The sequence below is a fragment of the Burkholderia savannae genome (genome assembly GCF_001524445.2).
Lineage (GTDB): Bacteria > Pseudomonadota > Gammaproteobacteria > Burkholderiales > Burkholderiaceae > Burkholderia > Burkholderia savannae.
This window is the reverse complement of record NZ_CP013417.1, coordinates 1549777-1603933: the sequence shown is the minus strand read 5'-3', so window position 1 is coordinate 1603933 and position 54157 is coordinate 1549777. Positions and strand designations below refer to the sequence as shown.

The following is a 54157-nucleotide window of genomic DNA, read 5'->3' as shown; positions in this document are numbered from 1 at the left end:
AACTACTCGATCGCGCTTTTCGACGGCACGCCCGACGCGTCGCTCGCCGATCACGGCCCTTGGCTGATCGATTACGCGCTCGCGCCGGGGCCGATCCGGCGCGTGCTCGCCGAGCTGGCGGCCGGGCCGGTCGGCATGTCGTGGCTCGTCAGCGCGTATCCGTTCCAGCGGCTGGCCGCCGAATTGCGCGAGCGCCTCGACGTGCGGCTCCCGGACGGCCGCACGGCGCTGTTCCGCTTCTATGACGCGCGCATCCTGCCCGACATCGCGCGCGTGATGAGCAACGCGCAGCGCACGCATTTCTTCGTCGCGACGTACGACTGGCTCGTCGAGATTGACGGGCAGCTGACCGGAGTGCATCCGCATGCTTGAACTGACCACGGAACAGGTCGCTGGACTGGCGGAGATCGACGAGCGCGGCTTCGTCGAACGCGTTCGGCAGGATCTCGTGAAGGAGAATCCTGCGTTTGCCGATGACGGCGGCTTGTCGTCCCGGTTATGGGCCGCATATCGCGCCGCGCGCGCATTCGGCATCGAGCAGGACGAGAACATCGTCGCGTTCTTGAGGCTCGAGGCGTACGCGCCGAGCTTCTACGAGAAGCCCGCGACGAAGGCTTGGCTCACGCGCCCCGGCCGCTCGGCCGACGCGCGTTTTCATGATTATCTACGCGTCATCAAATGGCGCATCGAACATCCGGACGGAGGGCTGGAACATGGCGGGATTGGTGTTTCCGGTGATAGAAGCGGCGGCGGTGGAGCTTGGACCGATCTTGGCGCGCGCTGGCGTCGCCTTGTTGGGCGGGGCGACGGTGGCGGGAACGGCGAGCCTGTCGGGTGACACGCCGAAGGAAGACAGCAAGGCGACGCCGGATGTACGCGCACTGCCGCGCACCGGCGAGAAGTGCAAGCAATGTCCGCCAGAGCAGACCGGCATCCCCGTGCGGAGGCATTACCGCATGAACCGCGAGCCTCGAGAATATCAGGGGCGAGTTACCGGCCGCCCGTATAGCGTCGAAGAAGGATGGAGCGAAGAATGGAGTTGGCTCGGCTTGGACTATGATGGGTTCCAAGCGAGTGAATGTCTGCTCCAAGAGGCGAAGGGCAACTTCGATCAGTTCTTCAGCCGCAAAACACGGCGGCCGATGAAGTGGTTTTCGGGTTTCCGCAAAATCGATCTACAGATCGAGGCTCGCGCCAATGTCGTACGAGCCAACCCTCCAACGAAGCTCAGGTATTACTTTCAAACACCACTGACGGCATCGTATTTCCGCGAGCGTCTCACCCGCAACGGCATTGCCTACGTCGTGACAGGTTAAACATGAAATTCTTCTCACGCTTCATCGACAGGTCGCGCGATGCGTCCAACCTCGCTGAGTACTTTGACGATCTAGGGAAGCTCGCCGAGGTGATCCACGAACACGCTCCAAAGCTCGATCACTGGTATCTGACCGGCGAGACGAAAGAGGATGCATTGCTTTACAGCGCATTCGAACACTGGAGGCCGACGACGGCGGCACTCGCAGTGGTGCGCACCGAGCGCGGCAGTAACGACTACGCATCCATCTCGCTGTGGGATGGCGGTGACGAGGAAGAGGAATCCGCATCCCTGAGCTGCGTGATTACGCCGAAGGACAATGCGAAAGAGATCGAGGCCGACTTCGTCAACGATCAGTTGTTCGCGATGGATCCGGCGCTCGCGATCGCCTCGACTCTGATTCAACTCACGTCGCCGTCATATCTGACCGTTCAGCCGTATGGCTACTTCGAGAAACAGGTGTTCGACGACAAGCCCGGCGTCGGCTGGATGCTCTACTTGCCGAAGGTCATTACGCAACAGCAGGTTCCGGAGGCTCGAGCGCTGATTCCCGTACCCGCCAAAGGCAAACAGACCGGCACGATCATCGTCAGCGTCACGGACGCCCCGTTCTCGATCGACAATCCCGAGCACGTCGCGATCGCGAACCGCATCGAGATCCGGCTCGTCGATCAAGACCTGCTCCCCGCCTACGTCGATATCTGAGCCAGCCGGCGCGATTGCCGCGCCGGCTGCACGCGTCAAAACAACCCGGCCGGCTCGGTTGAATCGTCCCAACTGAAAATGATCAGCTCGCGCCGCTCGACGCCCTTCCCGCCGCCTATCGTGTACTGAATCGGCACGCTCTCGATGTGGAAGCCGGCGAACACGCGCCGGATCTCCGGATGGTCGTTGAGGCTGACGATCGCGCGCCCCTTGATCGATCGCAGCCGCTCGGCCATCTTCTCGTATTCCACGAACGGAAACGCAACGCCGTACCCTTCCGTCTCGAAGTACGGCGGATCGAGATAGAACAGCGTGTGCGGCCGGTCGTAACGATCGATGCAGGTCGCCCAATCGAGCCGCTCGATGTATGCATTCGCAAGGCGAATGTGCGCCGCCGATAGCTCCTCCTCGATGCGCAGCAGATTCAACCCAGGCGGATGCTCCGTTCGTGTCCCGAACGTCTGCCCTTCGAGCTTCCCGCCAAAGCAACTTTTCTGAAGGTAGTAGAACCGTGCCGCACGCTGGATATCGGTGAGCGTTTCCGGGACCGTGTGCTTGAGCCATTCGAACACCTGCCGGCTCGTCAGCGCCCATTTGAACTGACGCACGAACTCTTCGAGGTGGTGCTGAACGACGCGATACAGGTTCACCAGCTCGCCGTTGATGTCGTTGATCACCTCGACCTTGGCCGGCGGTCGCATGAAGTAAAGCGCAGCCCCGCCCGCAAACACTTCGACGTAGCAATCGTGCTTCGGAAAACGCGGAATGATGTGATCTGCAAGGCGGCGCTTGCCGCCGATCCACGGAATAATCGGATTTGCCATTGTGAAAGCCGTTTTTAAACTTGATGTAGAATCCGGCCCGCCTACCGGTAGGTAGCAGGGCCTTGGCCGATTCACTGGCTCAGACAGTGGAAAGGCGACCGGCACGCGTGTTACAGCACGCAGGCCGGTCGCCCTGTTTCTCGTTACTTCCGCTCGCAGCTCGGCGTTTCGGGCCGAACCGCACACACATAGCCCTGTAGAGCCGTCAGTTTGTCGATCTCGAGCTGATCGTCTCCGGCGACGCCGAAAACGCGTTCCGCAACCGCTGCGTCGACGTCTGCGAAGGCGGCGGCACCATCGCCCATGCCGGCGGCGCTGGAAGCGCCGGACATGCCGTCGCGATCGGCTGCCGTGCAGTTTCGGACGGCGACGCGCAGCCGCTCAGTGCCAGCGGCAAGAGCAGCCCGCAGGCTGCGATTCTCGGCTTCATGCTCGTTCCTCTCCTTCGTGGTTCGTTGGTCGACGGCGGCCACCGCCGACGCCGCCGCATCGTGCGCGGCGATCGCACGCTGTTCGGCGTCGAGCGCCGCGTGCGAGATCGCGTCCAACGCCTCGGCGTGCCGTTGCGCATCGAGCGCTCGCGCGACCTGCTCGTCGGCAAGCCGGCGTGCGCCGATCAGGTGTTCAATCCCAGCGCCAGCCGCCATGCCAAGCAGCGCGGCCAACAGATACGGGGTTGCTTTCGGCATCACAGCCCCCGCTCACAGATCGCGCGCTCTTCCGCGCGCCGCTTCACCAAGCCGGGCAACTCCCGGCCCCGCGCCGTCACCCATTGCGGGCGACCGTCGTCGGACTCGTTGATCGCGCGGCATGCGCCGCGCAGGTCGCCCACGTTGAAGCGCTTCGCCGTCGTGCTGGCGCAGTAGGCGTTCGCGCCGACGTTGTATGCAAAGCTCACGGCCGCCGCGAGCTGATACGGACGATCCTTCAGCCCCGGCGTGCAACGCAGCACGGGTTCGGCGTGCGCAATCAGTTGCGTTTCGAGTGACGCGCGGCACTCGGCCTCGCTGTACACCCTGCCGACGACGACGTCGCGCGTGTCGCCCATGCACTTCGTCGGAATAGCGACCGGGTCGAGATAGCCCACCAGCTTGACGCCCTCGAACTTCGGCACGACCACCGTCAGCACACCCGCCGAGATCGCGCCGACGACGCCGGCAAGCGTCTTCTTCGGCACCTTAACCATGCTTGCCACCTCGACGCCCCTTGTTCTTGATCATGTAGTAGCACTGAAGGCAGATGTAGCCGCCCGTCAGAATCGACACGAGCAGCGACGCCCACCAGTTCGCGTCGTGCCCCGATGCCCACAGCCACAGCGACGACGCAACCGGCGGGGCGCTCTTCGCAGCGCTCGCCGCAATTTCGCTTTTCACAGTGATTGACTCCACAAATAGAAAGAGCCGCTCCGGTTGCCCGTGAGCGGCTCTGCTGTATGCCCTGCGTCCGCGTTACGGCTGCGGCGCGGGGATGACGAGATTGATCTTCTTCGCCTGCTTCTTGCCGTGTCCGGCCTTCGCCTTACCCTTGTTGCCGGCGTTCAGCACGACTTCCGTCTCCCAACTACGCCCGGCGTACTCGTGCGTCACCGACTCGACGAGGAAATCGCCGTCCGCATCGCGCTTGAAACCCTTCAGCGTCACGGTTTTCTCTGCTGACACATCGGCGCGGCCGAGCATCCGCAAGCGGCTCGTGGCCGTGTGCCGGTTCAGCTTCGCCAGTCGCGCGGACGCCGCGGCCTTCGCCGCCTGCGGACTGGCAAATGCGTGCCGCTCGGTATGGATCGCTGCAGCGCCCGGCGGTGCATCCGGATTCGGGATCACGAGATCGATCTTCTTGCCCGACTTCGCGTCATGCACCTTCGTGCGCACGGCTGCGAAGCTCGCGCGATCCGGAAACGCAATCTCGTAGTCGATCAGTTGCTCCGGCGCGAGCACGAGCGCCGGCAGCACCTTGCCGCTCGTGCTCTTGCCGCCGCCGATCGGTGTGACGATCAGCTTGCCGGCCTTCACGGTCGCCGTCGCCCCGTACTGCCGCGCGATCCGCGTGACGAAGTGCAGGTCGCTTTCGCCGAACTGATCCGCACGCGGCACGACCACGTCGATCGAGCATGCAGCCGCCCACTTGTTGCGCCGGGCGATGTCGCCGACGACGTCGGCGAGCTTCGCGTTCGACCAACTGCCGTAGCGGTGCGTCTTCGACGTCGCCCGCAGATTCGCCGGCCGCCCCCGGATCGCCACCGTCGCAGGCGGCCCGCGCAACACGATCTCGTCGATCGCGTACTCGCCGAGCAACGACAGCCCTTGCCCTTCCCAACCGAGCGAGATCTTCAGCGTCGCGCCCTTCGGCGGGAAGCGGATCACGCCGTCGCGGTCGTCGAGCTCGATCTCGCACTCGTCCGCCTCGAGGCCGGGCTTGTCCGTCGTCCGGATCCGCAGCACGCGGTCCTGAATCGTGCGCGTGATGTCCGCGCCGTTCGCGATGATCTGGAATATCGCCTGCATCGCCCGCCCTCACGACCAAAGCTGAATCGGTTCATCGCGCGGCGCGTCGAGATCCGGCAGCGTGATCAGCACGCCCGAGCGGAACGGCTGCGGTTCGCGCGCGAGGCCCGGATTCGCCTCGTAGACGGCTTCGACGGTCCCGCTCAGCGTGCCGTAGGCGGCATAGCAGAGCGTGTCGAGCACGTCGCCGTCAGATGTTCTTAAAGTCCTCGCCATAGCGGCCAAACTCCAGACTGAAGGTTTGCTTGCGTGGCGCTCCGTCCGACATGAGCGCCTCCTGTTCTTCCTCGATCGATTGCAGATACCACCGCCCGAACACGTCGCCCGTGCCGCCCGTCAGTTGCACCGGCTTCATCTGCCCGCCGATCGCGCGCAATGCCTCCAACTGGCGCGCGCCCGCCCCGAGCGCCGGGAACACGACGCCGGACAGCACGATCGTTTCGCCGCCCTGACTCACCGCCTGCAACGCTTCCGGCCGGTTCAGGCGCTCTTGCGAGGCGACCTTGTAGCGGGTCGTGCGCCGCAGCTTGTCGAACGCGGCCGTCGACAGCCCGAAGTTAAAGCGCCGCCCCTCGTCGGTCGTCAGCGTCAGCAGATGAGGGGTCGCCGACGAAGCGTCGCCGCCCAACGCATCGAACGCCGCGCCGAGTCCGGTCGCCTGCAACACGGATTTCACGGCCTTCGCGTTATCGGAGCCGACGACGGCGGCAAACTGCGTTTCAGCGCCCTTCAGCGCCGTCGTCACGGTTTGCGCCGCCGCGTGAATCTGCGGATGGTTCGAGGCGTTCGCGATCCGCAGCACGCTGCCGACCGCGCCGGCCGTCGCGCGAAACCCGCGCGTCACCTCGCCCACCTTCGGGCTCAGATCGGTTGCGACCGATAGCGCGCTGCTCGCACCGTTCAGCAGCTCGGCGGCCGACGTCAGGTTGCCGGTCGCGAGCTTCGTCAACGTGTCGACCGTGTTCCGGCTCGCCGCGCGATTGCGCTCGTAGACGCGGTTCACGTGCTGCGCGCGCTCGGCCGCAATGCTGGCCTGCGTCGCCGCCTGCGTGATGCTCTTCACGAAATCCATCGCCTCTCCTACAGGTGCGGCGCGTCGAACAGCGCCGACCGGTTGTTGTTGTTCATTGATTGGGTCATCGCCCGCTGGATCTGCGGATTGATCCGCGCGAGCAGCCGGTCGGCCATCGCCTGATCGCTACCGCCCTCCAGCTTGATGTTGAAGACCGGCGCAAAGCTGTTTTGCTGCTCGACCTTGAACGCGCGCCGCTCGGCGACGCCGGGCTCGACAAGCGCTTTCGCGTTCGCGACCGCGCGCGCGGCTTCGGGCGTGTCGCCGCGATGCTGGAACGCCCATCGCGTGAGCGCCCCGAGCAGCTTCTGACCGGCGAAGGTGCCGATCGCCCCGCCCGCGACGCCGCCGATCGCAGCGCCAATCGGCCCGCCGAACGCGCCGATCGCCGCGCCGAGCTTCGCACCGACCACACCGCCCGCGAGACTGCCGCCGATACCCGCGAAGTTCTCGGCCTTCCGCGCGCGTGGATCGTCGCCGGCCGCGACCGCGTAAGCGTCCTTTGCAGCGAGCCCGACCTTCAGCACCGTGCCCGCGAGCGCGATCTTGCCCGCGTACGGCAACACGCGGCCCGCCATACCGCCCAGCGCCCGGCCGAGCCGCCCGAAGCGTCCGGCCCGGCCCGCCTTGCCGCTCGCCACGCCCTCGATCAGATCGCCGACGGAGCCGCCGCCGATGCCGCCGCCCGGCAGGTTGACGACGAAGACACGCTGCACGCCGCTGGCCGCCGCGCCGAGCGCATCGAGCGCCGGCCCACCGCGCCCCGGCTTCGCTCCCTTGCCGCCCTTCCCGCCGCCGCCCCGCGCCATCCGCGCGCCACGCGCGACGTCGAGCACGCCGCGACCGATCGACCACGCCGCACGCGCACCGCGATGCGCGATCGCCGCCCCCGCGACGCCGATGACGGCCGCCGCCGCGCGCGGCGACGCATCGACGATGTCGCGCACCTTCGCGCCGGCTTTCTTCGCCTGCTCGCCCGCCAGATCCGTCACCGGCCGCAACGCGTCGCCGATGCTGCGCATCGCCTCGTCCCACTGCTCGACGACCTCTTTCCAGATCTGCTTGGACGCAGCGCGGCGGTCGTTGAGATCCTTCTCAATCTCGCCGCTCGCCGATGCGGCGTTGCGTTTCAGATTCGTGTAGAGGTCGGCGTTCTGCAAGTACGCGGTAAGCGCCGCCTTGACCTGCATGTCGGTAAACAGGTCGCCCGTCTTCATCGTCTCTTCGAACGCGCGAATCTGCTTCTGACGCTTCGCCGGATCCAGCTCGGCGTTGATCGACTTCGCCGCCTCGGCCAACTGCTTCGCCTTCGCCGGATCGACCCGCTCGATGTACGCGCGCGCGAGCACGAACGACGCTTCGAGCGTCGACCAGCCCTTGCCGATCGCCTCCTTCATCTTCGCTTCGTAGTCGACGCCGGCTTTCTCGTAGTTGCGCTTCGTCTCGCCCGAGCCGATTTTCGAGAACCAGTTCTTCAGGTTGTTCGCGGCTTCGTCGGGGTTGCCCGCCGTCTTCATCTGCACCTGAAGCATCGCGCCCAGCTGCGTCACCGAGTCCTGCCCCGTGATGCCGATCTTCTTCATTTCCGCGAGCAGCACCGGGAACCAGCGAGCCATGTCGACCGACTCGAACGAGCCTTCCTTGCCGAGATACGCGATCGCCTCCAGCGCCTTAAGCATCGCGGCCGGGTCCTTGATGTCCGCGTTCTGCTCCAGCGCCTGGATCATCTTCGCCGTCTCGACGCTCGTCGCGCCTTGGCCGATCGAGAACTTCGCCACCGCCGGCGCGAAGCCGAGCGCCCGGTCGAGATCCATCCCGCCCGCCACCATCTGATTGACCGCCTCGGCCAGCTCGTTGCGGTTCATCCCGTTGGCCAACGCATCGCGCCGAATCCGTTCGGACATCGCGCGCTCTTCTCCCGTGCGCGCGATGCCCGCCTTGATCGCGATGTCGCGGATGATCGCCTGATACTGTGCCGACACCATCGTCGGCACCGCGATCGCGGCGGTCAGCTTCATCGAATCGCCGACCGCGCCGCGCATCGCCTCCCGGCCGCCGCTCAGGCGCTCGTGCCCCATTGCGCGCAGTTCGAGCCCGCGCGCGGTGCGGCCGAGCCGCGCATACGCGCGATCGAGCCGGTCGACCTCGATGCCGGCGTCGCGCAGCGTCCGCAGATTCGAATCCAGCTTGCGCCGGATCGTCTCGGCCGCGCTGTCGCCCGCGCGATGCAGGCGGCGAAACTCGTCCTGTAACTTGATCGTCTCGCCGATCTGGCGCTGCCACATGCCTTTTTCAGCGGCCGTCTTGCGCAGCCCGACGATCTTCGATTGCGTGTCGGAGATCGCCTTGCCGAACGTCGCGGATACCGCCCCGCCGATCACGATCCCCAACGCGATTTCGCGTGCCATCTCCGCTCCCTGTCACGTCAATCCGTCAACCACCACACCAGCTCCTCAAGCGTCAAGTCATCGATCGCTTGCGGACTGATCGAACACTCACGCAGCAGGCGCTTCGCCATCGCCTTGACGGTCTTTTCGTGCAATCGGGCGAGGGGTTCGAAAGGAGTCGTACGCGCGTTGCATCGCGACGTAATCGGCCATGTCCATCTGTTCCAGCTCGTCGGGCGCGACGTCGGCGAGCATCGCGAACAGCGTGATCTCGCGCAGCTCGTCGTCGTCCTGCGCACGCTTGGTCGCGCCGCGCACGTCGCGCACCTTCGGGCGGCGCATCGTCAGCGTGTCGCGCAGCACGCCGTCGAGCGTGATCGGGTAGTCGAGCTTGATCGTGATCGTGTCCATCGTGTTTCCTCAAAGTAAAAAGGGGCGCTGAGCGCCCCTTGGGTTCAAAGTTGCTTTGCCGCGCGTTACATGCCGAGATCGCGGCGCACCTGTGCGAGCTGGTCGACACCGTCGATCACGCGCACGAAGCCGAACACGTCGATCTCATGCATGACCGAGCCGGCGATCTCCAGCTTGTAGTAGTTCAGCGACACGGCATATTTGATCTCCGCCTTCTCGCCCGGCTTCCACGAGCCGGAATCGACCTCGGTCAGCATGCCGCGCATGTGAACCGCGATGGCCTTGCTGCCGCCCTTGATGTCGCGAAACGACCCGCGAAACGCGGCGTTGAACGCGGTGCCGTCCGCGATGCCGAAGAACTTCAGCACGTCGCGCTCCAGCGTCGACATCGCGAACGACGCTTCGAGCGCCTCCATGCCTTGATCCGTCTTGACGGCGGCGTCCATGCCGCCCGCACGAAAGTCGTCCGTCTTGATCTTCAGCTTCGGCGGCGTCACCTCGGTCGTGCGGCCGACGAAGCCGCGCCCGTCGACGTACATCGCGAGATTGAATAGGGTTTCCGGAATCACGCGTCACCTCTTACTGTTGGGTATCGAGCACTTCCGTGAGCCACTGATTCGTGATCTCGAAACGGAAGATCGGGTTTTCGGCGGGCGGGACGTCGGTGAACCGGATGTTCCAGTACACCTTGCCCTGCTCGAGCTGGCTCGCGCTGTTCAGGCGCGCATCCGCGTAGACTTCGAAGTTGATGACCGCGCCCTGTGTGCGCAGATCGCGCATGAACGCTCGCAGCCCTTCCGTGACGTCCTTCACGTACGTCGCCGTGATGCCGCGGTCGACCGCCCACTTGTGGCCCGCCTGCACCGCGTCCATCACGATGTCGAGCGTGCGCACGCGCGTGACGAACGTCCATTTCGGATCGGCCGACAGCGTGCGGTTGCCCCACAGCCTAAAACCGCCGTCGCGGATGATCGTCGTGACGAACGCGTTGTTCAGCAGGTTCGCGCGGCACGTCTCGTCGCCGTCGAGAAACTCGATCGGCCGGCTCGTGCCCGTGATGCCGACGATTTCCTTGTTCGACGGCGACGCCCAGAAGCCGATCGCCGCATCCGTCTGGCAGAACATGCCGGCCGCATACGCGGACGCCGGCGCGTCGGTGTCGACGTTCGCGCCCGTGTCCCAGTAACGCACGCCCGGATCGACCAGATACAGCCGCTTGCTGCCGAAGTTTTTTGCGTACGCGATCGCCGCCTCGTCGTCCGTGTTCGGGCCGTCGAGAATCGCGATCGCGCGCAGCTTGTTCGCGAGCGCGTCAGCGGCCGTCGCGACGGCCTGCTTCGACGTGTGGCCCGGCGCGATCAGCAGGCGCGGTTGCAGGTTGAACAGCGATTTGCCGTCGAGCAGCGCTTGCAGGCCGGTTCGCTTGCCGGCCGCCGAGACGCCGCCAATCACGTCCGACGCGAGCTGCGCGGCGTCGCCCTGCTTCTCGACGCCGACCGCGACGATCGCCGCCTTGCTCTGCGCGAAGATCGCGCGTGCGGCTCGCGCGACGGCGCTGTGCTCGCCGAACGCCTGCGCCGCGTCGTGCTCGTTCGTGAGCCGCACCGGCACGCTCGGTTGCACGAGATCCGCGCCCGGCGCGTACGTGTCGACGAGGCCGACCACCGACGACGACGGCACCGCGATCGTGCGCGGGCCGACGTCGACGACGGTCGTCGTCACACCGTGATAAAACGAGGTAGCACCCATTCAGGTCTCCAGAAATAAAAAAAGCCGCTCGGGTGAGCGGCTTCGATGACGAGCGAGTGGCGGTTACTGCGACGTGTCGGACGACGCGGATTCCTCAGCGGCCTGACTGGCCGCCGCCTGTTCTTCCGCCCGCAGCTTCTCCTCTTCGACCCGCTGTTTCTCCTCGACGGCGATCCGGATCGCCGCCTCGTCCGGCTCGTCCGGCCACACGTGCGACGCCGGGAACTCGGCCGACTCGACAATGCGCACGAGCGCCATCTGATACGCGGCCCACGCCTCGAAGAGCGCGCGCTCGAACGGATCGAGCTGCCCCGCCGCGAGCGCGTCAGCCTTGCCGCGATTCTTCGTGCGCGCCTTCTCCATGCGCGACGTGAAGTCGTTCATCGCCGCCTCGCGCTGCTTGCGCGCGACGATCTGCTCGTCGACGCGCCACGCGCCATCGCGCCAGACGTGCTCGTCGGACGGGCGCGGTGTCTCGGTCAGGCCGACGTCTTCCGGCTTCACGCCTGAGCGCGTGATCTCGGCCGGCGACCCACTGTCGGTGCGGTACAGACGCACGCCGCGATAGTCGGGCAGCAGCACCCATGTGCCGTCTTTCCAGAACGGCCACGTGAGCGGCGGGCGCTCGGGCAGCGGCTCGGCCGTGCAGAACGCCGGCACGAGCCAGCGCTTCGAATTGAGCGGATCGATGTCCGCCAGAAAGCTGACGACGTATTGGCCCGTCGCGTTGTCGTATTGATTGCAGAGCATGTTTTCTCCCTTGTCAGTAGGCGCGAAGCATCGCCATCACGGCGACGTTGCGCGGTCTGGATTCGTTACCGCCGTCAGCCGTGACGCTGACCGTGTGTCGATGACGGCCGCCGCCGCCGATGCCGACGTTATGGCCGTGACCGCCGTCCGTCGCGATCGCGTGGCTGTGCCCGCCGGCAACGCTCGTGCGGGACTCGCCCGCACTCTGCTGAACGGAATTCAGGCCCGGATAGCCCTGCCCGCTACCGGGCGCGCCCGGCGCAGTGTGGACGTGATCCCCGCTCCACTGCGTCGCCCCGCCGTGACTGTGGTTACCCTGCGCGTCGGTCCACGCCGTGTGAACGTGATCCGGTGCCTCATCCGTCGAGGCTGCGTGCGCGTGCGAGCGATTCTGGCTGTCCTGTGACGTCCCGATTCTGCGATCGACATCGAATCCGCGTCCGTCGTCCCAACAGCGCATGAACTCGCCGCGCAGTTCGGGAATCCGGAACGTCGCCGCGCCGTCACCGTCCGAATAGCAGCCCCAATTGCCGGTCGACCAGTCCTTCTCCGCGACGAGTGCGCCGCTTGCCTGCGCGTACGCCCACAGCGCCGGATAATCCGCGCGCTTGAGCACCGCGCCGTTGCACTTCAGATAGCCGGCCCGCGCGCTCGTGCGCATCTCGAAGACGATCTGTCCGACGGACGCCGTTGAAATCGCATCGGCAACCCATTGCGTCGTCGCGAGACGCGTCGAACGATCCCCCGACGGCGGCGTCGGCCCCGTCACGGGTTGATCGAACACAGCAAGCGTCGGCGTGAAGCGCAACACCGAATTCGTATTGCAAGTGACGCCGAATACGCCGTCCGCGAGGTGATAGAGACCAGTATCTGGCGCTCCGTCGTTGCCGAATGCGAGCGATGGTGCGGTGACGCTGCCCTCGGCCAATACGATGCGCGTGCCCGGCTCGCACGTCAGGTCGCCCTTGAGCGTGCCGCCCGTGTTCAAGTCGAGCGGCGTGAGGTTGCCTTCGTGCCACGCGATCCGGCCATCGATGCGGAACGTGTGGTCAGCAAACATGTATTGATACGACGATCCCGTCGACGACCACCAGCCGGTGCTGAGCTGGTTCGCGTAGAGGTACCCGTCGGCCGGACCGAGCTTGATATGCCCTTCGTTTGCGTTCCGTCCCACTTCGAGATCGTGGGCGATGTTCACGGTGCCACCGAAGACCGTGCCCGATCCGTTTCCGTCGATGATGACCTGCCCCGTCGACAGTGACCACGAGAACGGCCGATAGTCGTTGAACCCGCCGTCCGGGACGCCCTTCGGCGTCGACAGGAGATACACGCTCCATCCGTCGTTGCGGATGAACGCGCCGTAGCCGTCGCAGACTGCACGGAACTGCCCGCCGTCGCCGTGATCGAGCCCGGCACGCACGCCGTTGTCGAACGACGCCGCGACCGACGTGCGCATCTTCCGCTGACCGGTCGCGTCGAGCGACCATTCGGCAGCCGGCACCCCCTTCAAAGTCACTTGGAGCACGCCCGCCTTCGGCGAGAAGAGCCCCGTGTCGGGGTCGCCGTCAAAGCCGAATCCGGCATTGCTGCCGGCACCCGATCCGACCTTGCCGAGCAACGCGCCGGTCATCGCGTCGCCAGCCTTCGATACCTTGTCGCTGTCCTGCTGCTCGATCGCCCCCTTCAGATAGAGCGTTCGATTGGCAAGTTGTTTCGCTTGCACGTTGTCGATCCCGTCCGGACCGCCCATCACCGGGTCCGATGTCTCCAGCTGATAGACGCCCTCTTCCCATTGAGCACGTTCCTTCAGGTTTGCCATGCTGCCACCACTCCCGTGAATATTGGCCGTTGCGGACGGCCGTACCGTTGTGGCGGATCGCGACCGCCGAGTAATCCAACTTGACCAGTTGACTGCGCGCGGGCGCGTAGCGCTCGATCGCGCGCACCAGCGCCTGCCCTTGATCGCGCGTGATCGACCGCTTCAGCTTCACGATGTACTCGGCCCACGCGCTCGCGCGCCCGTGAACGTAGTTGCCGTCCCGCAGCGCCGAGCCGTCGCGACGCTTCGCGACCCGCCCTTCCTGTATCTCGATGTCGCCGAAGCCGAGCCGTCGAACGATTTCGCGGACGGCCCACGGCGTGCCCTTCTTTCGGTGCAGCGCCAACGATCCCTTGATCAGCGCACGCCGCGCATCGTCCGACTCGGCCAGCTCCCACCCGTCGACGGCGACGGACCACGCGAGCCACGGCAGGAACGCGGCCGGGCATCGATCGACGTCCATCAGCGTGCGAAGGATCTCCGGATCGACGCTCGGCCGCAGCACGCGCGCGAGCGCGGCTTCGAGCGGCGTCTGATTCAACGGCAATAGACGCTCACTCATCGAGCACCTTCAGATTCAGGACGACGGACGTGCAATCGGCGAACTCTTGCCCGTTACACGTGACGTCGCCCAACGGGGCTTTCAGGTCGACGCGCGCGACGCTGCTGCCGCGCGGATGAAGCGCGCCCGCGATCGCCGAGCGCGCCATCCCGAGCTTGAGCCGGCGTGCCGCGTCGATCGCGGCGTCGAGATCGCGCCGACGCTCGGCCAGCACGACGGCTGGGTCCGGGCCGCGCCCCACGTAGACGTCCGCCTCGATCACGAATGCAACCGGCCGGGCCGGCACGACGAGCACCGTGTCGGTCAACGGCCGCACGTCTTCGGCGGACAATGCGGCGCGCACCTTCCCGAGCAACGCCTCGTCCGCGACACCCCCGTTCGACTGCGACATGATCGTCACGCGAACCGTGCCCGGCTCCGGACGATCGACTTGCACGTCGAGCACCTCCGGCGACACGTCGAGCGCGTGCTTACGATAGGCGTCGATCGGCCCCGCGTCGGTCGACGTCTCGATCGCCAGTTGCGTGCGCAGTCGGAACCGCTCGTCGCGTTCGTAGACCGGCGCGCGCGGCGGCGTCGCATCCGGATCGCCTGGATCGACGAGCGCTTTCTCGACGCCCATCAGAACCGCGACGTGTTCGAGATCCGCGCCGGTCGCGTACGCGAGCATGGTCGCCCGCGCAGCATCGTTGAATCGTGCGCGCGATCGGATCTCGTCGTATGCCGCCAGCTCGATCAGCTTGACGACCGGATCGGATTCGAGCGCCGCGCTCCAGTCCGGATAGATGCGCTTGAAGTACGCGAGCTTCATCTGATACGCCGTTTCGAAATCGAGCGTCTCGACCAGATCGGGCGGATGGAGCAGCGACAGATCGATCATCGTCATGCCGTCACCTCGAAGATTTCCGCCTTGCCGTCAACCTCGCCGCGAATCTCGAACGTCACGCGCCCATCGACGACCGCAAGCGCGGCGACACGTTCAAGCTTGATTCGCGGCTCCCATCGCCCGATCGCGCGCGCTGCTTCGGCCTGCGCCGACGAGATCCACCCGCGCGTGATCGGCAGGTCGACCATCGCCGGGATGTCCGAGCCGTACTCCGGCCGCTCGCGACGCGTGCCCCGGCGCGTGCCGAGGATGTCGCCGATGCTCTGCTTCAGGTGCGCGAGGCCCCTGAGTGGTGCGCCGGTCCACCGGTCCATGCCGACCAGTTCGCCCGCGACGGTCATACGCGCCCCTCAAGCCGGTTGAAGTCCGGATGGGTATCGAGATACTCGACGTGCTGCGCTTCCCTCGCGACTGCCTCACCTTTGATGACCCGCAGCACCGAACCGTCAGGAAACACGACGACACGACTACGGAAACGCGTATCGAGAAAGGTTGCGCTCGTTGGCGCGAATGCTCGCGAAACAACATGTGCCATCGGATACCCTCAGAATGAAAAAGCCCCGCTCAAGGCGGGGCTCAAAAAAGTCACTTTGAAAAATTCCAGTATCTCACGACGATACAGCGCTATTACTCGGCTCGAAGGAGGGTAAGCCGAAGAGGTCGAATCTCGTCGCCCTTTGCTTTTACGCAAAAATCGCCGCCTTTTGCCCATAATTTCGCTTTTTCCTTCCGTTGCTCCTCATTCCAAGTCGTCGATTCCACGGATGAAAAATTGAACTGCCCTCTGCAAAGCAACAGAACATTGTTGAAGCTGAAACGAGTAAATGCATAGGCGAAGTAAGCGGCAGGTTGACCATCAACCTGGGGTTTTACAGGAACAACATTTATCCTCACAGCCCGCATTGCCGCGACAAGTTCAGGTTTGAGAATCTGGTATATGTGCGGCCGCTCCTCCAGCACTCCACTCGCCCTCATAATAAAAGTTGTCACAGGCGCAAAGTACAGCACCCCTACAAATAATAGATATCCAACAAATACACATACAAGCATCATCGCCTTTGAAGCACGGACTGTTGAATTCCCTCTAATCTTCACAAGCAGGTAGGCCAATCCCGGTGCCATACCAGCCATACTAAACACACCCAAAAGCAAGAAGATCAGCAAAGAAGCAACGGTTCCAAACTTCGCGTCACTGAACAACTCCAAGCACAGGAGCATCGGAACAGATACCGCTACAGCTCCAAGCGTAGCGAACAATGAAAACATCAGAGCTCGCCCACAATACCGCAACGCCCGCATTATGACCTCGTTCATCCACGAGCGATACGAATACCATTTCTTCGATGTATCCCGGTCACCAGGGGCATTGGACTACCACCGATCCGCCTCAAAAAAATATTCCTATTCCTAATCACGAAATACAACGCCACAACATAAGCGGCGACGATGGACATCGTGTAGGCAAGCCAAGGTGGCTGATCAAGCGCGATAACGGATAACGCCAAGATGAAGAGCCATCCAATCGGCGTGGAAAGATGCAACCTCCAGACCGCACGGGACAGATCATCCTTGAATTTTTCATCACCTGACGCAGCAATTTCTTCGTATGCACTGACGACCGGCCCAATGATCATCGATGGAAAAATGAATTGCACAAAGACAGCAAACATCAACAGGCATGCCGTCACAAACATCACAATGAAGCCAGAAATGGACACCACCGCATCCGAAAAAAGCTGCTCCCAGCCTATCTTTCGTAGATAGCTCCACAGCATCATCGCCGGAAAGAACAAGAATATTGGCGCGAATTTCCACGCGACATCAAGAGAGTCCTTTATTACGGGTATAGAGGCAGAATAGAAGCCAAGTATGCGCTTCAAAGTAACCTTTATCTCGCCAGACTCTTCTTTTCTTCGTCTTATCTTCTCGGCTTCCAACTTTTTATCCGGCGATCCGAATATATTTTCTTTCTCCGCCACCTGCGCACCGTCATCTCCGCTCGTTGGATCGAGTACTTTCGTATCCATTTATGCTGGCCCCTCTTGGAACGAATTCGAATTTGAGAGCTCGATTCTAGATCCTTAGAGCCATCCGTCGACCTCGTAAAAATACCGGTGCAGCGTGACTTCTGCCATCTACATAGGCGGGCTCACTGGAGCTCCGTCGCCTTGCTCCACGTGACTGTGCCCAAGGAACGACTTGCCGCCGATCTCGACGTCGGCCGTATAGCGAGCGCCGCCGTCGACTTCGACTGCCGGGCCGCCGTTCGCGCCTGCCCGGCCCTGCATGCCGCCGTTGAACGTCAAGCGCTGCTCGGTCGTCGTGTTGCCCGTGAACGTCGAATCGGGAACGTCGCCGAGCAGTTTCTCGGTGCGCAACGTCACGCCGTCCGCGCGTAGCTCCAGTTCCGTCTCGCCGATGCGGAAAACGATGCGCCCGCCCGCCGGCACGTCGATCCGGTACTCGTGCGACGCGTGGTCATAGACCTGCGACGCCCCATCCGGGAAGTCGAACGCCGTTTCGCTCGCGCTTCGTCGTGCTGCCCCACCGTGCTGTTCCGCGTAGTAGCCCGGCACCGCGTACGCGCTCGACAACTCGCCGGACGACGAGAAGACCGACGCCTGCTCGCCTTCGGACGGCGGGCGCCAGAAGCGCACCGCGCCCGCCGCGACCGTGAACCACGGCAACCAGTCACTGACCCAATCGCCGACGCGCACACGGCATCGCGGCGGGTCGTACGACACCGCGTCGACCGTGCCTTGCTGCACGAGGCACGCAAGCCGCCGGTCGATCTCACCGATTTCATACTCGAGCATCGTTACTCCGCATAGTCGGCCGGCGCGTCCTGCGCCGGGTCCCAATAGCTGCCTTCGTTGCCCGGCCCCGTTTCCGGGTCGACACCCCATACAAGCGTGCTACCGCCCGGAATCTCCGCCAGCTCACCGCCGATCCCGAATTCGTGCGTCCATTCGACGAGCCACACGAGGTACGTATCGAGCTGGGGGCGAAACGGGTCTTCGCCAACCTGAACCACCCTGCCGGGCGCGATCGGCAAGCCCCACGTCTGCATGTGAACCGCGAGCGCGACGCGCGCGGCAATCTCGCGCACGTGCAGCTCGTGCCCCGCGCCGTACGGATCGACGATGATGCGCGCCTGCATGCGACCGATCAGCGAGACGCAACCCGTTCCGTCGTCGTGCCCCGGCTCCATTTCGGACAGTTCGACCGCAATCAACGGCGTCGGAATCTGCGCACCGATCTCCGGATACGCTTCGATTCGTTCGATCGTCGGCAGTGCTTCGCGCAGGCCCTTCACGATCGCGTCGTGCAGCAATTTGAGGTTATCGAGCACGTCCCATCACCTTTTGTAGTTCGTAGTTCACTTCTTGCCGCAGGATCGTCAAGAGCCGCTGCTCGCACGCCTTCGCCGCGCGGCGAAACGCCGGGTCGCCTGTCTCATGCCAATCGACCGTCACGACGCGATACGGCAGCCGTGCCTTCCCGACACGCTCGAAGATCGGCCCGTCCGGTTGTCGCTTCGACTGCCGCCACGCGCCCGGAAACGACGAACGGCCGGCGCGCATGCCTTTGCGCGTCTTCACGACCGAGCCGAGGCGGTGCGCCTCGATCGGGTTCAAGCCGAGCCACACCTTGCCGGTATCGGCCGACCGCAGGAAAAAGTAGAGGCGTCGGCGGATCGCTTTCTGAGGAATGCGCGTCGCCGCGCTGACCTCCTTCGCCGTCTGGCTCTTGATCCACGCGGCCGTCTTGCGCAGCGTGCGTCGCCACGCGGCCTGCATCGCGGACGGCGAGATGCCCTGCAGGACGGCCGTGACCGCGCCGACATCGATTTCGACTTTCAGTGGGTTCATGTCATTGCAACATCAGGATCGTCCAGCCCGTGCCGTCCGGTTGCGCCTCGACGACGCGATAGCGCCCGCTGTGCGTGACGACGACGCTGCCGGGCCGGATGCCGACGGCGTCTTCGTCGATCACGTGCAGCATCGGCGCGACCAGATTCGTGCGTTTCGACCCGAGATCGGGGCCAAGCCAAGGCGCGTTGAACATGCCGCGCACGGGACGGCCGTCGACGACCACGTCGTCATCGGCCAGATCTCGCAGCACGGCCGCGTCAACGTCCGCAATCAGATCGTGGAACGCCACGCGTCACGCCTTCAGACGGATGCACGCGCGCGGGCGCGTGCAGAGGTGGATCGGGTTCGACTGCGCCTCGATCTCGACGCCCTTGTTGAACGGCATGACTTCCTGCCGCGCGTAGTACGGCAGGCCGATCGTGTTGACCGCGTCGACATAATCGCCGGGCGCGAAGCGCGAGATGAACAGATCCGCCACGCCTTCCGGCACCGCATACGCTTCGTCGTCGCCGACGAACGGGATGCCGCCGACCTTGCCCCGATAGCGCTCGAACACGATGCCGTCCAGCTCGATCGCGCCACGCGGATCGCCGCGCAGCGCCGCAGCCGCCGCCGTGTTGAGGAACGTCTCTTTGACGGTCGGCAGCGTCAGCAGCTTGCGCCAGAAGTTGCGCCCGCAGAACGCGCGCACGCTCGAAAACGGCACGTTGCCGAGCGCATCCTCGATCGCTTCGAGCGTGTCTTCGTTCTTGATCCGGATCTCGGTCTTCGCGTTCGACAGCTCGTATTCGATGACCTGCTGCTCGATGCCGAAGCGATCGAGCAGGTTCGCGACGACGTGCTTGCCGTCCGCGTCGAGGATCACGCCGCGAACCGCGCCGAGGCGGTGGTATTCGTGCGTCGCGTCGATCTGACGACGCATCTTCGCGAGCCGCTTGTCGACGTAGCGCTGCACCGTCTCCAGTTCCGAATCGTCGCCGAACGCGCGCAGATTCTGGATCTCGTCCGCCTTGATGACCGCGCGTTGCGGCAGGTGGACGGTGTTGAACGGAATCAGGCTCGGCTTGCTGCCCAGCACGTTCGGCGCGGGCGAGCCGCGCACACCGGCCGCCACGAGTGCGAGCGTGTCGCCGTCGCGCTCGATCTGCACCGTCGTCGTCGTGATGCCTTCCTCGTCGAACAGGCCCGTCTCGCCGAGGCGGCCGGGCAAGTGCGGCTGCTCGTTGATGGACGCCGTCAGGGACGACAGCGAGAACGCGTCGTCGTTGAAGATTGCGATGTCTGCCATATGCACTCCAGAAATGAAAAAGCCGCGCATCGGCGCGGCTTTGGGATAAGGGATTCGCCGGGATCAGCGGATGACGATGTGATGCGCGGCCAGATCGTCGCGGGCGGGCGCGTCGAGGCCCGCGAGCAGGCGCGCGTCGACTTCGGCGAGCCGCTTGATCGCGACCGCCGGGCGCGGCGTGTCGGACGCCGGCAACGGCGCGTAGAGGATCGCGACCGCGACTTCCGCGCCGGTCGCCGCCGCGTTGTCGTACGGCGCGTATTCGCCGGTCCCGATCGTGCCGAGCACGCAGCCGGACGGCAGCGCCGGGCCGGCCGCGACCGTGATCGCATCGCGCGAGATCTGGCCGGGGCCTTCCGAAATCAGAAATTCGGCGGGCAACGTGCCCAAAGTCTTGATGTTGGACATTCAGCGCTCCTTTCAGCGATGAAAAGTTACTTGGCCACGCGGCGGGCCGCGTAGATGTCGGACGTGCGCAATGCGCGGCTACGCGCTTGCGTCTGCTGCTGTGCCGGATCGGGTCGGCTGTTGATGCGGGTGCTCGACGCCGTGAGACGCTCGAACAGCCGCGCGCGCACCTGATCCGGCGACAGGCCGTCCGCGACGTATTGCGCGGTCAGGTCCGTCTGGTTCGCCGCGAGGCAGATCCCCGCGATGTCGGTCGCATTGCGGATTGCGCGATCGACCGTCTCGCGGTCGCGCAGGCCGGTCGCGGCGATCACGCCTTCGGCGCATGCCGCGAGATTCGCTTCGCGCAGCGAATTGAACACGTGCGCGGCGAGTGCCGTGACGTCGGGCGTCTGGGGTTTCGGTTCCGGCTCGGGATCCGGCGTTGGATCGGCCGGCGGTTCCGCGTCCGATTCGCCGGCCGCATCGAGCAACGCACGAACCTGCTCCGGCACGGCCGAGAAGCGCGCGAGAAGCGGCGCAGCGCCGGCCGACGCCGCCAGCTTCACCGGGGCCTCGATCACGTCGCAAAAGCCCTTCTCCTTCGCCTGCGCGGCCGTCAGCCACGTCTCCGCGTCCATCATGGCCCGCACGTCGTCTTCGGACAGACCGCTGCGCTGCGCGTACGCCGCCAGAATGCCGGCGCTCGCGTTGTCGAGCAGTTCGGCGACACGGCGCAGATCTTTCGATTCGCCGGCCGCGACCGTGTGCGGATGGTGGATCATCAACAGCGCGTTCTCGGGCATCTCGATCTCGTCGCACGCCATCAGCACCAGCGACGCGGCGGACGCCGCGATGCCGTCGACGCGCCCCTTCACCTTGCCGGCGTACCGCCGCAACGCGTTGTAGATCGCGAATGCGTCGAACACGTCGCCGCCCATCGAGTTGATCGCGACCGTGATCGACGATGCGTCGGTCGCGACGGCGTCGAGCTGCGACACGAAGTTCTGCGCGTCGGTGCCCCAAAATCCGATGTCGCTATAGATCCGGATCTCGGCAACCTTGCCGCCACCCGCCTGCGCCTGTGCGCGGATGTCCCACCACTTGCGGTTTCGCTTCATTCCCCATCCTCTTTCAAATCACTACCGTTTCCGTCTTCTATCGCGAGCTGCGTGTCGTATCGCAGGCCGAGCCGTTGCTCGCGCGCGAGATCCGCCGCGTTTTCCGCGTCGACCTGCTCGGGATCGTCGCCGCGCGCGAGCACTGCGCCCGTGCGGCTCGCGAGGCCCGCGCGGATCTCCATGCGCTTCGCGGTGACGTCCTGCACCGGGTGGATGTACGGCCAGCCCTGCGGCACCCATCGCACGCGCAGATAGTCGCGACGCCGGCGGAAGTAATCGGGCATCGGCATCGCGCCCGACAGCGCGCACGCGTCGACCCACCAGCGCCACACCTTGCGGCAGAACTGGTGAATGAACACGTTCCACTGAATCTGTTCGACGCTGCGCCGGAACTCGTTGAGGATCACGCGCAGCACGCGGTCGCTGACGTCCCGCAGATCGCCCGTGAGCACTTCGTAAGGCATGCCCACCGAAGCGGCCGACGCCATGAGCTGCTGGCGCATGAACGGCACATAGTCGTTGCCCGCGCCCGGCGGCTCCGAGAACTTCACTTCCTCGCCGGGCGCAAGCTCCTGCATCCCACCCGGTTCGAGCGACACGACCGGCGAAAACCCGTCGTCGTCGTATCGCATCGGCGCTCCGGAAACGGGATCGCCCATCGGGCCAAGCTCCGCGTGCGGCTTCGTGATGAAGCCCGCGAACAGGTTGCTGACCTCTTGCCGGAACAACACCGCGTCGTCGAAGTTGTCGAGCGAATGCAGCCGCAGCAGCACCGTCGACAGCTCAGGCACGCCGCGCACCTGTCCCGGCCGCAATGCGAGGAACACGTGCGCGATCTCGTCGGCCGGCACCCGCACCGTCCGCGTGCTGTCGCCGGCCTGCCGTCCATACTCGCCGGGATGTCGCGTCAACAGGTGATAGGCAATGCGCCGTCCGTCGTCGTCGAACTCGACGCCGTTGACGATCTCGCCGTGCGGCAGGCGCTCGTTCTTGCTCACAGGCAGATGATCGGCTTCGAGCAACTGCACCTGCAACGGCACGGCTAATCCGTCGTGCCAGCTACGCAGACGCCGCCGCACGAGCACCTCGCCGTCGCTAAAGAACGCACGAGCGGCCAACGTCTGCAATCCCGCCATATCGAACAGCCCGTCCGCGTCGATCTCCGCTGCGCTGTCTTCCCAAAGCAGCTTTTGCGCGTTTCGCATCGTCTCGTCGGGATGTCGCGGATGCGCCTGTATGCCGGAGCCGATCGTGTTCGACACGAGCCGCGTGATCGCGGCTTTCGCCCAAGGGTCGTTTCGAATCGCGTCGCGCGCCCGATGCCGCATCAGCGGCAGGTTTTGCGCCGCCGCCGCGTTCGGCCCCGCGCTCGACGCCTTCCACGACCGTGCGCGAGCGCCGCCCGTGCTCGCGGATTCGTACGCCGCCGCCTTCAGCCGCGTCGGCACCACGAATCCGCGCCGAGCGAGCATCGGATACGCGCGGCTCATCGAACCCCCTTGCCGGCGTGCCGCAGCCGAACGATGCGCGAGCGCCCGCTCGCGCCGTCGAGCGCGCGAATGATCTCGGTTTGCGCCTCGCGAAGCTCCAAGATCGAGCGGTACTTCACGCGGCGATCCGCATACTGCACTTCGAGCTCGCCTTTCGCGATCGCGGACTGGATGCGATCCAGATCCTGTCTTGTGTAAGCCATCGGCTTTCTCCTAGCGACGCGTCAGGTAGGCCGAGCGGCCGACGCGACGCCCCTGAATGCGCGAAACCCCGCTCGGTGGCGGGGTTTCGTTGGGTTTTGCGGTTTGCTGCTGCGGTGGTGGCTCCGTGTCCGCATCGCGATCCTCCGGCTGATCCGGCAGCACCTCGACCGGCAGCGCCGACGGCAACGCGTCGAGCACCGGCACCGCCTCGAACAGCGACACCTGCGACAAGCGCTGCTGCTCGACCTGCCAGTGCGGCTCCGTCATCAAATGCGTCTTGACGCTGCGCGCCGCGTGCAGCGCGTACACCTCGCAGTCGAGCGCTTCGTTACGTGCGCCGGCCTTCTTTTGCCAGACGCGTTTGGTCCCGATGCGAGCGGGCACCTTCACCTCGGCCGTCAACTGCGACAGGTAGTCCGACCGGACGTCGCGATACCAGTGCATGCGTCCGGGGCCGTCGCCGTCCAGCTTGAGCCGGTTGTCGAGAATCAGATCCTTGGCCTTGCTGACGCCGACCATGAACGGCCGCAGCCCGTACTTCGCCGCCTTGCTGTTGTTCCGCGTCGAGTCGACCGACGCGCGCGGCGTGCTGAAGATCTCGGCATTGGCATCCGTGCTGCCCTTGATCGCCAAGACGATCAAACCTTGCCGCTGCGCCGCGCGCACGTACCTGTAAACCGCGTCCGACGTCGAGCCGTCCGACGAGTCGATCGACGTCGCCCGGATCCGCAGCAGGCCGCCCGACTCATGACGGTACGCGTGCGTGATCAGCGTCGTGAGCGCGCCCCATACGCCGCCCGTCAACGGGTCTTCGCGTTGGTCCATCACGTTGCCGAAGATCTCGTCCCACGCGATCAGCCAGCTCTCCTCGCCCCGCCCCACGCGCGCATCACAATCGCGAGGCGGTCATGCTGCACGTCGACGCCGAGCGTGAGCAGCAAGCCGCCCATCGGCACCGTGAACGGTGGATACGGCATCGCGCGTTCGGCGAGCGCGTCGATTTCGGGAAGATCGCTCTTGTACTTGTACGGCCGCCCCTGCGAGTTGTTGACGAATGAACGCATCTTCGTGTCGTCGCCGGAACGTAGTGCCTTCTCCGCCGTGAGCCACTTCTTCACCAGCTCGGCCATGCGCGAGCCGGGGAACGGCGACACCAGCTCGTTCAGCCGGAAACCGGCGACGCCGTAAAACGGCGCGGTCGCCACCCATCGGCCGCGTCGCACCGCGCGGATGCGCATCGGGTCGTCCCACAACGTGCCGCAGTGCGGGCACGTGTATCGCGCCGACTCCGGCCGGGCGCGGCCGAACACCTCGTGCGCCACATCGGCGTCTTCCGTCCACGTGACGTTCTCCCACGTCAGCTCGTGTTCCTCGCCGCAGTCCGGGCACGGCACCAGATAGACGCGCTGATCGGACGCCACGTATGCCTGCTGAATGCGCGAGAAGCCGTCGACCGTTGGCGTGCCGCCGAAGATCACCTTGCGCCGGCTGTCCGAGTAGCTCTTGTTGCGCTCCTCCAGCAGCGTGATCGAATCACCCTGCTCGCGCACGTTCTGATTCGCGTCGTCCGGCTCTTCGACTGCGACGACGGGCGCAGGCGTCGACTTCACGTCGTCCGGCGCGTTCGACGTGATGAACTTCAGGAACCCGCGCGGGAATGTCTTGTGATCCCACAAGTTGTTCTTGTCGCGGCTCGCATGCACGGGCAGTTTCGCCGACAAGCGAGGCGTCACCTCGACCATCGGCTCGAATTTCTCCATGTTGAACTTCTTCGCCGACTTCTCTTTCGCGAACATCACGATCATCGGGCACGGATCGACGTCGATTCGCCGGCCGATGTAGTTCAGCAGCACCCCGTCCGTCCACGCGACCTGCGCCGACTTCATGCACACGACCTTTTGCACGCGCGGATCGTCGAGCGCCGTATGCATGCCGAACACCCAAGGCGTGATGTTCGGGTTATACCGGCCAGGACTCGCCGTCGCCTTCGCGCTCATCCGGCGATGCTTGCGCGCCCAGTCCGTCGTCCCGATCTTCTCCGGCGGACGCAGCAGCTGCGCGATCCGCCGAATCACCGTCCGAACCGTCTCGGTCGTATCCAGAAAGCTGTTCAAGACACCCATACATATGCTCGTTCAACCATTCGAGGTCAATTTCAACGTCATGCAGCGCGCGCAATTCCTGCACGAGCTTGTCGGATAGCGCGAGCAATTCCGTCTGAAAGGCACCGACCATCTGGCCATATGCCTGCTCAAGCTGCGCGGCGTTGACCAACTGCCCTTTCTTTTCGGCGAGCGTCAGCAGCTTGATTTCGCGATCCACGCGTTCAGTCATCGCGCGCTCGGCCACAAGATCGATGCCGGTCTCGCTCGCGCGGCCGGCGGCCATCTCTCGCAAGTGCCGAAGGTAAGCCATGCGGATCTCATCCATCGACGCCGTTCGATAGTCGATGTTGAGCCGATCGACCAGACGCGAAACCGTCGACCGCTCAAGGTCGAGGTGCTCCGCGATCTGCTGCTGAGTCAGCATGTGAATGTGCCCCCCTATAGAGATTCAACAGTAGAGAAAAAACGCGGGTGCGCACCCCCGCATGCACCCGCGCCATAGGGTCCCCTGCCCATTTTCTAGGCATCGGCGACCCCGACCGCAAGCACCGCGACCGCGTGATCACCCGCACGCTCCATCGCCCACACGATGCGGTCCATTGGATCGTCGAATACGAAGCCACGCGCGGTAACGCGCCCCGTGCTTCGATCCTCATTCCACGCCGACCAGACCTCGCCCGGCCCGCCATTCGCCAACTCGCTTCGCATTTCAGCGCCCCAATGCAAAAAGCCCTGAGGGCTTTCGCACTCAGGGCTTCAAAATCTTCGGACGAGCAACGACCCGGAACAGGCCGCGTCACTCGGTGAATACCGGAATCAAATTGTCAGGGCGAAGTGTAGATGAAGACCTTACGGTTGAGCAACACTTTCTTTCTCTGCCTCTTTCATTTTGTCGATGATCGCCTGCATCGACACATACTCAACCTTGGGTTCGCTGAGCTTCTCGTCGATCGCGCGCTTCGCATGAGTAAGCGCCAAATCGAAAATCGACGTCGGTCGCGCCTTCAAACCAAGGCGACGGCAGATGTAGGCGGGATGCGCACGCCACACGTAATGCATCTGCAAAACCTTGCGATCCTGCGGCATCAATCGACGGCACGCGAGTTCGATCTTCTGCGCGTCCGCTTCGTCGAGCGTCGCGCTGATCGTTCGCCCGCCCGTGCCCGGAAAATAGATCGACGCGACAAGAGAATCGCCGTGCGCGCTGCCCGAGCGCATCGCCCTTGCCCAATTGTTCAAACGCTCTTCCAGTGTCATACCGTTCCCCGAATCAATCCTCATATCGACCGACGTGCGCCCCGCAATAACCCCGCCGTGACGAACCCGCGCCGATGATGGTCGATGCCGCGCGCGTGCAGCGGCACCCGTTCTCTACGTGCGCGCACTGCCGGTCGTCGGCGGCGGCTTGAGCCGCAGGCACGGCACTAGGACGACCTGCTTCAAGCGACGCGTTGCGACGCCTTCTCACCTCATCCCAGTTCTTTCGCAGTCGCGCAGGCGATGTGACGATGCGTTGCCAGAACTTGTCCCGATCGGCCCATGCGTATAGCCGCACGATCTCCTTCTGATCCCTGCCGTCGATGGCCAACATTGCGTCGACATCGGCGATCCATTTCGACCAGTTCGGCACATCGCCACCCGGATCACGGGCACGCAGGCGCTCGAACATCCAGCACGCCATCGATGACGACAGATCGTCACGGTTTTCACTTTGCTCACCCGCCCTGTGGTTAACCAACGACGCTTGAGAGAGAGTATGTTTTTTACTATTACTGTTTACTGGTTTACTAGTTGGAACGTCGTTCAGGTAACTTTCCGCTTCGCCTGCGCAAAACGCCCCGTCAGACAGCTGATCGGAACCACGTTCAGGTAGTGCCGCAACCTCATCGGAACGTCGTTCCGAAGTGCCGCATTTTTCAGCAGCATCGGAACCAGATTCCGAATTGCCCAATTTTTCATCAACATCGGAACCACGTTCCGATTCGCTCGCAATGATGTCGAAGTCGATCGCATCGCGCTGGCGAAGTGCGACATCCTTGGGAACGGCAAGGCGATAATGCGCATGTGCCCAACGGCGGGCCGGACGCCGCGACCGCCAACGCGCCAACCAACCGTGACGCTCGGCGACTTCGAGATGCGTGCTGACGCTGCGCTCCGACAGGCTCGCCTTCTCGGCAATCGTTCCGATCGACGGCCAGCAGATATCGTCCATTGCGTTCGCATACTCGGCGATCACAAACAATACCAACTTCGTGGTGGACGGCAGATCGCTACCGGTCATGGCTCGACGCCATGTGAAGAATGGTGAAACGGCAGACATAGTCAATATCCTTCGCCCGGCTCGGCGAAATTTTCGAACCGGGTTGTAGCGTTCTTAAACGCGAGCCGCACGGTCCCGATCGGCCCGTTGCGTTGCTTCGCGATGATGATTTCGGCGGTCCCCGTGTCGGGGCTGTCCGGGTTGTAGACCTCGTCGCGGTAGATGAACAGGATCACGTCGGCGTCCTGCTCGATCGAGCCTGACTCCCGAAGATCCGACATCACGGGACGCTTGTTCGGGCGCTGCTCCAGCCCTCGATTCAACTGAGAAAGCGCGATCACCGGCACGCGCAATTCGGTCGCAATTTGCTTGAGCGCCCGTGAGATCCCGCTGACCTCCACCGCCCGCATCTCCGTGCTGGCACCATCCCCCGACATCAGTTGGAGGTAGTCAATGACGACGACACCAAGTTGGCCGTGTTCGCGATGCAGGCGTCGCAATCGGGTTCTCAGCATCGACGGGGTCAGCGACGATCCTTCGAGAATGTGGAGATTCGCTTCGGACATGACCCGCACGCCGTGCGTAATACGCGACCAGTCGCTGTCTTCCAGCGAGCCGGTTCTCAGGCGATGTTGGTTGACCCGAGAAATCGATGCGAGCATACGCGTCGCAAGCTGCTCGGCAGGCATTTCCATCGATACAACGGCAGCCGGCAAACCGGACCGTGTGGCGACGTTTTCAGCGATGTTCATCGCGAGGGATGTCTTACCCATCGACGGCCGACCGCCGACGATAATCAACTCGCCTTCATGCATCCCGTCGAGGCGACGATCCAGATCGTCAAAACCGGTCGCCGTGCCAGTGACGCCGCCCTTGTCTTCGCGCTGATACAGCATGTCGATCCGCTCGACGACGCGACTCAACGTCGGCAGCATGGGCATGAAACCGTCGTCCTTGCGCCGATCCGCGTCGGACAAATGGAGAAACGCAGATTGCGCCTGATCGATGATGTCGGCCGGCTCGCGCCCGCCCGTGTGATGGCACAGCTCCATCACATGCTTCGCAGCGCGCAGGCAACCACGCAACAGCGACCTGTTTCGCATGATTTCCGCGTAGCGCTCGACATTGGCCGCACCCGGAGTCGATTGAACGATCTCGTTCAAATACTGCAATGGCCGCTTGATCTTCGCACCGGTTGCTTGCAGGCGCTCGAACACCGTGACGACATCGGCGCGCCGCTGATCAAGCACAAGTTGCTTGATCGCGGTATAGATGAGGCGATGGTCACGCAACGTAAAATCGTCCGTCGCGATCTGACCGCCAATCCGGTCATATACATCGCTATCCAACATCAACGCGCCCAATACCGCCTGCTCGGATTCAATCGAGGCGATCGGCTCATGTACGTCGATCGGGTCCATTGCGCCCATATTTCCCCTGTCGATGATGACGTGTGATTTCGTTGACCCGTGGTCGAATCGAGTCCGGCCAAGGTGGCTTTTTCGTCAACTACGCCTGCGCCGAGCGAGGCGCGCGGCGGTTTGAATCAGCCGCTGAAACAGACGTTGCCCTTTGCGGCCCGTCGCGATGATCTGCTCGGCTTCGCGATCGTCGATTCGCTGATCTTCGAGCGCGCGAGACACGTCGTTGGCGACCTGCCCCACATGCGCTTGCAAGCGGAGTGTCGTCGTTACGAGATGCATCGTGCCCGGCTCGTGGCTATCGGCCGCATGGTGATCGTCGACACGCTCGGCAACCAGCCCGAACCGGGCGTTGAGCGCATGTAACGCGTCGAGCGCGTGCGCCTCGGCTTCGCTCTTCTCCTGCATCCACTCGATCAACAGCTCGAACATCTCCATTGAGAGTCGGCTATCGCCGACACCGCGCAGGCGTAGGCGAAGCGACTCCGGCGTGATGCCCTTGCCTCGGCGGTTCGTCAAGTGATTGGCGGCGTCGGCGACGCCGCCGGGAGTGTTGCGGACGGACGTATAAAGCACGTCTAGCCATTCCGTACTGTCGTATCGGCAAGTCATATCGGAAATTTGAGAAGGTGCGCCTTTCATGCTGTTACAAGCAACGGCTCACAAGTACGATGCAAACCTACGTGATATCTGCGCGTTATTGACCGTCCAGCGTCTCGTTGGCTACGAAATAGTCATGCAATAACTGGACGTTCGAAACGCGCGGATCGGAGACCCGTGAAAGGGCAATCTTGGTCAGAGTGTCATAGGGAATGCCGGTCTCGTCCGAGATGTGTCGCCACTTGCCTTTGCAGCACTGAAGCTTCGCGACCACATACGCCAACCAAATGCCACGACCTTCGCCCATGGCGATCTCCAGCGGGGTTATCGAGCCTCGATTGTAAGTCTTATTTGGCTATTCTTCAACGCTCCAAGCGCACGCTGAAAGTTACATATGACTAGCCATATTCGGCAACATGCGCCTATGAAACTGAAACCCGCGCGAGAAACGCTCGCCGCAAATCTTCGGCGGCGGATGGACGACCATGACAACCTGAATACGCAAGCCAAGCTTGCTGCAAGGGCTGGCATTGCTCAACGCACCGTTGGACGCATGCTGAAAAACGAGGCGGATCCGCAGCTGGGACACTGCGAAGCGGTGGCAGAAGCCCTTGGCGTGTCATTAATTGATCTGCTGACGGATCCAGACTCGGCAGTGTCTGGCTTGCACTACGACCGCAATGCGGCCGCCCGTCTCACGCAGGAAAGCCGAGAGAAGATTGAGTCATACATCCGCTTCATCATCGCAACCGAAGCCCCCACCAGCAGCGGTGAAAACGAATTGAACGTGTCTCAGACACTTCCCGCGACGCAAGCGCAAGAAGATACGGTTAAGCGCGTGGCTCGACGTTCATTATCCGATAAAACGTTGAGCATCCATGAAGACCAAAGCCACACCAGAGGCGGGAAGCGCGGGCATCGCTGACCTGTCCACCTATCGCGCTCGAAAGCTGTTTCATAGCGTCGATCGCCACTCCTCGAAAGCCGACAGCGACCGCAAGACATCGGTTCGAGCAGCGTTGTTCGCAGAAATGGAGTCGCATCCAGCGTCGACCATCGCCTATGCCGCCGTCCTACTAAGGGCAGACGGCGACGTTACGATATCGGCCGCCGGCATCGAGCCAGAGTTCTCCGCGTCTATACAATCCGGACTCCGCAGGCTAGATCACATCGTCGAAGAGCACTCACAAAGATCGACACGGCACAGAGGCCAAAGTGGCTTTGCCCACTTATTTCCCCTCATTTCACTTGCCGCTCTGGCGGCCATCTATATGAACGTCGTGCCATGGCTTGACGTACTGCTCTCACTGCTAGGGCAAATCGCCATTGGCCTTGCTGCCCGTAAGCCACTCCGATCTCGCACCTAAGCCTCAGTCGAATTTGCCCCCGTTACTATCTTCACGCCCCGATAATCGGGGTTTTGGCCAGCCAGGCCCGGTATGATTCCCGCCCCCAGTCGCAGTCATGATCCGGGGGGTGTTGTCACCGGGCCTGGTGGGTGGCTGGTGATCGCTGATAGGGGTTTGGCCGGGATATCCCGACGCCGTCCGTAACGTGGATGCCGAGACTTGCCACCGTTGTTGCAGGCCAATCCGTTCACTCTGCATAAACTGCGATGCAAGAAACCCAACAACATGACGCCATCGATATCTTCATCGGCGTCGACGTCGGTAAAGGCCAGCATCACGCCGTTGCACTCGATCGAAATGGCAAGCGTCTGTACAACCAGGCGCTACCCAACGACGAGGTCAAGCTGCGAGCCCTCATCGCCGAGCTCAAGACTCACGGCCGACTTCTGTTCGTCGTCGACCAGCCTTCCACCATAGGTGCGCTTCCTGTAGCCGTCGCCCGTGCTGAAGGCATACTCGTCGCCTATCTTCCCGGACTGGCCATGCGCCGTATTGCCGATCTGCACGCCGGCGAAGCCAAGACCGATGCCCGCGATGCCGCGATCATCGCCGAAGCCGCTCGCTCGATGCCGCATACGCTGCGCTCGCTTCGACTCGCCGACGAGCAGCTCGCCGAGCTCACCATGCTGTGCGGCTTCGATGACGACCTCGCCGCTCAGGTCACGCAGACCAGCAACCGCATTCGCGGCTTGCTTACTCAAATCCATCCGGCGCTCGAGCGCGTTCTCGGACCGCGCCTCGACCATCCGGCGGTGCTCGATCTGCTTGAGCGCTACCCGTCCCCAAGCGCACTTGCCGCTGCCAGCGAGAAGACCCTCGCCAACCGCCTCATCAAGCTCGCACCGCGCATGGGCAAGAACTTGGCGGCCGAAATCGTTCACGCGCTGAACGAGCAAGCCGTGATCGTGCCCGGCACGCAGGCTGCCACCATCGTCATGCCTCGTTTGGCCCAGCAACTCGCCGCCTTGCGCAAGCAGCGTGACGAAATCGCCGCCGAAGTTGAGCGGCTGGTGCTTGCTCACCCTCTTTGGCCGGTCCTGACCAGCATGCCGGGAGTCGGCGTCAGGACCGCCGCCAGACTCCTGACCGAAGTCGCCCATAAAGCCTTCGCCTCCGCCGCGCATCTGGCGGCCTACGCTGGCCTCGCGCCGGTCACCCGGCGCTCAGGCTCGTCGATCCGTGGCGAGCATCCATCCAGACGGGGCAACAAGGTGCTCAAGCGAGCCTTGTTCCTCTCTGCCTTCGCGGCCTTACGAGACCCAGTCTCGCGGGCCTATTACTCGCGCAAGATCCAGCAAGGCAAGCGCCACAACCAGGCCCTCATCGCACTGGCACGACGACGCTGCGACGTCCTGTTCGCCATGCTGCGTGATGGCACCATTTACCAACCCAAGTCAGCCCCTAACGCTTGACGAAAGACATAGGGGCACCCCCCCGCAATTCCCCACAGGAACGCGTCATAAACTTTAAGCCTTATTTGTCTTGACCATATAAGCCATATAAGACTATTCTCCGGATGCGCAATCTCGCGTGCCCGGAGAAATCTCATGAAAAAAATGACCGACCTGCATCGCGCGGCTCGCCAAGACATGTTGCGACGGGGCCAGCAAAACAACTTGGAAAAGTCGCTGCTATTCAAGTGCGTCTTCGCCGCCGCCGCCCTGATCATCGCCGCGAACGTGCTGGATAGCGGCCCCGTCGCTGACAAGCCCACCACCTTCCACGCCAACGTCTGACGCTCACGCGCCGAGGACGGCTTGCGCACTCGGCGTAAAGGAGATGATGAAGCCATGCACAGAATCAACGCAGCGCAGCACGCGGGCATCCCGCGCCGGGACACGCTGTCGCCCCGGACCGTCGCCCGTTACGAACGCGATCGCCAGCTTCCGACGTCGCCGCTCCTCATCGGCAAGCACATCGTCATGCGCCGACCGCTCGTAGACGGCGTCTATATCGAGTACCTGATCATGGACGGCAACACCATTGCCGCGAAGCAGATCTCGATTCCAGACGAACCGACGTGTGCGGACGCGATCAAGCGCCTTCGCGCCGCGACAAGCGCCGAGCCGGAAAAGCACTCCTGCCCGAAGAAGCCGCGCGCGTTCAGGATCAGGGAGGCATCGTGATCGACAACGCCCTCCCGAACGCGGCTCCGCGCCGACTCAATCCATACGTCGACCTCACGCCCGCTCAACGGGCCGACCTGACGGCTCGAATCCTGACTGTGTTCAGGCACGCCACGCACGCGATGACGTCCGACGAAGTCTGCACGACCCACTTCGCCGACATGCCGGGCGCGGCTGCGCAATGCATCGATAAGCTCGCGCGGGGCGGATGGCTGCGCCGCCAACCGCGCCCGCACGACCTGCGTTTCCTCTACTGGCTCACCGGATCGGACGCAGCCCCGCCGCTGTCGGTCCCCTGCAAGCAGGCAGACGGCACCTATTCGAACGATGCCGGCGGCGCACTCGCGCCTCGACATGCGCCGCGATCCGCCGTGCCCGCCGGATCCGCGCACACGCGCCCCGAACTCCACACGATCGTCACGCGAGACGCGGAACGTCACGTCGCCGTCTCGTTCCCGCATCTCCGCTCGCTTGAGATTTCCGTCGACTCGCTGCTTGGGTCGGATACCCGCACGTTGCGATTCCTGCGCCTGTTCCGCCAGAGCATCGACCTCGAAGTGTCGCGACTCGAACTGATGATCCAGAACCGGAGGACCGCGTGAAGCGCATGACGACCTACAAGCATCCGACGTCGTACAACGAGATCGTCGCTCACGCGAATGCCGTTCATGCACGTCGTCTCGCTCAACTCAAGAAGGCCGAGAAGCACATCCGAGCGATCGAGCGCGACCTCACGTTGGTCGCTGAAGCCGGCATTTACATTGACGTTGACGAGCATTCGATGCGCCTCGAAGACTGCCGCGCCCCCGGCGAATACCGCTACAACGGCCGCGCGAAATGGGCTCTCCGAATCTATGCCGGGATTTTCAGCGAGACGGCCGATCGCGCCGTCCGCGCGTTTCTCGCGCTCGGCTGGATCGTCGAGCGCATTGATATCGCTCCGAATCGCGCGAATCTCCTGCTTCGGCGGCCGAAGACGCAGTCTCGCCTGATCGTCGACTGCTCAGTGGAACTCGCACAATGCCTCCAACCGCAGGAGGCCGAGTAATGGACGCCCGCACCCAATCGCTCGCGCTCGTCGAGCCGATCGTCACCGGCAACACGAAGGCCGCTGCCGCCGCTGCGGGCGCGACGTCGGCGGATCTCTGGATGGTGCCGTACGAACAGCTTCACTACGATCCGCGCGACAACGTGCGTCCCGTTGATCACCAGTGGGTGTCGCACCTCACCGCCCTGATGATCGCAAACGGCTACGACAAGAGTCAGCCGCTCCATTGCTACATCCGGAAGGTCGACGGGAACGACCTGATCTACGTCTACAAGGGACAACACCGCTACCTCTCCGCAGGCAACGCGATCCGCGCAGGAAAGAACCTCGGCAAGATCCCCGTCGTCGTGCGCGATGCGAAGACGGTTGAACGCTCCGAGATGGTGATCGACGGATACCTCAGCAACGAAAGCAAGCGCGCGTCTCCGCTCGAACTCGCGACGGTCGTCGCGGAACTGCGCGACGTACACGGCCTCGACACGAAAACGATCTGCACGCGCCTGAACGTTACGGATCAAACCATTCGTGACGTCGGCCTGCTTGAAAATGCGCCGGCGGAGATTCACCAGTTCGTCCGCGACGGCTCCATCTCCGGCTCGCTCGTGATCAAGGAGATACGGCGGCACGGCGCGGAACGGGCACTGGAGCGGATCGTCGCGGGCATGTCGAAAGCGAAGGACGCAGGCAAGACGAAGGTCACGAAGAAACATCTCCGCGCAACGTCGCCCAATAGCGTCGTGGCGTCGACTGCCGCCGCCGAGCCCCAACGGAAGATTGGCGAACAGCACGCAAAGCAGCTTTTGCAAGCGCTGCAAAGCGTATTGCACGATCCGTGCTTCGGCAAGTTGTCGCCGGGAACGATCGAAGGCGTGCATCGCACGCTGACGGGTCTCGAAGACTTGCTCGATGCCGTGCCGACGCGTCGCTCGAAGTATCCGATCGCCAAGGCAAACGAGCACGGCGTGTACGAGCCATCTGAAATCCTGTCCGCGCCCATCTCAAAGAGCACCGGGCGCACGCCCGTCGAGATTCGGCTCGCACAAATCGCCGAGGGCGATTGGGAATTCGGTTTCTCGTACACCTTCAGCAGCGCGGGCGGATCGTCGCCATGCAAGCGCATCGAAGGCGAATCGCCCGGCCGTTACAGGACGCGCGTCGAAGCGATCCGTGCTGCGGTTCAGGTGCTCACCCGCACCCTCGAAAACAGCAGCGCCTCGAAAGCGAAGGAAATGGCAAGCGTTCGGCGGTGGCTCGACAAGCTGTTCACGACGCCGGACCCGGACTGGACGCCCGAACTGGCACAGGAGGCGGCCCAATGACCCCGCGTCCGGCCCTTTCTACCCCACGTCCGCTGCCGCGAAAGCGGGAACGCGCGGACAAGCGCCCGGCTATCACACTGGCGAGCGTCGACGGCAATGCAGTTTCAAGGCGTGTGCGCGGGCTTACGCCCGCAAAGGCACTCCAGAAGAACGAAACGCCGCGTGCGCGGCGAAAAGCAATCCAGAGAAACGAAGCCCCTGCGGATGCCCGCAGGGGCATGCACGCACGCCTCGACGCGCTTTGCATCGAGATCCGCGCCCTTGTGAGCGACGTCTCGCACTCGGCCGACATCGTGCTGCTCGACCTGATGGCCGACGATGCCGGCAGCTACGCACGGCACAAAGCGGCGCAGGACGCTCGCACGTGGGCCGCAGCCGCCGGCGTCACGCTCGAAACGGGTTTGATGCAGCTCGGCCGGGCGATACCACGCGATCAGAATTGAGGATGACCATGAACGACAAACAGAACACCGCACCGAACTGGTTGCAGGAAGGCGATCTGCTCTATCGCCTCACGATCGACACGCACCAGCAAAACCATGATGAGATCTATGTCACGCTGGCCGAAGGATCGCGTGATATGCGGGCACGAGCTGCGCGCGCGGCAGAGCTTCGCGAAGCTCTGAACGAATTCGCACCTGATCGGCCGACCTACAGCACGTCGCCCGATGCGCTCATGAGGCTTCGACGCCTCATTGCCGCCAATGAGTACGCGATCTCGTTTCAGACGATGCAGCAGTATCGGACCGCTTTACTCAAGGCCATCGACAGCGAGACGCCCACTTTCATCGATCGGACCCCGATGACGCGCGCGCAACATGAGGCTATCGAGTTTGCACTCGGTGCATGTGCGGGTCATCCAGCCGGCGAGTTGCACGTCGCCGCACTGGAATCGCTTCTCACCGATAGCGGCGAATTGTGCGCCCAGACAACGCTAACCGCAGCCGAACTCGAACACCCCGATCGTGCCGCCCCGCGAGCAGGAGAATGCCGATGAGCGAGGCAGAACTGATCGAGCGTCTCATCCAAGAACTCGACAAGCGGATCAAGCCAGCGATTCCACTGGAAATCGCATTGTGGTCGACAAAGGAGATCGGCGTATACCTTCAGCGGCCCGCGCAGGTTGTACGCGAGCGCATCGCCACCCTCCCCGGCTTCCCGGAAGCTATCCGCTTGCCGAGCTGCGATGGCGGCCGCGGCTTCCCGCGCTGGAAAGCCGCAGAAGTGGTCGCATGGGTTGAGTCACATCAGGGCGGTACGCGCGCGCGCGGTGGTCGGCCGCGCAAACCGGACTAACCGATACGCGCCGCGATATCAGCGGCCGTCTCGTTGTAGTAGGTCAGTAGTTCATTCAAGTTCGTGTGCCCCGTCATGCGGGCGAGATCTAGCGGTTGCAGCTTCTTTGCCAGCCGCGTAATCGCCTCATGGCGGGTATCATGAAACGTCAGCCGACTTTCCGCCGATTGTTTCTCGAAAGCCTTATCCCGCGCCTTGCGGAATAGTGCATCCCGGCTTTTATCAGTGAGCCCAAACAACGGCGCACCATCCTCGACCTTCGGCAGCATGCCAAGCAATTCCACCGCACGCGTCGACAATGCTACGCTCCGGGCACTGCCGTTCTTCGTTAATGGCAGACGCGCAACCCGCAACTCAAGGTCGACTGTCTGACTCGTTAGCCCAATAATCTCCCCCGAGCGCATGGCGGTTTCAATTGCAAACAAGAACGCAACGGCAACGCGCTGCGATGCGAACCGCACTGGCATGCCATCCTGAAATCCAAGCGCAAGTGTCATCGCGTCAATTTCGGTCTGAGAGATAAGGCGTTCGCGGCCGGGCCCAGGCGTTGGTCGCTTGATCTCCTTCATGGGTGACGAGGCAAGCCAGCCCCATTCTTTGCGCGCAGTGTCGAGCGCATGAGACAACAGGGTCATCTCACGATTGACGCTTGCCGGCGATACTTCCTTCAAGCGCTCATCACGCCATGCAGCGATGTGCGCAGGCTTCAGATCGGCGAGGCGAATTTCGGCGAAGGGCCGTCCATTGATTTTTTTTCGGCCGATCAGAGCGAGGCGAAGGCGCTCCCACCGCTCGCCACGCTTTTTAGAACTTACCTTGTCTCGGTACTCGGCAAGCACGTCACCAACCGTATGGGTCTTGCTGCCTTGCCCGGTCGCGATCGACCTCAATTCAGTCTCGCGCTTAAGCGCCCAAGCCTGCGCCTCGGCCTTGGTGTCACGAACGGCCGAATCCCGTACGCCCTTGACGTAGACCTCCGCGCGCCAGCCACCGGCCGCTGTCTTCCTGAACGACGCCATGCGTAGCCCCCTGCGTAATTTATGCGTAGTGAGGCGTAGTTTAGCGTGTTTTAGAGTGACGATTGGGAAGGGAGAGATGGACCCAAAAACAACGTAAGCCATTGAAAACAAATGCCTTATGGTGCTTTATGGTGTCACATGAAAATGCTTGATGGTGCGTGAGGCCGGACTCGAACCGGCACGCCCTTGCGGGCGTCAGGACCTAAACCTGGTGCGTCTACCAATTTCGCCACTCACGCACGCGAAAAATGCTGCGCCGAACGGGGCTGCGCGTCGCTTTCGCGACCGCCCGAAAAGCGCGAGCGCGAGATTCTAACCGATCTCCCTACACTTGTCTCTAGCAGCCGGCCTCTCTTTTGCCGCGATGCTAGAATTCGCCGTTGTCCCCGCACGGCGGCCGCGACGCCCTGCCGTCGAACGTCCCCGCGCCCCCGAGCCGATCTCGCTCCACTCGTTCCTGCCCCCGTGAATTTCGACGAATATTGCCAGCAGAAAGCCGCGCCGCCCGGCTCCAGCATCTACTATGCGCTGCGCCAGGCGCCGCTCGCGCGCCAGCCGCTCGTCACCGCGCTCTTCGCGCTGCGCCGCGAGCTCGAACAGACCGTGAAGGAAGTCAGCGATCCGACCATCGGCCACACGAAGCTCGCGTGGTGGCAAAAGGAACTCGCCGAGCTCGCGGCGGGCAATCCGTCGCACCCGGTCTCGCAGGCGCTCGCCGCGCACCATCCGGACATCACGCGCGAAGCGAGCGCGCTGCAGACGCTCGTCGCCGGCTACGGCATGGATCTCGAGCAGGCGCGCTATCTCGACTTCGCGAATCTGCGCCGCTATGTCGACCATACGGGCGGCACGTTCGCCGCGCTCGTCGCGCGCGCGAGCGCGACTCCGCCGGCCGAAGGCGACGCGCGCTGGGCGCATCCGCTCGGGCATGCGCTGACGCTCGCGCAGTTCGTGCAGGATCTGGGGCAGGACGCGCGCCAGGGCCGCATCTACATTCCGATCGACGAGCTGCAACGCTACGGCGTGACGGCCTCCGATCTTCTCAATCGCCGCTACAGCCCCGCGTACACCGAGCTAATGCGCTTCCAGGCGTCACGCGCGCGCGACGCGCTCAACGCGGCGCTGTCCGGCATCCCCGCCGACGAGCGCCGCGCGCAGCGCACGCTGCGCGCGCTCGGCGCGCTCGCGCTCGCGGTGCTCGACGAGATCGAGCGCGACGGCTTCCAGGTGCTGCACCAGCGGCTCGCGCTCACGCCGATCCGCAAGCTGTGGATCGCGTGGCGCGCCGCGCGGCGCCGCTGATGCGCGCCGCCGCCCGTCACGCGCGCAACAGCGGCAGCGGCTCGAAACGCTGCTCGAGGACGCTCGTCGCGTCGAGCCCCCACCACGGGCCGAGCACCGTCGCATAGAGCTGGCGGAAGTCGACCGCGACAGGCAGATTGCCGTTGCCGTCGAGCCGCGCGAGCGCGGGCGGCGCGCCGTACAGGCCGCCGCGCACGCGGCCGCCCATCACGAAATGCGGCGCGGCCGTGCCGTGATCGGTTCCGTTGCTCTGGTTCTCCCGCGCGCGCCGGCCGAATTCGGCATACGTCATCACGAGCGTGTCGTTCCAGCGCCCGAGCTCGGTCAACGCCGAGCGCATCGCGACGAGCCCTTCCGCCAGTTGCTTCAGCAAGCCGGCCTGCTGGCCCGGCTGGTTCTGATGCGTGTCGAAACCGTTCAGCGTGAGGCGCAGCACCGCGACGCCCTGCCCCGGCATCGGCGTGCGCTGCGGCGCGTCGCACGCGGCGAGCACCTGCATCGCGGTCTTCACCGACGCGCCGAACGGCCCGCCCGGAAACGCGGTCGCGAGCGCGGGCGTGCCCGCGTGCGGACGCAGCCGGTCGGCCGCCTTGACGATGTCGTTCTCGACGTCGATCACGTGCGCGAGCGCGGGATTCTGCTCGCGCAGCGACACGGGCTGCACGAGCCGCGCCGCGCGAATGAACTGAGCGGGATTAACGAGCGCGATCGCGCGCGCGCCGTTCGCGAGCGGCCCCATTTCCGCGCTGCCGAGCACGACGCCGTCCGCGGCGAAGCCGGGCGGCACGCTCGCCTGCGCGAACGCGCGCGTGAGCCACCCCTCGCGCAGGTACTCGTCCGCGCGCGACGCTGTGTCCCAGATCTCGATCGAGCGGAAATGCGACAGATTCGGCTGCGGATAGCCGACGCCGTCGACGATCGCGAGCCGCCCGTCGCGCCAGATCGGCATGAGCGGCGCGAGCGCGGGATGCAGCGCGGCGCGCTCGTCGAGCTGCACGACCTGCTCGCGCTTGATGCCGATCGTCGGGCGCAGCGCGCGGTACAGCGGGTCCGCGTACGGAATCACCGTGTTGAGCCCGTCGTTGCCGCCCTTCAGCTCGACGAGGATCAGCAGGTTCGAATAGCGCGCGGCGCGCGGCGCGCCCGCCGCCCCGATCGCGCCCGAGGCCGCCGCCGCCGTGGCCGCGAACGCGTGCGGCGCGGCGAGCGATACGCCCGCCGCGCCGGCGAGACTCGCCAAGGCCAGAAAATCGCGTCGTTTCATCTTGCTTTCCTCGTTCTGCATTCGACGCGGCCCGCGCGCCGCCGAGCCGCGCGCAATCTCATCGTCATCGTTTTCATGTCCTTCACTTCAGTTGATACGCCGGGTCCATCAGCAGCGCCTGCAAATACGCGCTGCTCGTCGCGCCCGCCTCGATCGCCGCGACGGGCGAGAGCGGCAGCACCGCGTGCTGCAGCTGCAACTGCGTCGACAGACTCGGCTGCGCCTGCGGCTTCGTCCGATACGCGGCGAGCCACGCATCGAGATCGAAGCGCATTGCGCGCCGCGCCGGCGCCGGCTTGCCTGCCATGTCGCGGGAAACGGACGCCGCGCGCATGCCGGGCGCTTCCGTCGCACGCATCATCTGCTCGACGAACTGCTTGCGCGCAAGCAGCGTCGAGCTGTTGATCCAGGTCGCGCCGCCCGGCCAGCCCTTCACGTTCGGCGGATAGAACAGGTTCTGGCCGAGCGCGCGCAGCGTGTTCGCGAGCGGCGCGGCATCGCCGTAGTCGACGTCGAAAAGCCGCACGGTGCCGGCCACGAACTCCGCCGGCGACTTGACGAGCACGCCGCGATTGCGATCGTCCCAGAACGCGTCGGACGAAAGCAGCGCCGCGAGCGCCGCCTTGATGTCGTAGCCGCTCTGCCTGAATCGCGCGGCGACGCGCTCGACGACGTCGGCATCGGGCGTATCGGAGACGAACTCGCGCCACAGCTTCGCTGCGACGAAGCGCGCGGTCTCGGGGCGGGCGAGCAGGATGTCGAGCACCGCGTCGCCGTCGAGGCGGCCGGTTTCGCCGAGCACCGTCTTCACGCCGTCGTCGTGGACGTTCGGCCGCAGCACGTATGCGAGCGTATCCGGATCGAGACTCCAGCCCGTGTACGCGCGCGCGGCCTCGGACACGTCGCGCTGCGTATAGTGGCCCTCGCCGAGCGTGAAAAGTTCCATCGCCTCGCGCGCGAAGTTCTCGTTCGGGCGGCCCCGGCGATTGCTCGCGCCGTCGAGGTACTGCAGCATCGCCGGGTCCTTCGCGACGCCGTGCAGCATCGCGCCGAAATTGCCGAGCGCGTCGGCGCGCAGCAGCACGTTCTGCACTGCAATCGTTTGCGGAAACGGCACCTTGTCCTGGCCGGACGTGAAGTGGTTGTGCCAGAAGAGCGTCATCCGCTCGGTGAGCGGCGACGGCGTCGCGAGCATCTCGCGCATCCACCACGCGCGCAGCTCGTCGTAGCGGCGATTGCGCAGTTGCTGCTCCGCGCGACGCTCGTCGGGCGAGAACGCGGCGCGCGCCGCGCGCGACGGCGGCAGCTCGCGCACCCAGTCGGGCAGCGGCGTGACGCTTTGCGTGCGCGTGCCGTCGAGCAATTCGGCGAGCGCCTGCGCGCGCGTCATGCCGACGAAGCGCTCGACATCGCGCGGCGGCGGCGAAAAGCCGGTGCGCATCAGCAGAAAGCGCGCGTCGTCCGCATCGAGAAGGGTCTGCATCGCGGCCGGCATCCGGTCCGCTTTCGCCGGGGGCCGCCCGGCCGTGCTCGAATCGCTCATCGTCGACCGCTCTCCGAAAGTGGAAAACCACGGCGGCGCGCGCCGCGCGCGCCGTCGGTGATGGCGATTCAACGGCTCGCGCCGATGCGCAGTTGACGAATGAATTGATACGGAATCTTTCGGGGCGGGAAGCGCCCGGCGGCGCGCCGGATTTAACGATTCAACGCTTGTAAAGTTCGCGCACCGCGTCTTCGATATGCTGACGCAAGAGGTGACGCTCTTCGGGCGTCATGTGGCCGTCGCGGCGGCGCTGTTCGAGATCGGGCGGAACCGCGGCCGCGCGGGAGGAGGACTCGCCGCGCTCGGGCGGCGCGGAACGCCCCGCTGCGCCGTTGCCGCGCGGCACCTTGTGCGACGGTGCGGCGCCGCGATCCGAGCGCTGCGCGCAAGCGAAGTCCGAAGCGAGGAAGCCGGCGCACGCGAGCGCCAGCGCGAATGCCATCTTCGTCGGCCGCATCACTGGCCTCGCCTCTTTCGTCGTTTTGTTCCCTTCGTCACGCGGCAACCGGCTACCTTTGGCACACGAACAAACCCTGCGAGAATCGGGCGTGCAAACCATGTAAATGTTAAGTGGATGGAGTATCCACCGAATGTCGTCTTCGAGTAAAGGAGTCTGTCGTGACTGTCTTTACTCCGCACAATAGCGCGGGTAAATTTTGTAACTGACTGTAACCCGTCGAAAGCCGCAACCGCGCGGTTTTTCCTAATCGCGATAAGATGCCGCTCATGGAAACGAAAAACCCCTCGAAAATTCTCGTCGTCGACGACGACCCGCGCCTGCGCGATCTGCTTCGCCGCTATCTCGGCGAGCAGGGTTTCAACGTGTACGTCGCGGAGAACGCGACGGCGATGAACAAGCTCTGGGTGCGCGAGCGTTTCGATCTGCTCGTGCTCGACCTGATGCTGCCGGGCGAGGACGGCCTGTCGATCTGCCGGCGCCTGCGCGGCAGCAACGACCGCACGCCGATCATCATGCTCACCGCGAAGGGCGAGGATGTCGATCGCATCGTCGGCCTCGAGATGGGTGCCGACGACTACCTGCCGAAGCCGTTCAATCCGCGCGAGCTCGTCGCGCGCATTCACGCGGTGCTGCGCCGCCAGGCGCCCGCCGAGCTGCCGGGCGCGCCCTCCGAGACGACCGAGGTGTTCGAGTTCGGCGAATTCTCGCTGAACCTCGCGACGCGCACGCTCACGAAATCCGGCCAGGAGATTCCGCTCACCACGGGCGAATTCTCGGTGCTGAAGGTGTTCGCGCGCCATCCGCGCCAGCCGCTGTCGCGCGAAAAGCTGATGGAGCTCGCGCGCGGCCGCGAATACGAAGTGTTCGATCGCAGCCTCGACGTGCAGATCTCGCGCCTGCGCAAGCTGATCGAGCCCGATCCGGGCAGCCCGCGCTTCATCCAGACGGTGTGGGGTCTCGGCTACGTCTTCATCCCCGACGGTGCGGCCTGATTCCCGTTTCAACGCGGCACGCGCGTTTCGACGCCACGCCTTTGACGCCAGTTAGACGACCAGTCCTATGCGTATCGACCGGCGCCTTTTGACGCTCGTCTTCGGCGGGCTCTTCTGGCGCACCTTCCTGCTGATCGCGCTGTTGATCGCGGTCAGTCTCGCCGCGTGGTTCCAGAGCTTCCGGGTAATCGAGCGCGAGCCGCGCGCGCAGCGCGTCGCGCTGCAGCTCGTCGCGATCGTGAAGCTCACGCGCACCGCCCTTCTCTATTCCGATCCCGATCTGCGCCGCGCGCTGCTGCAGGATCTCGAGAGCAACGAAGGGGTGCGCGTGTATCCGCGCGAAAAGACTGACAAGTTCAAGCTGCAGCCCGACGAATCGCTGAACCGGCTGATCGAGCACGACATTCGCAGCCGCCTCGGCGACGACACGGTGATCGCCCAATCGGTCAACGACATCCCCGGCGTGTGGATCAGCTTCAAGATCGACGACGACGACTACTGGGTCGCGCTCGACCGCGATCAGCTCGACACCGTCACCGGCCTGCAATGGGCGGGCTGGGGCCTCTTCGCGCTCGCGCTGTCGCTGATCGGCTCGGCGTTCATCACGAGCCTCGTGAACCAGCCGTTCTCGCGGCTCGCGCTCGCCGCGAGCAAGGTCGGCTCGGGCCAGACGCCCGAGGCGCTGCCCGAGCGCGGCATGGGCGTCGCGGCCGAGACCAACCGCAGCTTCAACCAGATGGTGCGCGATCTCGAGCAGCTCGAAGCGGACCGCGCGCTGATGCTCGCGGGGATCTCGCACGACCTGCGCACGCCGCTCGCGCGGCTGCGCCTCGAAACCGAGATGAGCCCGTCCGACCAGGCGACGAAGGACGCGATGGTCGACGACATCGAGCAGATGGATCGCATCATCACCGCGTTCATCGACTACGCGCGTCCCGCGCAGCGCACGCCGGAGCCCGTCGACCTGTCGCACGTCGCGCGCGAGGTCGCGGCGCGGATCGTCAGCGAGGACGGCGTGCAGCTCGACATCCGCCTCGCGCCCGCGGCCGTCATCGAAGCGGACGAGACGGACATGCGCCGCGTGATCGGCAACCTCGTCGAGAACGCGCGCAAGTACGGGCAGAGCAAGCGGGACGGCATCGCGCGCATCCTGCTCGAAACGCGCGCGACGCACGCGCGCGTCGAGCTCGTCGTCTCCGACGAGGGCCCGGGCATTCCGGAGGATCAGCTGCCGCTCGTGATGCGCCCGTTCTATCGCGTCGACACCGCGCGCAGCAAGGCGGACGGCACCGGCCTCGGCATGGCGATCGTGCTGCGCCTCGTCAACCGCTACCGCGGCACGCTGCGGCTGCGCAACCGCACGCCCGACGCCGGCCTCGAAGTCACGCTGGAGTTTCCGAGCGCGAAAGCGCGTGCGGCCGCGTGACGCACGACGACTCCCCCATTCGGTGGTCGAACCCTATCGACGTCTTTGAATTTTTCTATGAGAGTCGTTAGTTAAAATCTATTGAAAGAATAATATAATAGCGTTATAGTTTTGCCCATGCTGTCACGGAAACGTTGCAGCGCATCGGTAGCTTGACCGCAGGTGGCATTTCTTTTCAACTCATACAGGAGCATCCGCATGAAGACCGTGGGCGATAAACTCGAAGCTTTCACCGTTGTGGCCGCGAAGCCGGGCTTCAACAACCACGAAGAAAACGGCCAGTCGGCTTTCGAGACCGTCACCGAAGCGTCGTTCCCGGGCAAGTGGAAGATCGTCTACTTCTACCCGAAGGACTTCACGTTCGTCTGCCCGACCGAAATCGTCGAATTCGCGAAGCTCACGAAGCAGTTCGAAGAGCGCGACGCCGTGCTGCTCGGCGGCAGCTCGGACAACGAATTCGTCAAGCTCGCATGGCGCCGTGAGCACAAGGATCTCGACAAGCTGAACCACTACTCGTTCGGCGACGTCAAGGGCGAACTGATCGACCAGCTCGGCGTGCGCGACAAGGAAGCGGGCGTCGCCCTGCGCGCGACGTTCATCGTCGACCCGGACAACACGATCCAGCACGTGTCGGTGAACAACCTGAACGTCGGCCGCAGCCCGGCAGAAATCCTGCGCATTCTCGACGGCCTGCAAACGGACGAGCTCTGCCCGTGCAACCGCGCGATCGGCGGCGCGACGCTGTAAGCGTTCGATGCACGAAAGCCCGCGGCGCTGTGTCTTGCCTGCGGGCTTTTTTAACGGCCCAATCATAGGAGATATCAATGGAATTCATCGATTCGATTAAGGCGCTCATTCCCGACTACGCGAAGGACATTCGCCTGAACCTCGACGGCACGATCTCGCGCTCGTCGCTCGAAGGCACGGACGCGGTGGGCGCGGCGCTCGCGGCGGCGTTCGCCGCGAAAAGCCCGGCGCTCGTCACGGCGATCCGCGAAGCCGGCGTGCTGTCTCCCGAGGAAACCAACGCGGCGCTGACGGCGGCCGCGCTGATGGGGATGAACAACACCTGGTATCCGTACGTCGAGATGGCCGACGACGCCGATCTGAAAACGCAGCGCGCCGAGCTGCGGATGGGCGCGTACGCGTCGCACGGCGGCGTCGACAAGCGCAAGTTCGAGATGTACGCGCTCGCCGCGTCGATCGTCGGCAAGTGCCACTTCTGCGTGAAGTCGCACTACGCGCTGCTGAAGAACGAACAAGGGATGACCGTCACGCAGCTGCGCGACGTCGGCCGGATCGCGTCGGTGATCAATGCCGCCGCGCAGGTGATTGCGGCCGAAGGCAAGTAAGGGCAAATAAGCGGGATACGGAGCGCCGTCGGCGCGCGCAATCGCGAATGCGCGAATGCGGCCGCCGAAACGAAAACGCCACGCGGCAATTGCGCGTGGCGTTTTCGTTTGCGCGCGTGCGGTGGAATGACCCGCGCGGCGAAGCGTGATGGCAGGCTTCCTGCGCTTCGATCAAACCGATCGGCTGCTTCGGTTGATGACGGCCGGCGCGCTTGCCTGCGTCGCACGCCGAACCGCATCGGTCGCGTGAGGCGGGCGGCCTCGAGCGCCCTCGCCAGTTCGAACGGTTGCGGCGGCTGTGTGGCTTGTGCGGCTGTGTGGCTGTTCGGCCTGTGTCGCGCGGCCTGCGCCGAGCCGATTGCCCGCGACAAGAAGCGCCGCCGCCCGCCTCGGCTCAGCCTCTCCACGGCCGGATACGCGCGCCGTCCGCGCCGCGCCGGCCGCCGATGCCACTGCGCATGCGGCTCACGCCGCCGTTCCCGCCGTTCCCGCCCGTCACGCCGATCCCGCCCGCCTACGCCGCCGCTTCGCGCACGACGAGCGCCGCCGCCTGCGCCTCGATCCCTTCGCCGCGGCCGAGGTAGCCGAGCTTCTCGTTCGTCTTCGCCTTCACGTTCACGCGATCGAGCGGTAAGCCGAGATCGGCCGCGATGTTCGCGCGCATCGCGTCGATGTGCGGCGCGAGCTTCGGCGCCTGCGCGATGATCGTGCTGTCGACGTTGCGGATCGAAAAGCCCGCCCGCGCGACGCGCGCCGCGCATTCGCGCAAGAGCGCGCGGCTGTCGGCGCCTTTGAAGTGCGGATCGGTGTCGGAAAAATGACGGCCGATGTCGCCGAGCGCCGCCGCGCCGAACAGCGCGTCGGTGATCGCGTGCAGCAGCACGTCCGCGTCCGAGTGGCCGAGGAGCCCCCGCTCGTACGGGATCGTCACGCCGCCGATGATGAGCGGGCGTCCGGGAACGAGCTGGTGCACGTCGTAGCCTTGTCCGATTCTGAAATCCATGTGATTCGATCCGAGTGTGATGCGATGGTGAAAATTCGGTTCAGCAAGCGCGTGAGGGATGCGCGAGGATCGCCTCCGCAAGGTCGAAATCCTCCGGATACGTGACCTTGAAATTGCGCAGGCTGCCCTGCACGACGCGCGGCGTATGGCCCGCCCACTCGATCGCGCTCGCTTCGTCGGTCAGGTCGCGGCCATCGAGCTGCGCGCGCTGGATCGCGTCGCGCAGCATCCCGATGCGGAACATCTGCGGCGTCTGCGCCTGCCAGAGGCCGGCGCGCGGCTCGGTGCGCTCGATCGCGTCGCCGCCCGCCGGCACGCGCTTCAACGTATCGGCGACCGGCAGCGCGACGATGCCGCCGACGGGATCGTCCTTCAGCGCGCCGATCAGCGTGCGGATCAGCGCGGGCGTGATGCCGGGCCGCGCGGCGTCGTGCACGAGCACCCAGTCGGCGTCGGTCGCGCCGAATTCGGCGAGCTGGATCAGCCCGTTCATCACCGACGCCTGGCGCGATGCGCCGCCGCAGCGCCGCACCGCGAAGCGCAGGCCGGAAAAGCGGCGGGCGTCGAAGTGGGTATCGTCGGGCGAGATCACGACGAGGGTCTGCGCGAACTCGCTGCACGCGTCGAATGCGGCGAGCGTGTAGTGCAACAGCGCGCGTCCGGCGAGCGTGCGGTATTGCTTCGGCAACGCGGAGCCGGAACGGCTGCCGGTGCCCGCGCACGGAATCAGGGCGAAAAGTCGGGAAGTCACGGAAAGAAAGGCCGGGAAAGATGAAATCGAAAGACGGATTTTATAATACGTCTTTCGCCTCGATGCGCCGCGCCGAGCTCGCCCGCCATCCGGCGCCAGCCAACCAGCCGCTCGTTATGTCAGACAACGCCTCTCCTTCGCAGTCCCCCGTCGCGCTCGTCAAGGCGGGCCAACGCTTTGCGTTCGACGGTGCGCACGGCTCCGCCGACGCGCTCGTCATCGCCCGCTACCTCGCCGCGCACCGCGCGCAGGTGCCGCTTCTCGCCGTGATCTGCGCGAACGCGGTCGACGCGCAGCGGCTCGCGCACGAGCTCGGCTACTTCGCGCCCGACGCGCGCGTGCGCGTGCTGCCCGACTGGGAGACGCTGCCGTACGACACGTTCTCGCCGCACCAGGATCTCGTCTCCGAGCGGCTCGCCACGCTGCACGACCTCGGCGAAGGCCGCTGCGACATCCTGCTCGTGCCCGCGACGACGGCGCTCTACCGGATGCCGCCCGCGTCGTTCCTCGCCGCGTACACGTTCGCGTTCACGCAGGGCGAGCGGCTCGACGAGGCGAAGCTGAAGGCGCAATTGACGCTCGCCGGCTACGAGCACGTGAGCCAGGTCGTGCGCCCCGGCGAATACTGCGTGCGCGGCTCGCTGATCGACCTGTTCCCGATGGGCTCGCCGCTGCCGTACCGGATCGACCTGTTCGACGACCAGGTCGATTCGATCCGCGCGTTCGATCCGGACACGCAACGCAGCCTCTACCCGGTGCGCGACGTGCGCCTTTTGCCCGGCCGCGAGTTCCCGTTCGACGAAGCCGCGCGCACCGCGTTCCGAAGCCGCTGGCGCGAGACCTTCGAGGGCGACCCGAGCCGCGCGCCGATCTACAAGGACATCGGCAACGGCGTGCCGTCGGCCGGCATCGAATACTATCTGCCGCTCTTCTTCGACGAGACGGCGACGCTGTTTCACTACTTGCCCGACGGCGCGCATCTCGTGTTCGCGGGCGATCTCGACACGGCGATCCGGCGCTTCACGGCCGACACCAAGCAGCGCTACGCGTTCCTGTCGCACGATCGCGAGCGGCCGATCCTCGAGCCGCAGCGCCTTTTCTTGTCCGACGACGATTTCTACACGCTCGCGAAGCCGTTCGCGCGCGTCGCGCTGCCCGCGCAACCGTCGGGCGGCTGGGCGGCGCCGCTGCCGAACCTCGCGCTCGAGCGCCACTCGGACGCGCCGCTCGCCGCGCTCGCCGCGTATCTCGACACGACGAAGAACCGCGTGCTCTTCACCGTCGAATCGGCCGGCCGCCGCGAGACGATCGCGCAACTGTTCGCCGAGCACCATCTGCGGCCCGCGGGCAGCGACAGCTTCGCCGCGTGGCTCGAGAGCGACGAGCGCTTCGCGCTCGGCGTCGCGCCGCTCGCGAACGGCTTCGCGGTGCCGGGCGAAGGCTACGCGATCGTCACCGAGACCGAGCTGTACGGCGCGCTCGGCCGCCGCGCGGGACGCCGCCGCCAGGAGCAGGCGAGCAACGTCGACGCGATGGTGCGCGACCTGTCCGAGCTGAAGGTGGGCGATCCGGTCGTCCATGCGCAGCACGGGATCGGCCGCTACATGGGCCTCGTGTCGATGGATCTCGGCGAAGGCGAGACCGAGTTCCTGCATCTCGAATACGCGAGCGACAGCAAGCTGTACGTGCCCGTCGCGCAGTTGCACGTGATCTCGCGCTACAGCGGCGCCGATCCGGACAGCGCGCCGCTGCACGCGCTCGGCTCCGGCCAGTGGGAGCGCGCGAAGCGCCGCGCGGCGCAGCAGATCCGCGACACGGCGGCCGAGCTCCTGAACCTCTATGCGCGCCGCGCGGCGCGCGAGGGTCACGCGTTCGCGCTCGAACCGCGCGACTACGTGAAGTTCGCCGACAGCTTCGGCTTCGAGGAAACGCCCGACCAGGCCGCGGCGATCGCGGCCGTGATCGGCGACATGACGAGCGGCAAGCCGATGGACCGCCTCGTGTGCGGCGACGTCGGCTTCGGCAAGACCGAGGTCGCGCTGCGCGCGGCGTTCATCGCGGTGATGGGCGGCAAGCAGGTTGCGCTCCTGTCGCCGACGACGCTGCTCGCCGAGCAGCACACGCAGACCTTCATCGACCGCTTCGCCGACTGGCCCGTGAGGGTCGCCGAGCTGTCGCGCTTCAAGTCGACGAAGGAAGTGAACGCGGCGATCGCGCAGATCAACGAAGGCAGCGTCGACGTCGTGATCGGCACGCACAAGCTGCTGTCGTCGGACGTGCAGTTCAAGCGGCTCGGCCTCGTGATCATCGACGAGGAGCACCGCTTCGGCGTGCGCCAGAAGGAGGCGCTGAAGGCGCTGCGCGCGGAGGTCGACGTGCTCACGCTGACCGCGACGCCGATCCCGCGCACGCTCGGCATGGCGCTCGAAGGCTTGCGCGACTTCTCCGTGATCGCCACCGCGCCGCAGAAACGGCTCGCGATCAAGACCTTCGTGCGCCGCGAGGAAGAGAGCGTGATCCGCGAGGCGATGCTGCGCGAGCTCAAGCGCGGCGGCCAAGTGTATTTCCTGCACAACGAGGTCGAGACGATCGAGAACCGCCGCGCGATGCTCGAGGTGCTCGTGCCCGAGGCGCGCATCGTGATCGCGCACGGCCAGATGCACGAGCGCGAGCTCGAGCGCGTGATGCGCGATTTCGTCGCGCAGCGCGCGAACGTGCTCCTCTGCACGACCATCATCGAAACCGGCATCGACGTGCCGAGCGCCAACACGATCATCATGCACCGCGCCGACAAGTTCGGCCTCGCGCAACTGCATCAGTTGCGCGGGCGCGTCGGCCGCTCGCACCACCAGGCGTACGCGTACCTGCTCGTCCACGATCCGCAGGCGCTGACGAAACAGGCGCAGCGTCGCCTGGAGGCGATTCAGCAGATGGAGGAGCTCGGCTCGGGCTTCTACCTCGCGATGCACGACCTCGAGATCCGCGGCACGGGCGAAGTGCTAGGCGACAAGCAGTCGGGCGAGATTCACGAGATCGGCTTCCAGCTCTACACCGAAATGCTCAACGACGCGGTGAAGGCGCTGAAGAACGGCAAGGAGCCCGACCTCACCGCGCCGCTCGCCGCGACGACCGAGATCAACCTGCATGCGCCCGCGATCCTGCCCGCCGACTATTGCGGCGACGTGCAGGAGCGGCTGTCGCTGTACAAGCGGCTCGCGAACTGCGAGCACGGCGATGCGATCGACGGCATCCAGGAAGAGCTGATCGACCGCTTCGGCAAGCTGCCGCCGCAGGCGCACGCGCTCGTCGAGACGCACCGGCTGCGGCTTGCCGCGAAGCCGCTCGGCATCGTGAAGATCGACGCGAGCGAGGCCGCGATCGGGCTGCAGTTCGTGCCGAATCCGCCGATCGATCCGATGCGGATCATCGAGATGGTGCAGAAGCACCGGCACGTCAAGCTCGCGGGCCAGGACAAGCTGCGGATCGAGACGCGCACGCCGGACCTCGCGGTACGCGTGTCGACGGTGAAGGAAACGCTGCGCGCGCTCGGCCAGCCGCAGCAGTCGCGCGCGCAGGCGGCGGCGCGGTAGTCGGTGGTCGGTGGTCGGTGGTCGGTGGTCGGCGGTCGGTAGTCGGTAGTCGGTAGTCGGTAGTCGGTAGTCGGTAGCCGGTAGCCGGTAGCCGGTAGCCGGTAGCCGGTGGTCGATGGCCGTCTTTTGCGCCCTGTTCGCCACACCGAGGCGAAGCACGCCGCACGTCGCGCGCGCGGCCGCGCCGGGCTGCATGCGCACGGCGCATCGGCCGCGGCCCATTGCTGACGACATTTCGCTCGCGGCGCATGAATCGCGGTGCGAATCGCGGTGCGCAAAGGCCGGCGAAGGGCCGGCGCGACACATCGGCGCCGAATGATGCCGCGCGGATGTCGAACGCGTCCGGCGCATCGCATGGCGTCCGTTCCGCCGCCCGGCGTCATGGCGCCCCTTCGCGCGTGGCGCGACCGACAAGCCTCGACGGCGGTCGAACAGCCGTCCGCCCGGCGCGCCGGCGCTAACGGGAAAAATCGACGGCCACCCCGTCGATCCACGTGCGCAGTTGATCGACGCTGATATCTTCCCCATCTTCGATCAACGACGACACGTGATCCGCGTACGCGGCCATCGCGTGCCGCGTGCGGCCCTGCGTCGCCGCCGACAGGAACCCGGCCTTCTCCACCGCCATCCCGTCGCGAAACGGCAGCGACGCGCCATCGTAGATCGCGCGCTTGATCGCGCGAACCGAATGGCTCGCCCGCCGCGCGAGACGCTCGGCGAGCGCCATCGTCTCATCGCGCAGACGCTCGCCCGGCACGACGCGATTGACGAGGCCGAGCTCGAACGCCTCGCGCGGCGACAGCAGGCGGCCGTCGAGGCACAGCTCCAACGCGCGCGCGATGCCGACCGAGCGCGCGAGCATCTGCGTGCCGCCGCCGCCCGGCAAGAGGCCGATGAAGATTTCCGGCTGCGCGAGAATCTGCCCGCCGTCGACGCTGCCGTCCGCCATCAGCCGCAGATCGCACGCGAGCGCGATCTCGCAGCCGCCGCCCATCGCACGGCCGTTGACGGCCGCGATGAACACCTTGTCCATCGCGCGCATGCGCGCGGTCACCTCGTGAAACAGATTCATTTGCGCGACGCCCGCGAGCGGCGTCCGCTCGATCAGCCTGCGCACGCCCGGCACGCGGCTGCACGCGGACTCGATGCGCATCATCGCGCCGGTGACGGCGGGCGGCACCGCGATCGACAGCCCTTGCGCGATGGCCTTGATCTCGCCGACGTCGAAATGCGTGAGGAACACGCCGGGCCGCGCGCTCGTGACGACAACCGCGCCGATGCTCGCATCGCGCGCGATGTCGTCGAGTGTGCGCTTGAACTCGCGCATCATCGCCATCGTGAGAAAGTTCAGCGGCGGATTGTCGAAACTCACCGTCAGCACGCGCCCGCTGCGCTCGATCTGCAGATGCTTCATCGTCGTCTCCTGTCCTGCTGGCCGGTCGCGCGACGCGTCCGAGGCGCGGGTGGCGTCGAGCGGCGGCGACGGCCGCCGCAACTATTACATCATCCGATGTAATCAGCCGGATACTAAGTTCTTAAATGGAACTAAGTCAAGCGTCGACGCGAGCCACGAATGTTCGTGCGCACGCCGGGACGAAGCCGGGACGAAGCCGGGACAAAGCCGCGACGAAACGGCGAGGAACGAATCGCGTTCGATCCGGCTTGCGCGGCCTGCATTCGGCTGCGGGCCCGCAGCCGGGCGCGACGCGTTCGGCCGTCGATGCGGATCGTTTCGATTCTCCGCGATCGCGCAGCCTCCTGCCCGCGCAGCGTCGCGCGCGACGAGCGCATCGCGAAGAGCCGAGATCGTGGGCGACTGCGCCACCGCCGCGATTCCTCGACGCATCGGCCGCGACGCGTGTCGAAGCCACGCATCGAAACCGCGAATCGAAACCGCGAATCGAAACCGGCCATTGAAACCGATTCGCCGCTCGATGACGCCGCGCGCGGCCGAACGCATCCCGCACGTCCCGAGCGAATTCGCGCCGATTCGCCCCCGCGCGCCCCGCTCGCGCGCACGGACGCGCCGGATGCTGCGCCGCAAATCGTCGCGCGAAGACGGGCCGCATCGTTTTTGAGTATGATCTTTGCATTCGTTCGCCTCTCTGCCGGAGCCCCGCCATGCCCGTTCTCGACGCAACGGCACCGTCCGCGTCCCCATCCGCTTCGTCCGCCGAGCCGATCAGCCTGCCGTGGGTGAAACGGCTCGTGTCGATCGACACGACGAGCCGCGTGCCGAATCTCGGCCTCATCGAAATGGTTCGCGACGCGCTCGCCGAGGCCGGCGTCGCGTCGACGCTCACGCACGACGCCCGCGACGGCTGGGCGAACCTGTTCGCGACGATTCCCGCGCACGACGGCACCACCGACGGCGGCATCGTGCTGTCGGGCCATACCGACGTCGTGCCGGTCGACGGCCAGCAATGGGACAGCGATCCGTTCACGCCGCAAGTGCGCGACGGCAAGCTCTACGGCCGCGGCACCTGCGACATGAAGGGCTTCATCGGCGCGGCGCTCGCGCTGCT

Annotated in this window: 64 protein-coding genes, 1 tRNA gene and 2 pseudogenes (2 of these 67 running past the window's edge); 23 read left to right on the top strand and 44 right to left on the bottom strand. The window is 64.9% G+C overall.

Annotated elements, in window-relative coordinates; all coding sequences use genetic code 11:
• The 4 genes in view from WS78_RS08105 to WS78_RS35685 are tightly spaced (at most 2 nt apart) and all read left to right on the top strand, a layout consistent with a single transcriptional unit that may run on beyond the window.
• Window positions 1–372 carry the 3' portion of a DUF4123 domain-containing protein gene (locus WS78_RS08105; RefSeq protein ID WP_059580663.1) on the top strand. The gene continues 132 nt to the left of window position 1, outside the view, so only the last 372 of its 504 coding nucleotides appear in the window; the start codon falls outside the window, past its left edge; the stop codon is at window positions 370–372.
• Window positions 365–838, top strand: a complete 474-nt coding sequence (locus WS78_RS08100) for a hypothetical protein (protein WP_059580659.1) — start codon at window positions 365–367, stop codon at window positions 836–838. Before WS78_RS08105 ends, WS78_RS08100 begins: the two co-directional genes overlap by 8 nt.
• Window positions 723–1316 carry a restriction endonuclease fold toxin 5 domain-containing protein gene (locus tag WS78_RS08095; RefSeq protein ID WP_226377235.1) on the top strand — a complete coding sequence of 198 codons (594 nt, stop codon included), beginning with the start codon at window positions 723–725 and terminating at the stop codon, window positions 1314–1316. Before WS78_RS08100 ends, WS78_RS08095 begins: the two co-directional genes overlap by 116 nt.
• 2 nt (window positions 1317–1318) lie before the next feature.
• Window positions 1319–2020 carry an immunity 52 family protein gene (locus tag WS78_RS35685; RefSeq protein ID WP_059580656.1) on the top strand — a complete coding sequence of 234 codons (702 nt, stop codon included), beginning with the start codon at window positions 1319–1321 and terminating at the stop codon, window positions 2018–2020.
• A 35-nt stretch (window positions 2021–2055) separates the two neighbouring features.
• Here WS78_RS35685 and WS78_RS08085 read toward each other — a convergent pair whose 3' ends face one another.
• From WS78_RS08085 to WS78_RS07915, 35 genes and pseudogenes are all read right to left on the bottom strand, one after another.
• On the bottom strand, window positions 2056–2844 hold the full coding sequence (locus WS78_RS08085) for a DNA adenine methylase (RefSeq protein ID WP_059643804.1): 789 nt from the start codon (window positions 2842–2844) through the stop codon (window positions 2056–2058).
• Between the two features lie 143 nt (window positions 2845–2987).
• On the bottom strand, window positions 2988–3533 hold the full coding sequence (locus WS78_RS08080) for a lysis system i-spanin subunit Rz (RefSeq protein ID WP_059608752.1): 546 nt from the start codon (window positions 3531–3533) through the stop codon (window positions 2988–2990).
• Window positions 3533–4030, bottom strand: a complete 498-nt coding sequence (locus WS78_RS08075) for a lysozyme (protein ID WP_059584747.1) — start codon at window positions 4028–4030, stop codon at window positions 3533–3535. The genes WS78_RS08080 and WS78_RS08075 overlap by 1 nt, the downstream gene beginning before the upstream one ends.
• Window positions 4023–4217: a hypothetical protein gene (locus WS78_RS08070; protein WP_059584744.1), complete on the bottom strand. Its 195-nt coding sequence runs from the start codon at window positions 4215–4217 to the stop codon at window positions 4023–4025. The genes WS78_RS08075 and WS78_RS08070 overlap by 8 nt, the downstream gene beginning before the upstream one ends.
• 75 nt (window positions 4218–4292) lie before the next feature.
• Window positions 4293–5345, bottom strand: a complete 1053-nt coding sequence (locus WS78_RS08065; protein ID WP_059584742.1) for a phage late control D family protein — start codon at window positions 5343–5345, stop codon at window positions 4293–4295.
• Between the two features lie 9 nt (window positions 5346–5354).
• Window positions 5355–5561 carry a tail protein X gene (locus WS78_RS08060; RefSeq protein ID WP_024430935.1) on the bottom strand — a complete coding sequence of 69 codons (207 nt, stop codon included), beginning with the start codon at window positions 5559–5561 and terminating at the stop codon, window positions 5355–5357.
• Window positions 5536–6417, bottom strand: coding sequence for a phage tail protein (locus WS78_RS08055; protein ID WP_059584740.1), 882 nt, complete (start codon window positions 6415–6417; stop codon window positions 5536–5538). Before WS78_RS08055 ends, WS78_RS08060 begins: the two co-directional genes overlap by 26 nt.
• An 8-nt stretch (window positions 6418–6425) precedes the next feature.
• Window positions 6426–8825, bottom strand: a complete 2400-nt coding sequence (locus WS78_RS08050) for a phage tail tape measure protein (RefSeq protein ID WP_059584738.1) — start codon at window positions 8823–8825, stop codon at window positions 6426–6428.
• An 87-nt stretch (window positions 8826–8912) separates the two neighbouring features.
• On the bottom strand, window positions 8913–9215 hold the full coding sequence (locus tag WS78_RS08045) for a phage tail assembly protein (protein ID WP_038777205.1): 303 nt from the start codon (window positions 9213–9215) through the stop codon (window positions 8913–8915).
• Between the two features lie 65 nt (window positions 9216–9280).
• Window positions 9281–9784: a phage major tail tube protein gene (locus WS78_RS08040; protein ID WP_059584735.1), complete on the bottom strand. Its 504-nt coding sequence runs from the start codon at window positions 9782–9784 to the stop codon at window positions 9281–9283.
• Window positions 9785–9794: 10 nt separating this feature from the next.
• Window positions 9795–10964 (bottom strand): phage tail sheath subtilisin-like domain-containing protein, encoded by a 1170-nt coding sequence (locus tag WS78_RS08035; RefSeq protein ID WP_059584732.1) that lies wholly within the window; start codon window positions 10962–10964, stop codon window positions 9795–9797.
• Window positions 10965–11027: 63 nt separating this feature from the next.
• Window positions 11028–11714, bottom strand: a complete 687-nt coding sequence (locus WS78_RS08030) for a tail fiber assembly protein (protein WP_059584729.1) — start codon at window positions 11712–11714, stop codon at window positions 11028–11030.
• Between the two features lie 13 nt (window positions 11715–11727).
• The gene (locus tag WS78_RS37510) at window positions 11728–13533 is read right to left on the bottom strand and encodes a phage tail protein (protein ID WP_059584727.1); all 1806 of its coding nucleotides are present in this window, start codon (window positions 13531–13533) and stop codon (window positions 11728–11730) included.
• Window positions 13534–13546: 13 nt separating this feature from the next.
• A pseudogene (locus WS78_RS08020) lies at window positions 13547–14095 on the bottom strand (phage tail protein I); the annotation flags it as partial.
• The gene (locus tag WS78_RS08015; RefSeq protein ID WP_059584722.1) at window positions 14088–14981 is read right to left on the bottom strand and encodes a baseplate assembly protein; all 894 of its coding nucleotides are present in this window, start codon (window positions 14979–14981) and stop codon (window positions 14088–14090) included. The gene WS78_RS08015 and the pseudogene WS78_RS08020, both read right to left, overlap by 8 nt.
• Entirely contained in the window at window positions 14978–15322 is a 345-nt protein-coding gene (locus WS78_RS08010; protein ID WP_038717482.1) for a GPW/gp25 family protein, read from the bottom strand. The genes WS78_RS08015 and WS78_RS08010 overlap by 4 nt, the downstream gene beginning before the upstream one ends.
• Window positions 15319–15516 (bottom strand): hypothetical protein, encoded by a 198-nt coding sequence (locus WS78_RS37505; protein ID WP_082717484.1) that lies wholly within the window; start codon window positions 15514–15516, stop codon window positions 15319–15321. Before WS78_RS37505 ends, WS78_RS08010 begins: the two co-directional genes overlap by 4 nt.
• A gap of 92 nt (window positions 15517–15608) precedes the next feature.
• Complete coding sequence (locus WS78_RS35680) at window positions 15609–16247, bottom strand: hypothetical protein (RefSeq protein ID WP_157131151.1); 639 nt, start codon at window positions 16245–16247, stop codon at window positions 15609–15611.
• A gap of 44 nt (window positions 16248–16291) precedes the next feature.
• Window positions 16292–17008: a hypothetical protein gene (locus WS78_RS08000; protein ID WP_085701513.1), complete on the bottom strand. Its 717-nt coding sequence runs from the start codon at window positions 17006–17008 to the stop codon at window positions 16292–16294.
• A gap of 108 nt (window positions 17009–17116) precedes the next feature.
• Window positions 17117–17797 carry a phage baseplate assembly protein V gene (locus WS78_RS07995; RefSeq protein WP_059584717.1) on the bottom strand — a complete coding sequence of 227 codons (681 nt, stop codon included), beginning with the start codon at window positions 17795–17797 and terminating at the stop codon, window positions 17117–17119.
• Between the two features lie 2 nt (window positions 17798–17799).
• Window positions 17800–18333, bottom strand: coding sequence for a hypothetical protein (locus tag WS78_RS07990; RefSeq protein ID WP_059584715.1), 534 nt, complete (start codon window positions 18331–18333; stop codon window positions 17800–17802).
• A complete protein-coding gene (locus tag WS78_RS07985) occupies window positions 18323–18853 on the bottom strand; it encodes a phage tail protein (RefSeq protein WP_059584713.1) in 531 nt (176 codons plus the stop codon). Before WS78_RS07985 ends, WS78_RS07990 begins: the two co-directional genes overlap by 11 nt.
• A 1-nt stretch (window position 18854) precedes the next feature.
• Window positions 18855–19145, bottom strand: a complete 291-nt coding sequence (locus tag WS78_RS07980; protein WP_059584710.1) for a head-tail joining protein — start codon at window positions 19143–19145, stop codon at window positions 18855–18857.
• 3 nt (window positions 19146–19148) lie between these two features.
• Window positions 19149–20174, bottom strand: a complete 1026-nt coding sequence (locus tag WS78_RS07975) for a major capsid protein (RefSeq protein WP_082717483.1) — start codon at window positions 20172–20174, stop codon at window positions 19149–19151.
• A gap of 33 nt (window positions 20175–20207) precedes the next feature.
• On the bottom strand, window positions 20208–20552 hold the full coding sequence (locus tag WS78_RS07970; protein WP_059584705.1) for a head decoration protein: 345 nt from the start codon (window positions 20550–20552) through the stop codon (window positions 20208–20210).
• Between the two features lie 26 nt (window positions 20553–20578).
• Entirely contained in the window at window positions 20579–21652 is a 1074-nt protein-coding gene (locus tag WS78_RS07965; RefSeq protein WP_059584703.1) for a head maturation protease, ClpP-related, read from the bottom strand.
• Entirely contained in the window at window positions 21649–23142 is a 1494-nt protein-coding gene (locus WS78_RS07960) for a phage portal protein (RefSeq protein ID WP_059584700.1), read from the bottom strand. The genes WS78_RS07965 and WS78_RS07960 overlap by 4 nt, the downstream gene beginning before the upstream one ends.
• Window positions 23139–23345 (bottom strand): phage head-tail joining protein, encoded by a 207-nt coding sequence (locus WS78_RS07955; RefSeq protein ID WP_004533700.1) that lies wholly within the window; start codon window positions 23343–23345, stop codon window positions 23139–23141. Before WS78_RS07955 ends, WS78_RS07960 begins: the two co-directional genes overlap by 4 nt.
• Before the next feature lie 10 nt (window positions 23346–23355).
• Window positions 23356–25277 (bottom strand): annotated as a pseudogene (locus WS78_RS07950) (phage terminase large subunit family protein).
• 28 nt (window positions 25278–25305) lie between these two features.
• A complete protein-coding gene (locus tag WS78_RS07945) occupies window positions 25306–25875 on the bottom strand; it encodes a helix-turn-helix domain-containing protein (RefSeq protein WP_082717481.1) in 570 nt (189 codons plus the stop codon).
• Between the two features lie 425 nt (window positions 25876–26300).
• On the bottom strand, window positions 26301–26708 hold the full coding sequence (locus WS78_RS07935; protein ID WP_059584694.1) for a hypothetical protein: 408 nt from the start codon (window positions 26706–26708) through the stop codon (window positions 26301–26303).
• Window positions 26709–26721: 13 nt separating this feature from the next.
• Entirely contained in the window at window positions 26722–27771 is a 1050-nt protein-coding gene (locus tag WS78_RS07930; protein ID WP_197419472.1) for a helix-turn-helix domain-containing protein, read from the bottom strand.
• Between the two features lie 2 nt (window positions 27772–27773).
• Window positions 27774–29141, bottom strand: coding sequence for a replicative DNA helicase (gene dnaB / locus WS78_RS07925; protein ID WP_059584693.1), 1368 nt, complete (start codon window positions 29139–29141; stop codon window positions 27774–27776).
• 75 nt (window positions 29142–29216) lie between these two features.
• Window positions 29217–29744 (bottom strand): phage regulatory CII family protein, encoded by a 528-nt coding sequence (locus tag WS78_RS07920; RefSeq protein ID WP_082742035.1) that lies wholly within the window; start codon window positions 29742–29744, stop codon window positions 29217–29219.
• A gap of 85 nt (window positions 29745–29829) precedes the next feature.
• Entirely contained in the window at window positions 29830–30039 is a 210-nt protein-coding gene (locus tag WS78_RS07915; RefSeq protein WP_059584220.1) for a hypothetical protein, read from the bottom strand.
• 117 nt (window positions 30040–30156) lie between these two features.
• On the opposite strand from WS78_RS07915, the gene WS78_RS07910 reads away from it, so the two are divergent.
• The 11 genes from WS78_RS07910 (at window position 30157) to WS78_RS07860 (ending at window position 36930) form a co-directional block, all read left to right on the top strand.
• Window positions 30157–30657 (top strand): helix-turn-helix domain-containing protein, encoded by a 501-nt coding sequence (locus WS78_RS07910; protein ID WP_082717527.1) that lies wholly within the window; start codon window positions 30157–30159, stop codon window positions 30655–30657.
• Window positions 30611–31099: a hypothetical protein gene (locus tag WS78_RS07905; protein WP_082717526.1), complete on the top strand. Its 489-nt coding sequence runs from the start codon at window positions 30611–30613 to the stop codon at window positions 31097–31099. The genes WS78_RS07910 and WS78_RS07905 overlap by 47 nt, the downstream gene beginning before the upstream one ends.
• A 248-nt stretch (window positions 31100–31347) precedes the next feature.
• Entirely contained in the window at window positions 31348–32553 is a 1206-nt protein-coding gene (locus WS78_RS07900) for an IS110 family RNA-guided transposase (RefSeq protein WP_059581319.1), read from the top strand.
• 135 nt (window positions 32554–32688) lie between these two features.
• Complete coding sequence (locus WS78_RS07895; protein WP_059577261.1) at window positions 32689–32877, top strand: hypothetical protein; 189 nt, start codon at window positions 32689–32691, stop codon at window positions 32875–32877.
• Window positions 32878–32931: 54 nt separating this feature from the next.
• Window positions 32932–33267, top strand: coding sequence for a hypothetical protein (locus WS78_RS07890; protein WP_004538497.1), 336 nt, complete (start codon window positions 32932–32934; stop codon window positions 33265–33267).
• The gene (locus WS78_RS07885) at window positions 33264–33869 is read left to right on the top strand and encodes a hypothetical protein (protein ID WP_059608763.1); all 606 of its coding nucleotides are present in this window, start codon (window positions 33264–33266) and stop codon (window positions 33867–33869) included. The genes WS78_RS07890 and WS78_RS07885 overlap by 4 nt, the downstream gene beginning before the upstream one ends.
• Window positions 33866–34315 carry a hypothetical protein gene (locus WS78_RS07880; protein ID WP_004538495.1) on the top strand — a complete coding sequence of 150 codons (450 nt, stop codon included), beginning with the start codon at window positions 33866–33868 and terminating at the stop codon, window positions 34313–34315. Before WS78_RS07885 ends, WS78_RS07880 begins: the two co-directional genes overlap by 4 nt.
• Entirely contained in the window at window positions 34315–35634 is a 1320-nt protein-coding gene (locus tag WS78_RS07875; RefSeq protein WP_085701512.1) for a pyridoxal phosphate biosynthetic protein PdxJ, read from the top strand. The genes WS78_RS07880 and WS78_RS07875 overlap by 1 nt, the downstream gene beginning before the upstream one ends.
• Window positions 35631–36077 (top strand): hypothetical protein, encoded by a 447-nt coding sequence (locus tag WS78_RS07870; protein ID WP_226377222.1) that lies wholly within the window; start codon window positions 35631–35633, stop codon window positions 36075–36077. Before WS78_RS07875 ends, WS78_RS07870 begins: the two co-directional genes overlap by 4 nt.
• Window positions 36078–36085: 8 nt before the next feature.
• Window positions 36086–36631: a hypothetical protein gene (locus WS78_RS07865; RefSeq protein ID WP_226377221.1), complete on the top strand. Its 546-nt coding sequence runs from the start codon at window positions 36086–36088 to the stop codon at window positions 36629–36631.
• On the top strand, window positions 36628–36930 hold the full coding sequence (locus WS78_RS07860; RefSeq protein ID WP_043037115.1) for a hypothetical protein: 303 nt from the start codon (window positions 36628–36630) through the stop codon (window positions 36928–36930). Before WS78_RS07865 ends, WS78_RS07860 begins: the two co-directional genes overlap by 4 nt.
• Here the strand turns inward: WS78_RS07860 and WS78_RS07855 are convergent.
• Together WS78_RS07855 and WS78_RS07850 are read right to left on the bottom strand one after the other, a co-directional pair.
• Complete coding sequence (locus WS78_RS07855) at window positions 36927–37949, bottom strand: tyrosine-type recombinase/integrase (RefSeq protein WP_043036221.1); 1023 nt, start codon at window positions 37947–37949, stop codon at window positions 36927–36929. The genes WS78_RS07860 and WS78_RS07855 overlap by 4 nt on opposite strands.
• 152 nt (window positions 37950–38101) lie before the next feature.
• Window positions 38102–38188, bottom strand: a tRNA-Leu gene (locus WS78_RS07850).
• Between the two features lie 226 nt (window positions 38189–38414).
• Here WS78_RS07850 and hpnD point away from each other — a divergent pair.
• Window positions 38415–39251, top strand: coding sequence for a presqualene diphosphate synthase HpnD (gene hpnD / locus WS78_RS07845; protein ID WP_038744661.1), 837 nt, complete (start codon window positions 38415–38417; stop codon window positions 39249–39251).
• 16 nt (window positions 39252–39267) lie between these two features.
• Here hpnD and WS78_RS07840 read toward each other — a convergent pair whose 3' ends face one another.
• The 4 genes from WS78_RS07840 to WS78_RS07825 all read right to left on the bottom strand — a co-directional run bounded on the left by WS78_RS07840 (window position 39268) and on the right by WS78_RS07825 (window position 42697).
• On the bottom strand, window positions 39268–40515 hold the full coding sequence (locus WS78_RS07840; RefSeq protein ID WP_059574593.1) for a DUF1501 domain-containing protein: 1248 nt from the start codon (window positions 40513–40515) through the stop codon (window positions 39268–39270).
• A gap of 82 nt (window positions 40516–40597) precedes the next feature.
• Window positions 40598–42010 (bottom strand): DUF1800 domain-containing protein, encoded by a 1413-nt coding sequence (locus tag WS78_RS07835; protein ID WP_059574591.1) that lies wholly within the window; start codon window positions 42008–42010, stop codon window positions 40598–40600.
• A 208-nt stretch (window positions 42011–42218) separates the two neighbouring features.
• A complete protein-coding gene (locus tag WS78_RS07830) occupies window positions 42219–42515 on the bottom strand; it encodes a hypothetical protein (RefSeq protein WP_038744664.1) in 297 nt (98 codons plus the stop codon).
• Window positions 42515–42697, bottom strand: a complete 183-nt coding sequence (locus WS78_RS07825) for a hypothetical protein (RefSeq protein ID WP_009904927.1) — start codon at window positions 42695–42697, stop codon at window positions 42515–42517. Before WS78_RS07825 ends, WS78_RS07830 begins: the two co-directional genes overlap by 1 nt.
• 78 nt (window positions 42698–42775) lie before the next feature.
• On the opposite strand from WS78_RS07825, the gene ompR reads away from it, so the two are divergent.
• The 4 genes from ompR (at window position 42776) to WS78_RS07805 (ending at window position 46288) form a co-directional block, all read left to right on the top strand.
• A complete protein-coding gene (gene ompR / locus WS78_RS07820) occupies window positions 42776–43510 on the top strand; it encodes an osmolarity response regulator transcription factor OmpR (protein WP_004192636.1) in 735 nt (244 codons plus the stop codon).
• A gap of 67 nt (window positions 43511–43577) precedes the next feature.
• Window positions 43578–44936: an ATP-binding protein gene (locus tag WS78_RS07815; protein ID WP_038744665.1), complete on the top strand. Its 1359-nt coding sequence runs from the start codon at window positions 43578–43580 to the stop codon at window positions 44934–44936.
• Between the two features lie 198 nt (window positions 44937–45134).
• Window positions 45135–45683 (top strand): peroxiredoxin, encoded by a 549-nt coding sequence (locus WS78_RS07810; protein ID WP_038744667.1) that lies wholly within the window; start codon window positions 45135–45137, stop codon window positions 45681–45683.
• Window positions 45684–45760: 77 nt separating this feature from the next.
• The gene (locus WS78_RS07805; protein WP_038744668.1) at window positions 45761–46288 is read left to right on the top strand and encodes a carboxymuconolactone decarboxylase family protein; all 528 of its coding nucleotides are present in this window, start codon (window positions 45761–45763) and stop codon (window positions 46286–46288) included.
• A gap of 514 nt (window positions 46289–46802) precedes the next feature.
• Here WS78_RS07805 and ispF read toward each other — a convergent pair.
• Both ispF and ispD read right to left on the bottom strand, forming a co-directional pair.
• Entirely contained in the window at window positions 46803–47291 is a 489-nt protein-coding gene (gene ispF / locus WS78_RS07800) for a 2-C-methyl-D-erythritol 2,4-cyclodiphosphate synthase (RefSeq protein WP_038744671.1), read from the bottom strand.
• A 40-nt stretch (window positions 47292–47331) separates the two neighbouring features.
• Window positions 47332–48042 carry a 2-C-methyl-D-erythritol 4-phosphate cytidylyltransferase gene (gene ispD / locus WS78_RS07795; protein WP_038744672.1) on the bottom strand — a complete coding sequence of 237 codons (711 nt, stop codon included), beginning with the start codon at window positions 48040–48042 and terminating at the stop codon, window positions 47332–47334.
• Between the two features lie 20 nt (window positions 48043–48062).
• Here ispD and mfd point away from each other — a divergent pair, with 20 nt between their 5' ends.
• Window positions 48063–51632, top strand: a complete 3570-nt coding sequence (gene mfd, locus WS78_RS07790; RefSeq protein WP_197419407.1) for a transcription-repair coupling factor — start codon at window positions 48063–48065, stop codon at window positions 51630–51632.
• Window positions 51633–52089: 457 nt separating this feature from the next.
• Here the strand turns inward: mfd and WS78_RS38095 are convergent, their stop codons facing one another.
• Window positions 52090–53046, bottom strand: coding sequence for an enoyl-CoA hydratase/isomerase family protein (locus WS78_RS38095; RefSeq protein WP_059574570.1), 957 nt, complete (start codon window positions 53044–53046; stop codon window positions 52090–52092).
• Between the two features lie 49 nt (window positions 53047–53095).
• Here WS78_RS38095 and WS78_RS35675 point away from each other — a divergent pair, with 49 nt between their 5' ends.
• A complete protein-coding gene (locus tag WS78_RS35675; protein WP_157131150.1) occupies window positions 53096–53710 on the top strand; it encodes a hypothetical protein in 615 nt (204 codons plus the stop codon).
• A 43-nt stretch (window positions 53711–53753) separates the two neighbouring features.
• Window positions 53754–54157, top strand: partial view of an acetylornithine deacetylase gene (gene argE, locus WS78_RS07775; protein ID WP_038744677.1) — the 5' end (the start) only. The gene runs 814 nt beyond the window's last position; only the first 404 of its 1218 coding nucleotides appear in the window; its start codon is at window positions 53754–53756; its stop codon lies off the right edge, out of view.

Excerpts from the sequence above, each read along its gene's own strand:
- WS78_RS07965 (WP_059584703.1), bottom strand. The coding sequence starts at position 21,652 with ATGAAGCGAAACCGCAAGTGGTGGGACATCCGCGCACAGGCGCAGGCG.
- WS78_RS07930 (WP_197419472.1), bottom strand. The coding sequence starts at position 27,771 with ATGTCTGCCGTTTCACCATTCTTCACATGGCGTCGAGCCATGACCGGT.
- WS78_RS07955 (WP_004533700.1), bottom strand. The coding sequence starts at position 23,345 with ATGGCTTACACAAGACAGGATCTGGATCGCATCCAGTCCGCGATCGCG.
- ispF (WP_038744671.1), bottom strand. The coding sequence starts at position 47,291 with ATGGATTTCAGAATCGGACAAGGCTACGACGTGCACCAGCTCGTTCCC.
- WS78_RS37510 (WP_059584727.1), bottom strand. The coding sequence starts at position 13,533 with ATGGCAAACCTGAAGGAACGTGCTCAATGGGAAGAGGGCGTCTATCAG.
- WS78_RS07905 (WP_082717526.1), top strand. The coding sequence starts at position 30,611 with ATGAAGACCAAAGCCACACCAGAGGCGGGAAGCGCGGGCATCGCTGAC.
- WS78_RS37505 (WP_082717484.1), bottom strand. The coding sequence starts at position 15,516 with ATGGCACATGTTGTTTCGCGAGCATTCGCGCCAACGAGCGCAACCTTT.
- WS78_RS07975 (WP_082717483.1), bottom strand. The coding sequence starts at position 20,174 with ATGCGCGGCTTTTTCATTTCTGGAGTGCATATGGCAGACATCGCAATC.
- WS78_RS35680 (WP_157131151.1), bottom strand. The coding sequence starts at position 16,247 with ATGTTTTCATTGTTCGCTACGCTTGGAGCTGTAGCGGTATCTGTTCCG.
- WS78_RS07895 (WP_059577261.1), top strand. The coding sequence starts at position 32,689 with ATGAAAAAAATGACCGACCTGCATCGCGCGGCTCGCCAAGACATGTTG.
- WS78_RS07935 (WP_059584694.1), bottom strand. The coding sequence starts at position 26,708 with ATGACACTGGAAGAGCGTTTGAACAATTGGGCAAGGGCGATGCGCTCG.
- WS78_RS07920 (WP_082742035.1), bottom strand. The coding sequence starts at position 29,744 with ATGACTTGCCGATACGACAGTACGGAATGGCTAGACGTGCTTTATACG.
- WS78_RS07970 (WP_059584705.1), bottom strand. The coding sequence starts at position 20,552 with ATGTCCAACATCAAGACTTTGGGCACGTTGCCCGCCGAATTTCTGATT.
- WS78_RS08035 (WP_059584732.1), bottom strand. The coding sequence starts at position 10,964 with ATGGGTGCTACCTCGTTTTATCACGGTGTGACGACGACCGTCGTCGAC.
- WS78_RS08030 (WP_059584729.1), bottom strand. The coding sequence starts at position 11,714 with ATGCTCTGCAATCAATACGACAACGCGACGGGCCAATACGTCGTCAGC.
- WS78_RS07870 (WP_226377222.1), top strand. The coding sequence starts at position 35,631 with ATGACCCCGCGTCCGGCCCTTTCTACCCCACGTCCGCTGCCGCGAAAG.
- WS78_RS07945 (WP_082717481.1), bottom strand. The coding sequence starts at position 25,875 with ATGCTGACTCAGCAGCAGATCGCGGAGCACCTCGACCTTGAGCGGTCG.
- WS78_RS07840 (WP_059574593.1), bottom strand. The coding sequence starts at position 40,515 with ATGAAACGACGCGATTTTCTGGCCTTGGCGAGTCTCGCCGGCGCGGCG.
- WS78_RS07815 (WP_038744665.1), top strand. The coding sequence starts at position 43,578 with ATGCGTATCGACCGGCGCCTTTTGACGCTCGTCTTCGGCGGGCTCTTC.
- WS78_RS08015 (WP_059584722.1), bottom strand. The coding sequence starts at position 14,981 with ATGACGATGATCGATCTGTCGCTGCTCCATCCGCCCGATCTGGTCGAG.
- WS78_RS07835 (WP_059574591.1), bottom strand. The coding sequence starts at position 42,010 with ATGCCGGCCGCGATGCAGACCCTTCTCGATGCGGACGACGCGCGCTTT.
- ompR (WP_004192636.1), top strand. The coding sequence starts at position 42,776 with ATGCCGCTCATGGAAACGAAAAACCCCTCGAAAATTCTCGTCGTCGAC.
- WS78_RS07855 (WP_043036221.1), bottom strand. The coding sequence starts at position 37,949 with ATGGCGTCGTTCAGGAAGACAGCGGCCGGTGGCTGGCGCGCGGAGGTC.
- WS78_RS08100 (WP_059580659.1), top strand. The coding sequence starts at position 365 with ATGCTTGAACTGACCACGGAACAGGTCGCTGGACTGGCGGAGATCGAC.
- WS78_RS08055 (WP_059584740.1), bottom strand. The coding sequence starts at position 6,417 with ATGGATTTCGTGAAGAGCATCACGCAGGCGGCGACGCAGGCCAGCATT.
- dnaB (WP_059584693.1), bottom strand. The coding sequence starts at position 29,141 with ATGGGCGCAATGGACCCGATCGACGTACATGAGCCGATCGCCTCGATT.
- WS78_RS08085 (WP_059643804.1), bottom strand. The coding sequence starts at position 2,844 with ATGGCAAATCCGATTATTCCGTGGATCGGCGGCAAGCGCCGCCTTGCA.
- WS78_RS07890 (WP_004538497.1), top strand. The coding sequence starts at position 32,932 with ATGCACAGAATCAACGCAGCGCAGCACGCGGGCATCCCGCGCCGGGAC.
- WS78_RS07810 (WP_038744667.1), top strand. The coding sequence starts at position 45,135 with ATGAAGACCGTGGGCGATAAACTCGAAGCTTTCACCGTTGTGGCCGCG.
- WS78_RS08065 (WP_059584742.1), bottom strand. The coding sequence starts at position 5,345 with ATGCAGGCGATATTCCAGATCATCGCGAACGGCGCGGACATCACGCGC.
- WS78_RS07860 (WP_043037115.1), top strand. The coding sequence starts at position 36,628 with ATGAGCGAGGCAGAACTGATCGAGCGTCTCATCCAAGAACTCGACAAG.
- WS78_RS07915 (WP_059584220.1), bottom strand. The coding sequence starts at position 30,039 with ATGGGCGAAGGTCGTGGCATTTGGTTGGCGTATGTGGTCGCGAAGCTT.
- WS78_RS08075 (WP_059584747.1), bottom strand. The coding sequence starts at position 4,030 with ATGGTTAAGGTGCCGAAGAAGACGCTTGCCGGCGTCGTCGGCGCGATC.
- WS78_RS07805 (WP_038744668.1), top strand. The coding sequence starts at position 45,761 with ATGGAATTCATCGATTCGATTAAGGCGCTCATTCCCGACTACGCGAAG.
- WS78_RS08050 (WP_059584738.1), bottom strand. The coding sequence starts at position 8,825 with ATGGCACGCGAAATCGCGTTGGGGATCGTGATCGGCGGGGCGGTATCC.
- WS78_RS08080 (WP_059608752.1), bottom strand. The coding sequence starts at position 3,533 with ATGCCGAAAGCAACCCCGTATCTGTTGGCCGCGCTGCTTGGCATGGCG.
- WS78_RS07875 (WP_085701512.1), top strand. The coding sequence starts at position 34,315 with ATGGACGCCCGCACCCAATCGCTCGCGCTCGTCGAGCCGATCGTCACC.
- WS78_RS07900 (WP_059581319.1), top strand. The coding sequence starts at position 31,348 with ATGCAAGAAACCCAACAACATGACGCCATCGATATCTTCATCGGCGTC.
- WS78_RS38095 (WP_059574570.1), bottom strand. The coding sequence starts at position 53,046 with ATGAAGCATCTGCAGATCGAGCGCAGCGGGCGCGTGCTGACGGTGAGT.
- WS78_RS07995 (WP_059584717.1), bottom strand. The coding sequence starts at position 17,797 with ATGCTCGAGTATGAAATCGGTGAGATCGACCGGCGGCTTGCGTGCCTC.
- WS78_RS07960 (WP_059584700.1), bottom strand. The coding sequence starts at position 23,142 with ATGAGCCGCGCGTATCCGATGCTCGCTCGGCGCGGATTCGTGGTGCCG.
- WS78_RS08000 (WP_085701513.1), bottom strand. The coding sequence starts at position 17,008 with ATGGATACGAAAGTACTCGATCCAACGAGCGGAGATGACGGTGCGCAG.
- WS78_RS08045 (WP_038777205.1), bottom strand. The coding sequence starts at position 9,215 with ATGGACACGATCACGATCAAGCTCGACTACCCGATCACGCTCGACGGC.
- WS78_RS07865 (WP_226377221.1), top strand. The coding sequence starts at position 36,086 with ATGAACGACAAACAGAACACCGCACCGAACTGGTTGCAGGAAGGCGAT.
- WS78_RS08010 (WP_038717482.1), bottom strand. The coding sequence starts at position 15,322 with ATGACCGTCGCGGGCGAACTGGTCGGCATGGACCGGTGGACCGGCGCA.
- mfd (WP_197419407.1), top strand. The coding sequence starts at position 48,063 with ATGAAATCGAAAGACGGATTTTATAATACGTCTTTCGCCTCGATGCGC.
- WS78_RS07910 (WP_082717527.1), top strand. The coding sequence starts at position 30,157 with ATGAAACTGAAACCCGCGCGAGAAACGCTCGCCGCAAATCTTCGGCGG.
- WS78_RS35685 (WP_059580656.1), top strand. The coding sequence starts at position 1,319 with ATGAAATTCTTCTCACGCTTCATCGACAGGTCGCGCGATGCGTCCAAC.
- WS78_RS07985 (WP_059584713.1), bottom strand. The coding sequence starts at position 18,853 with ATGAACCCACTGAAAGTCGAAATCGATGTCGGCGCGGTCACGGCCGTC.
- WS78_RS08060 (WP_024430935.1), bottom strand. The coding sequence starts at position 5,561 with ATGGCGAGGACTTTAAGAACATCTGACGGCGACGTGCTCGACACGCTC.
- WS78_RS07830 (WP_038744664.1), bottom strand. The coding sequence starts at position 42,515 with ATGCGGCCGACGAAGATGGCATTCGCGCTGGCGCTCGCGTGCGCCGGC.